The following is a 50203-nucleotide window of genomic DNA, read 5'->3' on the forward strand; positions in this document are numbered from 1 at the left end:
CCAAAATCAATTAAGCACAAGATGCACTATGCAAAGCAATTAATCAAGACGTGATGGTACTTCAGATAATTTAATCTAGGACTAGAAACATTAGTTTAGGTGATAGAAATGGACTGCCAGTAGAGCCTTAACCAAAATCCGAAATACTTAAACCAAACTCGTTTAAAGACTCTTGATCCAGCTTCAGTCCAGTCAAAGGCGGAATCACTAAAGTTGAAATGGACGTTAAATCCATAGCGGGTAAATCTTTAAGCTTAAACTTATCGATGCGCGGATTGTGGATAGGAATAAATGGAGCTTCATATAAGATCATTTCATGCTCCAATGGGTACCATTTATTCAAAACCCGAACTGTTGCACCAAGGTTTTTCTGAGTGGTCTTGAAGGTCTTAAGAGTATGCTCCCCAGCTAAACCGATCTGCCATAAAATGGTATAGGCCGAAGTATTAAGCGGTACACCGCTTAATAGAAATTGAGTCGCTTCATAAGCTTGGCAGCCTGTAGTACCAGGATCTATGCCAAGATCGGCAAATAAACAAGCATCGGCAGAGACGCCTGGGAGCATCTGGGCTTGATATCCCTCATTCCTGAGGGTTTCGATAGCAAAGTGACCAACACAAGCAAAGATCCCGGGATGGCCATAGAGCGCCAACACCACTTTCTTACCGTCACGCACCGCCTGACAAACCACATTCTTCATTTCTTGGTAGGTTTGTCGTCGAGACTTCCCTTCTTCATAGAGGTACTGCAAACTCGTATAAGAAGGGTTTAATGATTTAACCCAGTCTTCCGATAGTTTATCTGGCAAAATACCAAAAACAGTTTCCGCCTGCACTAGGTAGTCTTTCGACAAGGTTGTGATTTGTCCAGCTAAAGTGATGCCTGTACCTATACAGGTTAAAGAGCCGCTAGAGGGTGTTGTTTTCATAAGGGTGCTAACTTAATAGATTTGGATTTGGTTTCTGCCGTTTCTTTTAGCTTTATACATCGCATTATCAGCTTCTATTATCAGTTCTTCTAAGGACTCGCCATTAGTTTTGGCCGCCACCCCGAAGCTAGCAGTTATTTCGAAATCACTGGGTAATTTTGCATGTTCAATGTCTTTAAAGCCTTCAACGCAGCGCTCAATAAACTTCTTCGCATCAGCGCTGTTACATTGAGGCAGGATAACGATAAACTCCTCGCCACCAAGACGCCCAAACACATCGACTGCCCGGGTCCTCTCTTTCACGCACTGGCTTACTTTAGTTAGGACCCAATCGCCCATTGCATGGCCATACTTATCATTAACGGTTTTAAAATAATCTAAATCAAAAATAATGACACAATAATGACTATTTTTTATCAGGCTTTCATGGTGGACTTCATGGGCTAGTTTTAGCGCATAGCGACGGTTTAAAGTATTAGTCAGAGCATCTATTTGAGACAACTTTTGGTATCGTTCTTTTTGCTTCTTGACGCGCCACAACCACAAACTAATACCAGAAAGTATGATTAATACTATGACTGAAAGTAATTGGAAGTTTCTCTTCGATTGTTCCTCAACTTGACGAGTTAGCTCTAGCAGTCTGTTTTTTTGATCGAGTATTTGTATTTGAGCATTTTGATCTAAATGTGCGTACTTAACTTTTTGATAGGCTAGGTTTTTACTGGCCTGTAAAGCCAGCATTTTATCTTGAATTTGTGCAAGTTTCGATAAAGCATCATAAGCAGCAATATGGTTTTCATTCAGCTTATGATATTTAGCCAACAATGCGGTGGCTTCCTTTCTATTCATGCCAGACTCTTGTAAAGACGGTTCTTGTAACACCTCATCAATATTGGCTTTGGCTTTTCCAAGCTCCCCTGTCTGCAAATAAATTTTTGCCAAACCAAGCTTCATTTGAAGTATTTCAGGTAAGTAGCCACTTCGAGCAGATATTTTCAATGCGGTATTGTAGGCCAACTCAGACTGTTCTAGCTGTCCCTGATTGAAGTAATTTAAGCCCAGGTTTTTGTAAAGGTATGCATCCACCACCGAAAGGTTTAATCCTTTGCAAAAGTCTATGGCATCTTTCAGTCGGTCTTCATGGTTATGCTGGCTATTTTGAAACAAGAAAATATTTGCAATTAATGCTTTCGCGTAACACTGATCAGGGTTGTCATTAATTGCTACTGCAATATCCCTTGCTTTTAATACATACTCTAATGCCTCGTCATAGGCTTCGAGTTCTACAAAAATATTTGCCGCGGCGTAGTAAGAGTTGAACTGCAACGCTTCATCACTAATTTGGGGCACTATTGATAAAGCTTCGAACAAATTATTAAAGGCTTCATGATATTTATTCAAGCTCATAAAAACCTGGGACAATAGGGAGTACGCAGCTAACCTTGAATCCTCGGATACATCAGGTAACTGTAGTAATAATTCTAGTGGCCTTTTTGCTTTCTGGTTCTCTGATTTCAGTATGTAGAAATATGATTCTTGAATATAGAATTGAGCTCTCTGCTCATTACTTACAAACTCATCCATTCGTTCATGTAAGTCCTGAATCAACTGAAATGCTTTATTAGAATCGTAAGTGTTGCTTTCCCTAAGCTGAGCTAAGTCCTCTTCTACATCTGCTTTTGCTGTACCAAAGGCAGTGCATAGAACCAAAAAGAATACTAAGACTTTCACTAAGACTTACAGGTTGTGCTCTTTTACATTATGAACTACCACAGCGTACTCTCCTCCACCAGTTAGCTCCTTTACTTTTGCCGTATCATTATTTTGTACAGCGCTGATCTCCTCATCATTCAAACCAGCTGCTTTCATAGTTGCAACAGGCTCAGCTTTGTAGTCTTCCATTAACTTTGCGTTCGTGCCTAACTCAGTTAAAAACTTGTTTAAAGTTGACATTTTAGTCCCCAATTTGGTTATTTATTATTTCCACAAAGACAAATAGTACAGAATTTAGGCAATTATACCACTGTTTTTTATATCAAAAGGATATGAAAACGGTATAAAAATAGGGGGGGATTCGAGTTTAGAAGTAAATAAAGGAAAAACTCTCTGTATTCTTTTCTTGCAGTCCATTGCTTTTACCGGATAAATAGTAAATAAAACCTAGCTAAGTTGCTCAATCCTTTTCTGAGTTATTAGTCACGCCACTAGGCACATGACCACTAGCGACATGCCCCTTTGCACGGTCAATATGGCCTTCTTGATCGTCGAAGAAGACGTCAGCTCCGAATGCTTTGAGAAATTTAGTTTTGTCCATACCACCAAGGAATAAGGCTTCGTCAATACGGATGTCCCAGTAGCGGAGCGTTCGAATAACGCGCTCGTGGGCTGGCGCTGAACGGGCAGTAACTAATGCAGTACGGATTGGGCAGTTATCTTGGGTATATTCTTTTTGGAGTTTATGGAGCGCTTGTAAGAAGTTTTTAAAAGGCCCGCCTTCTAATGGTGTTTGTGCCGATTGTTTTTCGGAACGAGTAAACTCTTCAAGGCCATCTTGTTGGAATATCCGCTCTGCCTCATCTGAAAATAAAACAGCGTCACCATCAAAAGCAAATTTGATAATCTCACTATCGTTACTCGCCTGTGTCGGTGAAACAATCGTTGCAGCGGCAATGCCTGCATTGATGGCTTGCAAGACATCTTTAGGATTAGTCGATAAAAACAGGTGTGCACCAAACGCTTCGGCATATAAATAGGGGCTGTTTCCTGAGGTAAAAGCGGCTCGGGTTATTTGAAGTTGGTGATTTTCTATTGAGTTAAAGACACGCAATCCTGTGTCGGCGCTATTACGCGATAAAAGAATGACCTCAACTCTTGGTGTGTCTTTTTTGCTTTCGTTCAACGATAAGAGCTTTTTAACGAGACCAAAAGCTGCGCCTGGCTTCAGTAACTCATCTTCATGATCAATTTGATATTGCGCATAACTAGCCACCCCACTTTCCATATATATGCGGTGGCTTTCAGCTAAATCAAACAGTGCAGTGGATGAGATCGCTATAACTAGCGTGTCGTTGAATTCTATTGGCATAGGTTATATTTTTACCACTCTTCGCAATCTTCCTCAAACTCACAGTCATCCTCAATTGGAGGACGGCCATCATAAATCAAGAATTCACGGCGTTGTAAATAGGCGTCACGAACTAGTAAGTATTCGTCTAAAGCTTCTTCAAGCTGGGCTTCTAAGGGTAGAAGTTCCGCCCGGGTATCAATCAACCATAAGGCACGCAACGCCCATTCGGTTTGACTATCGTTAAGTGAGTCGTATGGACTATAAATACCGAAAGAATCTACCGCAAAGCCGATACCATCGCGTGGATTAGATGGGCCTATAAAAGGTAACATTAAGTATGGGCCAGATTCGAAGCCCCAAACAGCCAGTGTTTGACCAAAATCCTCTTCTTGTTGTTTGATGCCCATTTCGGTTGCAGGATCTAATAAACCCGCTAAACCAATGGTGCTATTGATCAAAAAGCGACCTGAGCTTTTACCCGCGTCACCGAACTTACCTTGAAACAGTGAGTTAACAATGTTTGAAATTTCACCTAAATTTGAAAAGAAGTTAGAAACCCCCTTCTCTACAGGGTCGGGTGTTACATATTGATACCCTTCTGCCACTGGTTTTAATAAAATTTTGTCCATCGCACGGTTAAACTCCCAAACGGCCCTATTATGCTCTTCATAAGGATCTTTAGGGTTGTCACCTGTTGTGGCACAAGCTGAGAGTAAAAATGTGAATAATATTGCAAAGGTAAGGTTATTTTTCATCCCGTATCAACCTAATGTACTTTCTAAGCGCTAATGATAAAGCACAGGCCCTGATATGACCAGTGTTAAACGATTGCTATGTGGGGTTTAATTATGCAGTTCCTAGGATTATGTCACGCTCTAACAAACTGGTAAGAATTTGTTGCCCACCATTCAGTATTTGTTCAGGCTGTGGGAACTGAGTTTCTTCTATTAACTGCTCTAAGGCTACTCTACCAGCGATTTGTCGGCCCTCTTGCAAATGCTCGATAAAAATATCGAGCAAGCGATAGGTCATGGAGTTAGCCTCCATAAAGTCGAGCTCATGCTTACGGTTACGGCTTATAAGCAAAAATGTCGGTGTCGCTGGTGGTTCCTGTGGGTTATAGCTTTGGCCAATTCGGTGTACCGGATATTCATAGACCAAACTGTGTGCTAACGGCGACACCACTACCGGTTCGTTCATCAGATCACCGTTTCTATCGTGGGGAATGCCTAAAATATCCACTTTGGCAGAAACCGTTTCAACCTCCATCCACTCCCAGTGAGCAAGCTCTAACATAAAGGGTAAATCATCAGCCTCAGGAGCTCGGTGCTCGGAAAGATAGCTCAAAAACTCTTTAGCAATCTCCACAAAGTATGGGGACTCAGCACGATAATCTGTAAAGAAACCACGCACCATACGATGCCACTTCTCGTCAGAAGTCAAAGAATGGAGTATTGGAAAGCCGTTGCTACAAAAGCCCTCAATATTGTTATAGAAAAGGTCTTGATAGACTTTCATACGTCTCGCTTCGATGCCTTCAGGAGACTTGAATTTCGCTGGATTACGCAAGCTCTTAGAGAACTCAAATTGAACTTGTTGGAATTTTGGTAATTCTTTATTCATAGCTTTGCCTAATCAAGCTATAGCCGGCTGAGCGGCAGAATTATCGCTGTATTTCTCTTGTAATGCTTTAATTTTATCCACTTCAGATAATAACTGTGGCATTGCTGGAATATTGAAATCTCGCTCTAATAGCGTAGGAAAAACTCCAAAATGTTGATAGGCGACCTCTAAAAGCGACCAAACATCATCTTTAACGTCCGCTCCATGCGTATCCACTTTAAGATCATCAGCTTCATCATAATGCCCAGCAATATGCGAATAGGCCACGCGTTCTTTGGGTAGCTCTAGTAAGAATTCTTTCGGATCGTAGCGATGATTGATGCTATTGACGTAGATGTTATTGATATCGAGCAAAATGTCGCAGTCAGCTTCGGCGACTACCGCTTTAAAAAATTCGATTTCAGACATTTCTTGGCCTGGCGCCGCATAATAAGAAACGTTTTCCATCGCCAAGCGTTGCCCTATGATGTCTTGTACTTGTTTTATCCGATCGGAAACATAATGCACAGCTTCCTCCGTGAACGGAATAGGCATTAAGTCGTACATTTGACCATCATCGCTACAGTAGCTTAGATGCTCGCTGTAACAGCGGATATTGTATTTCTTAATAAAAGCCGCTACGTCTTTAATAAACGATAGATCTAAGGGGCTGGGACTGCCTATTGATAAAGATAAACCATGAATGACAAAAGGAAACCGCTCAGCATATTGTTCAAACACTTGCTCTAAGTGACCACCGAAAGGAAGCCAATTTTCTGGAGCTACTTCCATAAAGTCGACATTAGAATTATCGAGGGCTTCAAACTCACGCATGAAGTCTCTTCTCAAACCTAGTCCGGCACCGGTTACTGGATACAAATGATCACCTTTATAACGTTTATGGGTGAGACGTATGTAGCATGGGGCTACTCTACAGTAAAAAGCTTAGCTTATAAGGGCTCTAATTAACCCACTTATAAACCAAGCTCTTTATGCTAAGACCATAGCAATGACTGCTATGGATTAGGTTACAAAGTCTGCTTGAAGGTGTTACTTCAGCAAATGGAGCATAGCAATTAAGCTACGCCACACTTACCTTCGCCACATTTACCTTCTTTGGCTTTGTCGGCTTTATCTTCGCCACACTTGCCTTCGCCACATTTACCTTCTTTAGCTTTTTTAGCGTGATCTTCACCACACTTGCCTTCACCACATTTACCTTCTTTGGCTTTTTTAGCGTGATCTTCACCACACTTGCCTTCGCCACATTTACCTTCTTTGGCTTTTTTAGCGTGATCTTCACCGCACTTGCCTTCGCCACACTTACCTTCTTTGGCTTTGTCGGCTTTATCTTCACCACACTTACCTTCACCGCATTTGCCTTCACCGGCTTCGAATTTGGCAAGATCATAACCAGCTTGAAGGTCATTCAGTGCAAATGGGTTATCGCTAGCAGTAGCTGTACCCATAGCCGCAGATGCTGCGATTGATGCGCCTACGATTACCGCTAACTTTTTCTTGTCTTTACTTAACATAGATCTTACTCCTAAGTTGATAGTGATTATTTATGTTCTTCAAAATTTAGATTCAACATATCTGATTTTGTTACAGATTTTCGGTATTTCGTCTGTATTTTGTTATTTTTGCAGTATCAATGTGCAAAAATCAACATCTACATCACTATTCCACGCGCTCCGTGATTTCTATGTGAAAGGTTTCGCTAGGTGTTAAAGAAGACAGTAGTTCAGTTTTTCCGAACTTATCACCAGTTTCTGGTTGCGCTAAACCACTTTGCGAAAGACGTACTTCAACATACACATTTTCACTGGCCCAGAGGTCAACACCAGGTAACATGACATTGTCAGGGGAAAGTTTTAACGGTTCATCAAGCTTTGCGATGTCTATAGACTTAACAGCTACAGGTGGGCCACCCTCTGCACGGCGGACTAATACAAAGGCCTTTTTATAGCGCGTCAATAACAGCTGATCGATGTTATCGACCACCACTTTAATGTGATTTAAAGATTCCATTTTAAGCTTGCGCTCGGCCAGCTCAATCTGCTCTTTGATGACTTTATAAGACTCACTGCCCGGTTCCCTCTGCTTCAGTAAATTACTCCAGTAATAAACCGCCGACTGGTAGTCCCTTTGCTTAAAGTTGTTGATACCTTGAAGTAGTAACGCACCTTCGTGTTTAGGGTTATTAATGAGCACCAGTTTGATGTGCTTTTCTGCATACTCAAGCGCTTCTTCGGTACCCAATTCCATAAAGGTTTGTGCAAATTCAAGGCGACTTTCAGCGCCGGGTTTAGCTGAAACAGCGCGTGTAAAGGCTTGATCAGCGCGCGCAATCTCACCGAAGCGTAAGAAAATAGTTCCTAACTCACGCCATTTCTCGAAATTATTAGGCTCAAGCTCGTTACGCAGGCGCAATTCTGAAAGTAACTGCTCCATCGTAATCTCTCTTTGATCTGCTTTATCCGCTAACTGACGTAAAGTTAAGTCTTTTAATTGTTGATGCATGCTAGCAGTTTGTTGTAATTCCTTATGCGCCCCCTCGAAGAAATAAATACCAAGGGTGCCTAGTGATGAAACTAATAGCATTGCGATAAAAACAAAAACTTTTCGCTTTCCAGTAAATACCTGACCAAAAAGCCAAGATGCCCACACTAAAACCAATAATAAAAGCGCCAACCAAACTAGCATTGTTAGAGTTCCTCTGTGTCGTCACTACTGTCAGGCGCCACTTTTCGACGACCGACACGGGCTAACACAGCTATTAAAATGATAATGAATACAAAGATAGGAGCAAACCAAAGAAAGTAATTCGATGGTTTTACTGGTGGATCGTAAAGTACGAAATCGCCATATCGTTGTTGCATATAAGCTAAAATATCTCGCTTTTCTTCCCCTGCGCTGACCTTTTGGTAAACAATATAGCGTAAATCTTCAGACAAACCCGCATTCGACTCTGCAATAGTTTGGTTTTGACATTTAGGACATCGCAACTCATGGATAATCTCGGTATAGAGCTGCTCTTGAGCCACCGTTTCAAACTCATAGGTTTCTATCACTGCCATGACTTGAAACGAAATAGCTAACATTAGAGCTGCAAAGAAATGTTTCATAACTGATTCCTACTCTGTACTCTCAATGGGTTTAAGCGTCTTGCCAAGAACATGTTCAATCACTGGCAAGATCTTTTTGTGCCATGAACGGTCATCAATCACACCCACATAACGGAATCGAACGGTGCCGTTCTCATCGATAATATATGTCTCAGGCGCACCATATACACCTAAATCGATAGCAAACTGGCCGTCACTGTCAGAAATGACCATAGTGTATGGGTTACCCTTTTCTTCAATGAACTTTAAGCCATCAATGACTTTCTCTTTATAGTTGACACCAACAATGGGTACTGAATATTGCTTAGAGTATTTCATTAAATAGGGGTGTTCGATATGGCACGGCCCACACCAAGATCCCCAAACATTTAGCAAGAATAGCTCTTTAGGTAAGTCCTTTTCGGTATAGACCACTTCTGGATTTTGTAGCGAAGGTAACCTAAACTCAGGAACAGGCTTATCAATTAAGTTTGAATTGAGCTTTTGTGGATCGTTGTCTAATGCAAACCAGAAAAAGACTACTAGGCCAATAAAGGTAATAATCGGCGCAACTGCCAACACTATCTTCTTATTCACTATCCGCTCCTGATAAGTAACTATTCGCAGTATTTTTGTCTGCGCCATTTTTCTTGGCGTTTTTACGCTCTCGCCTGCGCTGACGATAGCGTTTATCCGATACAGCCAATAAGCCGCCAAGCGCCATCACAAGTGCACCAAGCCAAATCCAGCGTACGAACGCCTTATAATGAACACTGACTGCCCACGCCCCGTCATCCAGAGGTTCACCCATCACAACATAGATATCACGGAATAAACCTGCGTTGATGTCAGCTTCGGTCATAACCATGCTAGATGCGTGATATTTGCGCTTTTCTGGGTGTAAGTCAGCTACTAACTTCCCATCCATATAAATTCGGAAACTTCCAGCAGAAGATATATAATTTGGGCCTTCGAGATTATTAAAGTCATAAAACTCAACATTTAAATCTTCAACCTGAACCGTTTCGCCTTGATGGATTTTGATATTCTTCTCAACGCTATAGTATGACGTCAAGACCACCCCTAACACCGTAATCGCTACACCAAGATGCGCTACTATCATGCCCCAATAACTCAGGCTTATTTTCTTTAAGCCACTGGAGAAGGAGTCGCTTTTCGAGGTTTGTCCAAGAATATATTTAGCGCTGCCAGCAGCAACCCAAAGGCCTAAAGTGGTTCCAACAAAAGCCATGGGGTCTACTTCACCCATCAGCAAGACAATTGCAAAACCAAGCAAGATACTGCCTAGCGCCCAAATCCAATATTTCGTCAATAACGGCTTGATCGGCTCCTGTTTCCAGTTAATTTGTTGCCCTATTGGCATCAAAATTAAAATTGGAATCATGAAGATCGCAAACATTAAATTAAAGTACGGAGGGCCCACCGAAGATTTGCCACCGGTAAAGGCTTCTTGAATTAGCGGGTGCAAAGTTCCTAGTAACACCATAAAGGTCACAACTGCTAATAACGCATTATTGAACAGCAAAGCCGCTTCTCGCGAAAAAATACCGAAGTTAGATTTGGAGCGAATCTTGCTTGATTGAATCGCGAAAATTAACAGAGAAGCCCCCACCACAATACCTAGGAACACTAAAATAAATTTGCCTCGAACAGGGTCGTTAGCAAACGAGTGAACCGAGGTTAGAACACCTGAGCGCACTAAGAAAGTACCTAATAAGCTTAAGGAGAAGGTTAAAATTGCTAATAACACGGTCCATGATTTGAATACACCACGCTTTTCTGTAGCCGCTAACGAGTGGATCAATGCCGTACCTGCTAACCACGGCATGAAAGAAGCGTTTTCTACTGGGTCCCAGAACCACCAGCCGCCCCAGCCGAGTTCGTAGTATGCCCACCAGCTACCTAACGCAATACCCAACGACAAGAATATCCACGCCACCGTCGTCCATGGGCGACTCCAGCGAGCCCATTTATTGTCTAACTCACCTTCTAACAAACCCGCAATGGCGAATGCAAAAACAACGGCAAAACCCACATAGCCCATATACAGCATTGGCGGATGTACAATTAATCCAAAGTCTTGTAACAGTGGGTTCAGATCTGCGCCATCAATCGGAATAAAGGGTAATACACGCTCAAATGGATTTGAAGTGAACAATGTAAAGGCGATAAAGCCAACGGCAATAAAGCCCATTACACCTAAAACCCTTGAAACTAAAGGCTTAGGTAATGCTTTACTGAATACAGCAACAGCTGCCATCCAACCGGCTAAAATCAATACCCACAGTAGTAGCGAGCCTTCGTGAGCGCCCCACACTGCTGAAATACGATAGTAAATCGGAAGCTGGGAGTTTGAGTGGTTAGCGACATAAGCTACCGAGAAATCATTGTTGATAAAAGAAACGGTCAGGCAAATGAAACTGGCTAATATCAATAAGAAGATACTAATTGCGGAACGCTTCGTAAAACGCATAAGCCCTTGATGCTCATAGTGCGCACCAACAAAGGACAAAACACCTAAAAATATGGCGTTAATAAACGCCATGATTAATAAAAAATTTCCAAGCTCAGGAATCAAGAGACTCACCTAATATTCAGTGGATTTAGACTGGACTGGATGACCATATTTTTCCAAAGACTGTTCGACTTCGGGTGGCATATATTTTTCATCATGTTTAGCCAATACTTTGGTCGCTTTAAACTCGGTTTTACTCACCAGTTTTCCTTCCGCGATAACGCCCTGACCTTCTTTAAACAAATCTGGCAAGATACCTTCGTAGCGGATATCAAGCGTGTTTTGATTGTCGGTCACGGTAAAAACAACCTCAAGCCCATCGTCGGCTCTTTTAACCGAGTTATAAGCTACAAGCCCACCCACTCGAATGGTTCTATCCATCGGAGCTTTGCCTTGGCTAACTTCTGTTGGTGGATAGAAGTGGTTAATGTTTGAACTCAGCGCATATAAAATCAATGCGACCGCGCCCGAGATCAACACCAAGCCACCAATAATGGCGATTAACTTATTACGACGATGTGTTTTCATGGTCTTATCATATACTCAATATTATCAAGGGTTTATGTAGCCTCTAATCGGGCTGTGATACTTTTAACTTTCTAGCTTTTTGTCTTTTTTCGCTAGGCGCCATGGCTTCAGTTTGAACTTGCTTTTTTAACGATTTCAGCATTTTTCTAAAGCCAATTAACAAACCTAACAAAACGACAAAGGTCATCAGGTAGCTCGACCAAACATATGCGCCATGCTTACCCATAAAAATAAATTCGTGCCAACTAGTCATGCGTCACCTTCTTAGTGTCAGCAGTTGCCCACTCCATCACCCAGCGCGACTTTTGATTGCGTAAAATAATTTCAGCGCGCAGGCGCATAATCACCAATGCGGCAAACAATAAATACATACCCGCCAGCATAGTAAATAGAGGCACTTGGAATTCTGGAGCTAACGCGCCCTTTTGTGTCACCGAGTAGCCTTGATGCAGTGTATTCCACCACTTCACTGAAAAATAAATAATTGGAATATTGATGACACCAACAATCGCCAAAATTGCACTCGCCTTATCTGCTTTGGAGCGTTCGGAAAATGACGAATGAAGCGCAATATAACCAAGATATAAAAACAATAGAAGCAACTCAGAGGTCATCCGCGCGTCCCATTCCCACCAGGTACCCCATGTCGGCTTACCCCAAACGGAGCCTGTAAACAAAGCCAGAAACGTCATGGCAGCACCGGCTGGCGCTATCGAGCGCACCACGGCAAAAGCCATTTTCATCTTCCACACTAGCCCCACAATAGCGGCGATTGCCATAGCTATGTAACCCACCATCGACAAAGCGGCGGCTGGAACGTGGACATACATAATTCGAACAGTGTGACCTTGGCCTTGCCTGGCTTCAAGTGGTGAAGCCCACAAAGAGTAGTAAAGACCCACAGCTAACAAAATCAGTGTCACGCCCCATATCCATGGAAGCCACTGACCCGTTTTTTGGAATAAGTATTTCGGAGAACCTAACTGGTGGAACCAACGCCAAGCTTTTGCCATTAAACCTTAACCTACTGAAATTTTAAGTGCGCGACCCGATGCGAAAGGCGCAAAAACAATCGCTATCATTAAAAATGCGCCTAATATGGCGAGTTCGCCATTATAACGCAAACTCTCTAGGGATGCTGTAACAGTCGATGCGCCAAAAATCAGAACTGGCACATACAATGGAATAATCAATATTGAGACCAACAAGCCATTTCGATTAGCTGCCAGAGTCAAGCTCATACCAACAGCTCCGAGCAAGCACAAGGTTGGCGTTCCCAACATTAAACTCAACATCAGAACCCAAGTATGATTGATGTGCTCAAAGCCATAGTTGATCTGCATCAAGAGACCAAGTAATGGCGATAAAATTACTAACGGTAAGCCTGTTAATAGCCAGTGCGCAAAGATTTTGCTAATCGCCACGGATGTCGGCGAACTCATTAATAATAGCTGCTCTAGAGAACCGTCTTGGTAATCACTACGATAAAATTGCTCTAATGAAAGCAACATCGATAATAAAGCCGCGACCCAAATGACGCCAGGCGCTAGCTTTTGCAGCATCAGCGCTTCCGGGCTTACGGCGAAGGGAAACAAGCTAACTACGATAATAAAAAACAATAGTGGAATGGCTAAACCAATCCAATTGCGGCGGGCGACTTTAAGCTCACGCTTCAGTAGAGTACTAATCATTCGTGCTCCACCCCAACCTTTTGGTCAACCGGCAACTCATCAATATGATGGTGTGAGGTAAAAAGCACGACACCACCTTGTGCCTTAAACTCCAAAGTTTTAGCCGCTAACCAGCGACGTGTTTTTTGATCTAGATTGACGAAAGGCTCGTCTAATAACCAGATTTTGGCCGGCTCAAGCATTAATCGGGCTAAGGCCACTTTGTGTTGCTGACCTGCCGATAGCTCAGCGAACATACGCCCTTCTAACCCATCTATGCCTAAATCAGTTAATACTTGGCTAATATCTGCCTGAAGTTCTTTATTATTGTAACTTCCACCGCAACGTAACTGTGCGTAAAAAGTTAAATTTTCAGCAATCGTCAGCTCATTTTTCATGGATAGGCTGTGCGCTAGGAATATAAGATCCTGAAAATAACCCGATTCAGGGTGGTTAATAGGCTTTTCGTTCCAATAGACTGTGCCATGATCAGGTTGCAACAAGCCGGTTAAACAGCGCATAAGGCTTGTTTTACCAGTACCGTTATCACCATAGAGATAAGTAATGGTCGCTGGAGCAAGATGCAGCTCGGCATCTTCGAGAAGAACATGTTCGGAACGGGAAACCGTTAGCTCATGGGCATAAAGTCCATCGAAATGTATGTCTTGAGATTGAGACATTGAGCTAAGGCTTGGCATAAGTTACTTTGCCCTGAATTATAGAGGGCTAAGTAACTTATGCCAATGATTTTACATATATTTACCCAAATACGTCTTGGGTATGGTGTTGCCTTAAGCCAGAGCTGCTAAAACCGCATCGCCCATTTCGGTGGTCGAAACCAGTTTATCACCATCAGTATGGATATCCGCAGTGCGTAAACCTTGATCCAACACGGTAGAAACCGCTTGGTCAATTTTGTCAGCTAACTCTGCTTCACCGAAGCTGTGACGAAGCAACATTGAGACTGACAAGATTGTCGCCAATGGGTTTGCTTTGTTTTGACCAGCGATATCAGGCGCCGAACCGTGAATCGGCTCATACATGCCTTTGCCGTTAGCGTCTAAGCTAGCAGACGGCAACATACCAATCGATCCTGTTAGCATAGCCGCACAATCCGACAAGATATCACCGAACATATTACCCGTAACCATCACGTCAAACTGCTTTGGTGCACGCACTAACTGCATCGCTGCGTTATCAACGTACATGTGCGTTAATTCAACTTCTGGGTACTCTTTGCTTACACGATCCATCACTTCACGCCATAGTTCAGTCGCTTCAAGAACGTTAGCCTTATCCACTGAACATACACGCTTATCGCGTAACATCGCAGCTTTAAAAGCTACGTGAGCAATACGTTCAACTTCACTTTCCGAGTAAACGTAAGTGTTGTAGCCCTGACGCTCGCCGTTCTCAAGCGTGCGAATACCTCGTGGCTGGCCGAAATAAATACCGCCGGTTAACTCACGGACGATCAAAACGTCTAGGTCAGACACTAACTCAGGCTTTAAGCTCGAAGCATCAGCTAGTTGCTTATAAAGAATCGCCGGACGCAAGTTACCGAAAAGCTCAAGCTCAGAGCGTAATTTCAACAACGCCTTCTCAGGACGCACTGAAATATCGTACTGTTCCCACTTAGGGCCGCCTACAGCGCCCAGAAGAATAGCGTCAGCGTCTTTTGCTTGAGCTAATACTTCATCAGTCAACGGCGTTTCATGCGCATCATACGAAGAACCACCCACCAACGCCGACTCATACGTCACGTCTAAGCCATGGTTTTCAATTAACGCGTCCAATACACGCGTCGCCTGCCCTACAATCTCAGGGCCAATACCGTCACCCGGTAATACCAATACTTTTTTAGTCATGTTAAATCCTATTATTAAACTTTTACTGTCATTGCGAGGCAGTTTCTACTACGAAACAACGAAGCAGTCTCCTACAGATTGCCGCGGGTTCTTTGAACCCTCGCAATGACAATAGAACGGTGCGTCGTGACGCACCCTACACAAAACCTGTCATCCTGACGAAAGTCAGGATCTTACTGAGTTTTTTGCACTTATCACTAGATCTTGAATTCCCGCAAGGGGATCTAATTCAAGTTGACATTCCACTTCTAAACCTAATACGCGAAAAATTGTTTCCTGACGCGGCTTTTTGCCTAATTTGATGCGGAGTTTACTAACAGTTAATACCCAAGGGGCAGACCCTGAGCACGCAAATTAGGCAAAGTAACAAAATCAGGGAATAATTTAGCCGTATTAATTAGAGCTAAAAAGCCAAGGGGCTCGCTTAGCGCGTTCCTTCTCATACGCCGTTATCGCATCTTCTTGCTGCAACGTAATACCGATATCATCCAAGCCGTTATACAAGCTATGCTTACGGTCTGGCTCGACATCAAAGCTGATCACATCACCGTTTGGCATAGTAATCGTTTGTTTATCGAGGTCGATATCAAGCTTAAATCCTTCGTTTGCTTCAGTCTGCTCGAATAAAGTATCCATCGTTGCGTGATCTAAAACGATCGGCAAAATACCGTTTTTAAAGCAGTTGTTGAAGAAAATATCGGCAAAGCTTGGGGCGATTACTGCTTTAATACCATAATCTTCAAGCGCCCATGGTGCGTGCTCACGGCTTGAGCCACAACCAAAGTTTTCGCGTGCCAAAAGGATCGAAGCACCTTGATAACGCTCTTGGTTCATCACGAAATCTGGATTCAATGGACGATTTGAGTTGTCCATACCAGGCTCGCCATGGTCTAAATAACGCCATTCGTCAAACAAGTTAGGACCAAAGCCTGTACGTTTAATCGATTTCAAAAACTGCTTAGGGATGATCGCGTCAGTATCAACGTTAGAACGATCTAATGGCACGACTAACCCTGTGTGTTGCGTAAAGGCTTCCATTAGTTTACCTCCGAAGCTTTTGCTAATTCAGAATCCAACTCTAATTCACGTACGTCAACGAAGTGACCGTGAACGGCTGCCGCAGCGGCCATCGCTGGGCTAACTAGGTGAGTACGTCCACCTTGGCCTTGGCGACCTTCAAAGTTACGGTTAGAAGTCGAGGCACAGTGCTCGCCTGGCTCTAAGCGATCAGCGTTCATCGCCAAACACATTGAACAGCCTGGCTCACGCCATTCGAAACCGGCTTCGGTGAAGATTGTATGTAGGCCTTCAGCTTCCGCTTGTTGTTTTACCAAACCAGAACCAGGAACAACCATCGCCTGCTTAATGCTTGGCGAGACTTTACGCCCTTTCGCTACGGCCGCCGCCTCGCGTAAATCTTCGATACGGGCGTTTGTGCAAGAACCGATAAACACTTTGTCTAAAGGAATCGAAGTAATCGGCATATCCGCTTTTAAATCCATGTATTGAAGAGCTCGCTCGATCCCCTCTTTTTTCACAGGGTTCGACTCTTTCTCTGGGTTAGGAATGTTACCACTAACTGGCTTAACCATTTCTGGCGAGGTACCCCAAGTTACTTGAGGGATAATATCTTCGGCTTTAAGCTCAACCACGCGATCAAATTGGGCATCAGCATCACTGTGTAAATCTTTCCACGCTTCAACCGCCATGTCCCACTGTTCGCCTTTTGGCGCGAAAGGACGGCCTTTGACGTATTCAATGGTTTTATCGTCGACGGCCACCAAGCCAACGCGTGCGCCCGCTTCAATCGCCATGTTACAAACCGTCATACGGCCTTCCATTGATAGGCTTTCAATAGCGCTACCAGCAAACTCGATAGCATGGCCATTACCGCCAGCTGTACCGATTTCACCAATTACCGCCAAGACTACATCTTTAGCCGTCACGCCCGTACCAAGCTTACCTTCAACACGCACCAGCATGTTCTTCATTTTCTTTTGGCGTAAGCATTGAGTGGCTAATACGTGCTCTACTTCAGAAGTACCCACACCAAACGCCATAGCACCGAAAGCACCGTGCGTTGCGGTGTGCGAATCACCACAAACCATAGTTAAACCTGGTAATGTGTAACCCTGCTCTGGGCCAACGATGTGTACGATACCTTGACGAATATCGTCCATCTTAAATTCAGTAACACCAAAGCTATCGCAGTTATCGCCTAAGGTTTGCACCTGAATACGAGAAACTGGATCTGCAATACCGTTACTACGATCAGTCGTCGGAACGTTGTGATCCGGAGTAGCCAAATTAGCTTCAAGACGACGTGGTTTACGGCCCGCGATCCTCAAGCCTTCGAAAGCCTGTGGTGATGTAACTTCGTGTAATAATTGACGATCGATATAGATCAGTGCCGATCCATCATCATTTTCTGCGACAAGATGGTCTTCCCAAAGCTTGTCGTAAAGAGTTTTTCCAGCCATTAACTGTGCCTCATTTGGTCTTTTCACGTAATAAAATATAAGCCGATACACGGCAAAGTGGAACTAGTGTAGAGCTTATTATAGAATAACTCCAATTCATTATTTTTATAAAACGCATAACCAATAGGAATCACCTTGAATTCCTAAGACTAAAACTTATGGATATAGATCTTCTTAGAACCTTTTTGACCGTAGCACGACTTAAATCCTTCACCCTAGCGGCGAAAGAGCTACAGATGACACAACCTGCGCTTAGCAAAAGAATCAAGCGCTTAGAGGCAATAGTCGATCGTCAGTTGTTTGATCGTGTGGGTAACCATGTCGCAGTGACCGAAGCTGGGCAGTTGCTACAGCAGCAAGCACCCCAAATCATCAGCGATATCGAAGATACGGTACAGAATATTCGTGACTTGAGTGGCAAAGTCAGTGGCGAGCTCCATATCGGCACCAGTCATTATATTGGCCTGCACCTGCTACCTGAATATCTAGAGCAATATGCAGACACTTTTGCCGATGTAGACGTTAATATTGAGTTTATTGACTCTGAGCTGGCTTATGAGCGCGTTTTAAGTGGTGAATTAGAACTAGCGCTATTGACCTTTCCACAGCAGAAAGACCCGCGACTAGAACATGAATTGGTTTGGAAAGACGAGTTAGCGATTGTGTGTCACAAAGATTATGACTTGGCCACAGAAAACAATCCTCTCGCAAAACTCGAAAACTACCCTTGTATTTTACCGCCCGCTCACACTTTCCCCCGCGAACTGTTTGAGGTTCAGCTTGCGAACGCTGGCGTAACCCTAGGGAAAGTCAAAACCGCAAACTACTTGGAAGTTATCGCTAAGCTCGTTGCCTGTAAAATGGGCTGGACTCTGCTACCTACGAGGTTACTACAAAGCCCATTGGTTAGTTTATCCTCAGAGCAGTTTTTATCAGATCGCGATATGGGTATTATTTATCGCACCAACAAAACATTATCCAATGCCTCGCAAGAGCTCGTAAAACTTTTGCAAACGGCGAATAATAATCGGTAATATCAACCAAAATAACTAAGAACACTGCGGAGATACTATGAAACTTTTAACTGCACTGCTTAGCCTAGTATTAGCAACATTTGCAACGTCCAGCGCCAAAGCCCTTGTCAGCACACAAAGCAAGCAGCATTTTTCAATAAACATAGAAACCACCATCAAGGCACCGGCTGAAGAAGTCTATCAGCAGTTCTTAAGCGTAGGTGATTGGTGGGAGTCGAGCCACACCTGGTTTGGCGATGCCACTAAAATGTACATTGAGCCCAAAGCCAACGGCTGCTTCTGTGAAGTAAATGGTGATAAAGAAGCGATGCACATGACTGTAAGCATGGTCATGCCCAATAAAAATGTGCAGATGCTCGGTGGTTTAGGCCCTCTACAAAGCATGGGTGTTTATGGTCACATGTCTTGGAGCTTTGAAGAAAAAACTAAAGGCCTGACAACTTTAACCATGACCTATTTAGTAAAAGGGTTTGTAGGCGAAGAGTCTGAAATGATGGCCAAAGCAGTAGATAGCGTACTGAATACACAAATTAAGAATTTAGAGTCAACGTTTTAGTAACAGGCAGAAGGTAAAAAGCCCGCTACAGCGCGGGCTTCATGGATCTAAGCATAGAGCGACTATTTTTTACCGATAACTAACTGTAGTAAGCCAATTAAACCAACGGCTCCACCGCCAATCATCAACCAAGTAGCTTTATCTGAGAAAGAGCCGGTAAAGGCTTCCTTCATCTCTTCGCCTACTGACTGAGTCATGTTATACCCCCAGAAGAATACAGCGATACCAACTACTAGCAATACAATCCCAATGATCTTTTTATTCATAGTTTCCTCTCTTCTTTGTTAGTAAATCGTCTTTCGTAAACTATAGCTTATGCTTACCCTATTACTTTTTTGCGCGTTGCTCAACTTCATTCCACACGCGCATCAAGTTTCCAGACAGCATTTTAGCAATATCTTGCTCAGAATAGCCTCGCTCTAACAAGCCCTTAATCAGGTTTGGATAAGTAGACACATCTTTCAGGCCCGTCGGTAAGCTATCGCCAACACCATCATAGTCTGAGCCTAGGCCCACATAATCCACACCAACCAACTCAACCACATGATCAATATGATCTAAAACGTCATTTAAATCAGCAAACTCAAAGGGCGTTTTTTGGCGGTAGCTTTTACTAAAGCTACGGATTTTCTCTGCATCTTTCTCAGGGTCTAAGTTGTTTGACTCGGTATAAGTCTTAACCGCTTCTTTGTAAGCGTCATAATTATCGATTGAATCTTGTGAGATAAAGGTCGAGCCGAAGTTGATAAAAATGACACCACCTTTTTCCGCCATTTCCTCAATCATGTCGTCGTCCATATTACGCTCAAAACCTGGCGTAAAATCACGAACTGAAGAGTGGCTTGCAATAACTGGAGCGGTAGACACTTCCATCACATCATAAAACGCATCGTCCGAAAGGTGCGAAACATCAACCATAATGCCTAAGCGGTTCATCTCACGAACCACATCTTTACCAAACTCGCTCAACCCCTCGTTAGGACGGGCGTCATCATAAGACGAATCTGATAAATGATTACTGCGAGAGTGCGCTAAAGTGATGTAGCGAATACCGCGGTCGTAGAAATACTGAACATTTTCCAACTTGCCTTCAATTGGCGAACCATTTTCCATCCCCATAGGCAAGGAAATTAAGCCTTTCTCAAAGTTTGATTGAACTTCCGCCGGGCTGGTCGCTAGCGCAAACTTATCAGGGTTTGCAGCAACAATAGCTTCAACATTATCAATCAGCTCATTCGCAAGCTCAAAACTCTTACCCTCACCTTCGAACTCAAGGTTTGCAGGGATATAAATCGACATGAATGGCGCATCTAAACCACCTTTAATCGCACGCGGATAATCAAAATCACCGCCTTCGGTTGCAACACTAATGTCTTCATTTGAGTCATGCAGTCTGTGAGGCACATCAATATGCAAATCCGCGATAACGTATTTTTTACTAATTTCTTGAGCTTGCTTGGCGTAATCAGGCGCCACTTCTTCAACCACGGGTGCAGAGCCACAAGCGACTAAGCCTAAAGCCGCCGAAGCAACCAGCGACGCAATCATTGTTTTTCTCATCATAATTGCCTTTTTAATAATAATTTGAGGTAATAGCATCATAAAGCGATCACAAAGAAATGCAAAGACCAGTAAGTCTCAACTTTATGAATCAAGAACTTCTACTACAAAGCATCAACCAAACCATGCCTTTTGGTAAATATAAAGGCCGCAAGCTACTCGAACTTCCCGAACCCTACCTCGTCTGGTTCCATAAGAACGGCTACCCCGAAGGTAAGCTCGGTCAACAACTCGCGCTCATGTATGAAGTCAAACTCAATGGACTCGAAGGCATGCTAAGACCTTTGCTTGGAAAACGTTAAAGGAACTTAGTTGGGGAAACAGTAACAGTCAATTAGAGATAGTGGTAGAATTAGCTCCAGAATTTAAGGACACCATTAATAGAGAACCCCTAAACCGTATGAGCATATTCCAAGAACTCAATCCAAAACTGACTAAAGCCCTTGATAAACTTAACTTCACGGAGCCTACAGATATTCAACAGGAAGCGATTCCTGTGGTGTTGGATGGTTTAGATTTAATGGCGAGCGCGGAAACGGGCTCGGGTAAAACGGCAGCCTTTGTGCTTCCTATTCTGGATCGTTTATTAAACAAGAAAGCGCCAAACTCAGGTACTCGCGCATTAATTCTAGCGCCAACTCGTGAGCTAGCCCGTCAAATTCATAAACAAACCATGGATTTAGCTAAGTTCACAGGCATTCAAGCAGGCTTAATCACTGGTGGCGAAGAATTCAAGGTACAGCGCGCTGCCATGCGTAAAAACCCAGAAATCATTATCGCAACGCCTGGCCGAATCTTAGATCACAGCCAACAAGGTGAGACTGACTTTTCAGATTTAGAGTTTTTAGTGCTGGATGAAGCCGACAAGATGCTGGACATGGGTTTCAGCGATGATGTTATCGCTATTTCCAACTACTGCTCTAGCGAACGTCAAAGCCTTCTTTTCTCTGCGACTTTAGAAGGCTCAGGAATTCGCCATATCACGAATACCCTGCTTAAAGATCCTGAAACAATTACGCTCAACACTTACGAAGATGCGCAGTCAAATATCCACCAGTCGATTATTACCGCTGACAGCTTAGAGCATAAAGAAAAGCTTACAGGTCAATTATTACAGAATGAAAAATATCGCAAAGCGGTCGTATTTTGTAATACCAAAACTCAGGTCGAGCGTCTTAGCGGTTTACTTCGCTACCACAAACTTCGCGTCGGCCATATACATGGCGATATCAAGCAAGACACTCGAAACCACATTATGGTGCAGTTCCGCGATGGCAAGTTCGACGTTCTTATTGCCTCAGATGTTGCAGCACGTGGTTTAGACGTTAAAGATGTCGACTTGGTGATTAATTTCGACATGGCACAAAGCCTCGAAGATTATATTCACCGCATCGGCCGTACCGGTCGAGCTGGCGCAGAAGGCGCAGCCATCTCCCTCATTACGCATAAAGACTGGAACCTCATGGTCACAGTTCAACGCAAACTCGGTGCTAAATTTGAAGTCAAAACCGTTAAAAACCTTGTCGCCAAATACCAAGGGCCACAAAAGCTCAAGAAAAGTGGCAAAGCCGCCGGCACCAAAAAGCGAAAGCCAACTGGTAAAAAAGGCCTCAGCGCACGCGATAAAAAGCGCCTAGCGAAGAAACACGACAAAAAGACTGAAAAGAAATTCTCAGGCGAAAGCCCAAAGCCTAAGAAAAAGTTTGGCGGTATGAAACGATCTGATGGTTGATTTGATGGTTTACAGTTACGCTTAACCCATCCTATGTTCTGTTTGTGGGTTTTATTACGACACTTTTCTTGCATGCCCAAGAAAAGTGTCCAAAAGAAAGGCACCCGTAAATAGAGGTCATAAATGACTCCCTTCAAAAGCTAAACTCATTTACGCACCATAAAATACAGCCCTTCCATGGGCTGGATTTTATTATTTGAATCATCTCCCTAAAGGGATTCCTATTAGTCACAAATTCAAATTGCTATTCGCTTTAGCTTTTTCAGCTCTATTTAAAGGGAAATACCCGAGGCTAGCCTCACTGTCCAACGAAACAGCGCCCCATAAAGGTTAGCCGAATGAGTCATTATTACAGAGCAAATTGGACAGGACAGTCCAATTTAGTCAAATCGAAACAGGGAGGTTTCGTTTGGCGGCTCGTCAGTAATAATGTTGAGAGAGGGTAGTTCGAAGAACCTAACTTTTGGGGTGAGCTTCTCTTTGGATACTTTCTCTTGCTCATCAAGAGAAAGTATCTCGCCGAGTGGCGAAATCACAGTTAACTCTTATACAAATCAAACAAAACAATAAAAAACCCACCAATCATACTCACCATCCCTGCAACTACAATAAAAATCGAGATTAGCCCCAATATTGTCTGAATCGCTCCAGCGCCAATAAAGGATGCGAGGAACATTAGAGGCAAACCAATAAAAGCAGTGAGGATGAAGCTGATTATGACAATTTTCCAACCGCGTTGAATTTTTGCTTTAAGAATATAGTTTAGTGGTTTCATAGGTTATAGCGTATCAAGAAATTCTAGTCTTTGCGGGTAGGTTTTACGCAAAAGATCAAACTTTTGTTCAACGTTAGCACCAACTTGGCGCATTCGGTGATCATCGGCTTCGATGTCGTAATAAGGCTTGATGCTTTGGTATAAGCCCTTTAAGTTGCCGTCCCAGTGCCACTTTGGAGCCTGTGGTAACAACTCATCGAGACTGATGGCGTTTTCAAGCCCATGCCATTGATTTAAAGCTTGATAGAGCTGATAAGTCCCACGAGTCTTACCTTCTTGTGAGTAACCTGCAATATGCGGTGTGGCTATCAAACTTTGCTCCATCAGTTTAAGGTTTACCTTCGGCTCGCCCTCCCAAACATCCAGTGTATAGTCGATTTTTTTACCTGCATGCTTAATTTCATAAGCAGCAACATTATCCAAAACCGCACCACGAGAACTGTTTATGATTAGAGCATACTCAGGCATGTCTTCAAGGAAAGCATCGTCAATTAGGTGATACGTTGAATACTGACCCGACGCTAAAAACGGTACATGGCAGGTAATAACGTCACACTGATTTATTTCTTTGAGCGAGACAAACGAACGAGAGTCACCGGCGGCCTCCAGAGGCGGATCGTTAAGTAAATAATCAATACCAAGGCTTTCCAAAACCTTCGCCACACGACTTCCGACATTACCGGCACCAATAATCCCGACTTTAATCTCACTTAAGTCAATATTTCGCTTCTCAGCCCAGTAAGCGATGCTAGTTAATACATATTCGGCAACTCCCTGTGCATTGGAGCCTGGCGCGCTTGAAAACTCGATACCTTGCTGCGAAAGATAGTCCAGATCAATGTGGTCAGTGCCAATTGTTGCAGTACCGACAAAGCGAACTGGAGAGCCTTTGAGAAGAGCCTGATTCACTTGAGTTATTGAGCGCACTAACAAGATATCCGTGTTATAAAGGTTTTTTGGCGTGATACAGCGCCCGGACAACCTTTTAATTCGGGTAGGTTCACCCCCAAACTCGGCAAAAAGCTCTTTAACCAGAGGCATATTTTCGTCAGCAACGATATTCCACATAAGTAACGACATATTTGGCATATTTATTTGGGTATTGTAGCGATATCCATTAGAATTACGACTGAAATTGAAACTGGAAATGGCAAGATGTCCGATAAATTAGAAAGTTTATACAAAGATGTGTTGGTTGAGCTTGGTGAAGACGTTACACGTAACGGAATCCTCGACACGCCAAAGCGAGCGGCTAAAGCGATGAAGTTCTTGACTCAAGGCTATGAGCAAGACCTCAACACTGTAGTCAACAACGCTATATTTGACTCTGACAATGACTCGATGGTGATCGTAAAAGATATCGAGCTTTATTCTATGTGTGAACATCACATGTTGCCATTTATCGGTAAAGCTCATGTTGGCTATTTACCAACAGGGAAAGTTATCGGTTTATCGAAGATTGCTCGAATTGTAGATATGTTTGCGCGTCGCTTGCAGATCCAAGAGAACCTAACCAAGCAAATCGCAGAAGCGATTCAGGACGTTACAGGTGCTTCTGGTGTCGGCGTAATTATCGAAGCGAAACATATGTGTATGATGATGCGCGGCGTTGAAAAGCAAAACTCAGTCATGACTAGCTCAACTATGCTCGGCCAGTTCCGCTCTTCGCAAAACACGCGTAACGAATTCCTGACGCTGATCGAAAAGAAATAATCCCCTATGCATAATGCTTTTCTGGGCGTAAAACCCGCCGTTATCGAATGGCGTCAATTCGACTCAGAAAAGCATCAGTGGCTCAGTGCTGATGAAAATCAGCTTACGCCAAACGCCCAGCTAGCTCCTTACTCTCCAGCTTTTGATGATATTTACTTTAACCCTCAGGATGGTATCGCAGAAAGCACTCATGTATTTCTGGAAGGAAACGACCTAGAGCAACGCTTTCAAGCTTTAGCCGCTCAAGGCTCACCAAAAAGCTTCAATATTTTTGAAACTGGCTTCGGTACAGGCTTGAACTTTTTATTAACGGCAGACTTGTGGCGAAAAACAGTAGCTTCTCGCGGTAACGCTGAGCAAGAGCCCGGGTTACATTACTGGTCAGTTGAACAGTTCCCAATCAACCAAAAAAATTTACGCCAAATCTACCAAGTTCTAGATATTGAATCTGATTACTCGGCGACCTTAATCGATAACTATCCAGAGGCTTTGCCGGGTGTGCATCAAGTGAAAATCGCACACAACATAACCTTGCACCTAGTGTTTTATCCGCTCGATAAAGCACTAAAGGAGCTGGCACTGCCTGAAAACTTTACTTTTGATGCTTGGTATCTCGACGGTTTTGCGCCAAGCAAGAACCCTGATATGTGGGTTAAAGGCTTGCTACATTTTATGGCGCTACATAGCAACAGCAGCACCACGCTCTCAACCTTTACGGTAGCAGCAGCTCTACGCAAACCACTGCCACACTACGGTTTTGAAATTGAAAAGCGACCCGGTTTCGGCCGTAAACGTGAAATGCTAACGGCACGATTTACTGATAAAGAGCTCTCTTCGCCGAAACCCACACTGGCAACGCCTTATATCAAAACGAGAGCTCAACCTAAAAAGGTCGCGGTTATAGGTGCAGGGCTTGCTGGGTGCGCGCTAGCACACAAGCTGCACCAGCTTGGAGTTGAAGTCCATTTATACGACAAGTCAGGGCTCTGTGCAGGTGCTTCTAACATGCCTTCATTAATGGCAATGCCCGTTATGTCGGTCGATCACAATGCTTACAGCCAACTAACCTTTCATGGCTTTCAGCACTTAAGAAACTACATTAATCGATATCCAGAGCTCGCTTATAGCCATTTAGTTCATCAATTACCTAATCGAAAATACTCACAGTTTCACATCGATCAATATCAACAAATTTACTCAGCCCAAACGTGGGATAAGCACAAAGAGTGGTTCCAGTTTGAAACTCTAAAGCTTGGGGAAAGCTCGGTTAAGTCCTTGAAAATACCAGCCATTCAGGTCAATGGACAAGAGTTTTGTCATCACCTTATTAAGGATTTACCAGCTGTTCAATTACACCTGAATACTGAAGTAACTCATTTAAGCCAGCTCAGCGACTATGATCAGATTATTGTCGCCAACGGTTATCTAGCCGCCAATTTATTTAAGGATGCTGAGTTACCAAAGGTTACCCCCATGTGTGGCCAGCTGACGACACTCAAAGCACAGTTAGAGCATCGTACCCCGGTCAATCATGACGGCCATATTGCGCATTACCAGAATCAGCTAGTGATTGGTGCCACCTTTGAAAATAGCAGCAATGAGTCAATTCAAAGGAAAAATTCGATTAAAAATATCGAACAGGTTAACCAGCGTTTTGGTTTTAGCTTTTCAGAAAAAGACATTGCCGATGAGCATCCAGGCGTGCGTGCGACAAGCTACGATCGCTTTCCGTTTTGTGGTTACTTTGGTGAGATTACAAACGAAGGAGCCAATCAGTCCATTTGGCTCAATTACGGTTTTGGCGCGCGTGGGCTTTGTTATTCGATGTTGTGCGCAGAGGTGATTAGTTACGCAATGCTTGGCCAACCATCACCGCTGTCTAAGACATTACTCAGTCGCATCTCGCCACTAAGAACATCAACGCTTGGAACAAATTCTACGGCTTTATAGCAACGTTCAGAAGTTTTGTCCTACGACTTAAATACCAAGCGGTTGAAAACACTGATGAGCATAAAATCGCAACCATGATAACGATTTGATATCGCACCGCAACCAAAGGACTAACACCTGATAGAATTTGCCCCGTCATCATCCCAGGCAATGCCACTAACCCTACCGCCAGCAAACTATTAATTTGGGGAATCATAGCCGCATAAAAAGCTTTATTGCGCGCATAATCAAGCACAGCCCCAGCTTTAATTTCGGTCTGCAATCGCTCACCAGACAAACTTAAACTGTTCATAGTATTGGCGAGCAACATACCTGCCAAAGGAATAACAAAACGTGGTTGATACCAGGGCGATAAGTCCAAAACGTATACTACAATCAACACCAAAATAGAGCCGCAGCCAAGCAATAGGGATTGAGATAATAAAACAATATGCTTGAAGCTTTTATCGGCTAATGGTCTCATGGCAATCCAACCTGCGATTATTAACATCAGCAATATGACCAAGCTGCCTAGCAAACACGAGGTGCTTTTAAATAAGTAAACAAGCACAAAACCAACCGCTATCAACTGAGCAATCATTCTCAAGGTAGCGAAGATGAGCTCTTTACTATTCGCTTTCCAACGATAGAAAATTATTGCTGCCACAATCACCGGCAAACAACTTATGATTAATTCTAGGTAACTTATCTCGGGTAAAGTCAAACCTATAAACTCTCTTGTGAACCTTTGTTATCTATTTCTTTTTTTTCGACGCTGCTGTCTTCAGTTGTGGAGTCCTCGCTCTCTTCTTCCTCATAAGTAACAGGTGAGTTCCAAGCCTGGCGCATAGCTTTTGAGCCTCTCTGATCTGCTTTGAGAACTTCCTCTAACATCTCTGCTCTCTCAGCGGCTTTAAGCACGTACTGTTTGTCGCCCCACACTTCAGCTAAATCCTCTAGGTGCTGTGAATCATAGTGATAAAAGGCTGTTGCGGTACGGTGGGCTTGATATTTGCGATAACCTAAACCCATCAGCGCTTCTCTACCCAGAATCACCGCAGAACCAAGCGTTTCTCGCATCACAAAATCCGCCCCTGCTTTTTTTTGTTCAAAAGCTTCTCGGCGACCTTTTGCTCGCGAGTAAATTTTCAGGTGAGGAAAATGCTTTCGACAAAGCTCTATAACTTTTAAGCTTTTTTCTTGGTTTCCAACAGCTATAACAATCATTTTAGCGACATCAGCCCCTGCAACTCTTAGCACTTCTTCGTTCGTTACGTCGCCGTAATAAGCTTTCGTGCCAAACTTTTTAACCAAGTCAATTTGTACCGCATCATACTCCAGAAGCGTGGTATCGAAGCCTTGAGAGCGTAGTATCCGCGACACAATTTGTCCGAATCGACCGTAACCCGCAACAATCACAGGTGTATCACCATCATCAACATTATCAAATTCACGGCGCTCTTTGCCAAAGGATAGTTTAGGAACGATAATCTTCTGGCAAATAATTAATAATACCGGCGTTAAAGCCATCGACAGAGCAACCACGACTGTTAATAGTGAAACGATTTCATCGGTTAATACACCGTTTTGCACCGCGAAAATAAATAACACGAAGGCAAACTCACCTCCTTGTGCAAGGGCAAATGAAAACACAAAGTTTTCGATAAGGGACATTTTAAATTGCCTGGCAAGCAACATTAAAACGAGCAGCTTAATGACGATCAATGCAGTCATGAGAAGTAGAATAACCCACGGAGACTGCATTAGTATTTCGAAGTTAATACTGGCACCAACGGTAATAAAGAAAAGCCCCAATAAGAGACTTTTAAAGGTCACCAGGCCCACCTCTAACTCATGCCGGTATTCACTTTCCGCTAGCACCACCCCAGCCAAGAAAGCGCCAAGTGCGGGTGAAATCCCTATTTTCTCCATGGCGATAGTAATGCTCAATACAAGCAATAACGAAGTGGCAATAAAAATTTCGCGCAAGCCAGTGCGCGCAATCCAGTTAAACAGAGGGCGAATTAGATAGCGCCCCGTTAAGATGATACCGCTAATAACCGCGAACACTAACGTGGCTTGTTGCCATTCTTCTAACTCTGTATGCCCCACAGATACTGAAGTCTCCACAGGAAGTGTGGCCAATAGCGGCAACAGGGTTAACATCGGGATAACCGCCATATCTTGGAATAATAAAACGGCAAATGCAGACTTACCGGCATCAGTTCTTAGTAAGTCTTTTTCAGTTAAAGTCTGTAGCACAATTGCCGTTGAAGATAAGGCTAAAATCATGCCGATGGCGAGAGCCATTTTCCAATGCATCTCAAAAGCGAGCGACAAAAGCATCAGTAGCAAGGTTGTTACAAGGACCTGTAACCCGCCTAAGCCAAGAATAGGCATTCGCATATTCCACAACTTTTTGGGTTGTAACTCTAAACCAATCAAGAACAGCATCATGACCACGCCAAATTCAGCAAAGTGCATAATATCGTCAACATCGTGGCCAACCAGGCCAAGCGCGAAAGGCCCAATGATTATTCCAGCAATTAAGTAACCAAGCACCGAGCCTAAGCCCACATGCTTAGCTATAGAGACACCTATAACAGCGGCCGCTAAAAAAACAAATGCTTGATAGAGGAAACCTGCTTCTTCCACTTAACTGGCCTCCTCTTCATTAATATCACTAAACAAATCCAGTGAGTGTGCAAGCGACTCGACATAATCACGATAGCGTTGAGCCTCTTTCTCGACAGCCCTATGACTGATGGTTTCAGCCTCGTACATAACAAAAGGCTCGACAAACTTCATTCCACAAAAATCGGCTGTTTGTTCAAAAGGCCTGAGAAGTTCGGTTGTAGAGAAGTGATTAAAACCATGAGGTGTATAACTTTCTTTAGCCGCTCCAGCGGTTATAGCATTTAGCCAATAACGCCCTGCTAACTGGTATCCACCTTTGCCATAAGCAAACCCCTCTGCCAAAACTAAATCCTGCCACTCCTTCAAAAGAGATGGGGAGCTATACCAGTAAAAAGGGTGCTGAAATATAATCAGCGAATGATCAAGCAGAAGCTTTTGTTCTCGCTGTATGTCGACAAAAAAATCCGGGTATTCTTCGTAAAGATCATTAACGTGTACGTAACTTAAGTCTTGTATGGCTTCAAGCATCGCTTGGTTGGCCCACGATTTTTCGAATATTGGATGAACTAAGTTCAGTAAAACTCGTGTTGTCATTAACGTCCTAGACTTATATGTTGAGGGTTCTAGCAAACAGAATCTGATACTTTGCTAATAATTTTTAGTCTACACAAGTTTTTAAATAAAAAGAAATGAAGCTTTATTGAAATAATCGATTATCAAGAGATGGGGCTAGAACAAAGATAAAATAAACAGGCAAAATAAAAGCGACCTAAGTCGCTTTCAATCTAGGATAATTCCGTTCAACGGCTTCCCCTGCTCCAACCTTGGATTATAATTCCGTTTAATTTTGTCCTAACTTATTATTCCATTGTTCGATTTGTAGATAGTGTGTTCTCCCTGAACACGGAAGATACTTTAGCAAATTTTTAGAAGTGAACAATCGGTGGTTTGATGAAAGAAATTAGACGACTTTATTACAAAACAAATAACCTTATGTTTTTCAGCAGCTTACGAGACGAGAGGTTTTGGAAAGGCTTAAAACAACCTACTTTTTCAGCTTTGGCTTAGGCTTTTGTGCGAGATCTCGCACAAAAGCACGGGACAAATGCTCAATACTACCTAACTATTCAGGCCAACTGGGTACAAAACAAAGTCTTCATAGCCTGTAATAACTCGAATAACTCCAGCTAAACGCTGATTTAGCTCAGGATCATCGCTATCAACAATCAGCGGCTTGCCCTCTAACTCGTTGAGCTTAGTCTTACTTGCGATGATGTAGATATCATCTTTTTCCAATTGTGAAAGCACCTGAGCACTCAGTTGCTGGTTTCCGCGACCGATGATATGGCCTTGGCCGCCTATCACGGTTATCACTAATCGAACCTTCCCTTTATGCTTTGCAAGTAACTCAAGAATGTCTGACTCGGTCATATCGCTCGCAATAACTTCTCCTTGATGGACACAATCGATTCCCAATAACGTATTATCGAGCCCCATGCAGTCCATTAAAAAAGCACAGGTCGAGCCCGAACCAATGAGGTAATAATCCTCTTCATCCATGTTATCAATAATGAAATCGGCAATATCTTGCAGTACCAACTCCTCAACTTCGCGGCCTCCAGACTTTGTCGCCTGAACGTAACGATGCTCCGCAGGAACCTGCATTTCACCATACTGCTTTGCGCGAACGACGCCCTCTCTAAAAGCATCCTCATCAATATCCATGACCGACGTTTCGAGCAGACTCACCAACTCTTTTTTAATCATCTTCTCGATAACCAAACCTGCCGCATGAGGCGTCACCGCATAAACCCCAGAGTGAATCTTAACGCCTGCGGGAATACCTAATACTGGCACAGCTGCGTCCACCGCTTGGTAAATATTTCGCGCAGTACCATCACCACCAGCAAACAGTAAAACATCAACTTGATGTGGGCTGTCTTTAGTAAGCCCCGCCATGATCATAGCTGCATCAATGGTATCTTGATAAACTGATGGCTCATGGCTTTGATGAACCACGCTGTAATTAAAACCCATTTCCTCAAGCAAAGCCTCACCCATCTCACCGGATGCGGTTAGAAACTGGATTTCGTCTTTATAATCAACCAGTCCTTCAAGTGCAATTCGAGCACGTTTGACGGCTTGTGGCTTAGCGCCGCGGGCGAACGCCTCAGTTCGGATAGCCTCGCCATCACTACCTTTAAGGCCAACTTTACCGCCGATACCAGCGAATGGATTGATGATAAAACCTAAAGTAAACATAGCGTACCTAACTGTTACTCCAAAAGGGTTAAGAGGTGAGTTGAGAAATGCTTAGTGTTGGTAATTGAATCGGCTGGTGCGAGCGATAAAGCTTGCACAACAGTTGTATCATAGCAGTGGCTCTAGCTGGAAAGCCATCTTCAAAGTAACGCTTTAATTGGTTATAAACGTCACAACCAAAGGCGTTAGCATCGCCAAGAGCTTCCGCATCAGCATTTAAATTATCCAAGCTCAAGCGGAATGATACGCCTGCAGACAAACTAAAAGCCCACTCCAGCGCCTGGGGCTTGACCTCAACTTTATAAAATAAGGCCTGCTGCTCGGCTGTACGCCCGTCAGGTGCGTACCAATAGCCATAATCATCGAGCTTTCGTCTTTCCTCACCAGCAATGCACCAATGAGCAATTTCATGTAAAGCGCTGGAAAAGTAATCATGGGTAGAATGTATCGTTGCGAACCCATCGCCGGAATCAGCCGCTTGATAAAAGGGTTCTGTGGCACCTGGTTTTAGGATAACTTTATGCTCAGCAAAACACTCGTTGAAAGCTTGAGCGAGTTGCTGAACACAGAATTCAGAGGATAAATCTTTGGATTGCTTATGAGAGTTTTCGTATAACATGGATCAGCTAAAGTGTTCTAACAATTGTTTTTTGGTCAAAACAAAAACACCATCGCCTCCATTTTCAAACTCAATCCAATGGAAATCAATATCAGAGAACACCTCTTCAAGCGCTGGCCAACTATTGCCAACTTCCACAATCAACACACCTTGTTCAGTTAAGTAATGTGCCGCGTTCTCTAGAATCTGGCGAGTCAGATCGAGACCATCATCCCCCGAACCTAAGCCAATTTCAGGCTCATGGTGGAACTCTTGTGGCATATCTGCCAAATCTTCAGCGTCCACATAAGGAGGGTTAGATACGATAAGATCAAACTTCTCACCGGCTAAACCATCGAATAAATCAGACTGTACAGTACGTGCCTTATGGTACAGACCCAAACGCTCAGTATTAATTTCAGCAACGGTCAGTGCATCTTCTGAAATATCAGACATTACGACTTCAGCATCATCAATATAAGCAGCAATGGCTAAACCAATACATCCGCTACCACAACACAGATCCAGAATTTGCGGGTTATCAGCCTCTAACCAGGGATAAAAATCGTTATGGATAAGTTCTGCTATCGGTGAACGAGGAACTAAAACGCGTTCATCCACAAAGAATTCTAGGCCAGCGAAATAGGCTTTATTAGTAATAAATGCAAGAGGTTTACGCTCGGTTACACGTGTTTTAATAGCGTGGATTAGATGTTTTTTTTCTTCTGATAACACTTTAGCAGACAGCATGCTCTGAGGATAATCTGCTGGCAAATCAAGCATTTGAAGTACTACGGCTACCGCCTCATCCCACGGATTATCGGTGCCATGGCCAAAATACAAGTCGGCCTGATGGAACTGAGTCGCGGCAAATCGTATGAAATCAGAAATGGTGCTTAACTCAGTTTCTGCCTGCTGATAAATATCTTGTTCAATCATGGTGCTACCTCTTCCTGCTGATGGCGTAACATGCTGTATAGAGAATTATATACCAATTCCGTTAATTCGTTTCGATCGGCCACCTCAAACTCGCGGCAATCAATTGCTTTGCCAACTTTGACAGTCACTTTTTGATTAAGGCGCATTTTTAACCACTTCTTATTCGGTAGTACTTTATAAATATCTTCAATCGCCACTGGGATTATTAAAGCATTGGTGTCAATAGCCAATCGAATGGCTCCCTTTTTTAACGGAAATAGCTTTCCATTAGTGGAGCGTGTACCTTCTGGGAACATGCAGATTCTGATACCGCTTTCCATTTTGTCTTTAGCAATTGCCAAATCCTTAATTGCCTGCTGGCGGTTTTGGCGGTCTATAGACAAAATTTCAGCCGTTTTCATAGCGCGTGACAAAAGCGGAATTTTGAACAGCTCTTTTTTTGAAATCATGCGAATACTGCCCGGTAGTGCAGCAAATATCAGCGGTATATCGTAAGCGCTAGAATGATTGGCAACAATAATAACGCGCCTTCCAGGCTCAGCTTGTGCCTCTAAGTCACCTTCTACAGTCCAACGCAAGCGAGCGGCTTTGGTTAAACTGCTACCCCAGCGATAAATGATTCGATCAACTTTCGATCTAACCGTCTTTTTAGCAGTCTCACTGCGATTAACTAAAGCCGTGATCAAGGTAAGTAAACTGTATTTTCCAGTTGAAGCAATGGAAAATAGAATAACCCACGAGGCACGGAGTAGGCTTGCTTTTTGTGGTTTTAATTCTTTCAAGACGGATGTCACACCTATGTCATAAGAAACGCAATGCTAGCTATTTTTAGCCATCACTTCCAGTTTAATTTATAGCACTCGCCTTATTCTGGGCTTTGAAAGGCAACTTTTTTAGCTCCCTTAGTGTTAGGAGATACAGCAATTTCGAGTGTGCCAATTGCAGAGGTTGGGAAATATTGGGTTTCGCCAGGTAACCATCCAGCCCACAAGTGCGATACCAAAGGCATGTGGCTGATCAATAAAGTGGTACCTTGAGTTGCCTCTTCTACAAAAGGTATGGTCATGTTTGGATCAGACTCAGATTTGAGTAAGGGCTCTGTCTCCCGCCTCCAAGCATAGTCAACTAAAGTCTTAAAACTGGCCTCGAAGGTTTCCGCTGTTTGTTGTGCGCGCAAAATAGGACTAACCAATAGAGTCTCAAGGGTAAGTCCTAGATCTTTTAAATGCCCAGCATACCATTTGGCCATCTGCTTAATTTGCTGATGCCCAAGGTTCGAAATTTGACGCTCCCCATTAATATAAGGAGCATCACCATGTCTCATGATTGCAATATGTCGCATTAGTTTAGACTGAATTCCTTTTCAACATACTCTACAAGCTCCTTAACTGCGTCTGGTTTTAACCTAGGTCCAAACTGAGTGACCAGATATGCAGAGGCATAACTCGCCAACCTGCCAGCGTCCGCAGCGCTCAAACCGTTAGTCATGGCGAACATGAAAGCACCTGCGAACATATCGCCGGCACCGTTAGTATCTACCGCTTTAACGTTAAACGGCTCAATCGTATGTAAAGTTTCACCGTCAAAGACTAATGCACCCTTTTTGCCAAGGGTAATCACTACTTGTTTTGCTTGCTGTTTTAGAATTTTGAGAGCATCTTCAACTTGATCAACACTTGTATATTCAAGCGCTTCATCATCGTTACAGAACAACAAATCGACCCCGCCCTCTAAAATCTGCTCGATTTCAGGCTTAAAGAAGCGCACCATATTAGGATCAGACAAAGTGGTCGCGACTTTGACGCCGTTTTCTCGAGCAAAATTACGTGCTTTGATGGCTGCCAGGTGAGCTTCTGGCGAGCTGACTAAATAGCCTTCGATATACAAATACTCACTCTGTGCTAGCGCATCGTAATTGATGTCCTGCTCTTTCAACTCACTACTAATCCCTAGGAAAGTATTCATGGTTCGATCCGCATCAGGCGTAATCATAACCAAACATTTGCCCGTCGTGCCGTGATTATCTTCAAGCTGACCTAGAGTATTGGCGACCCCAGCACTGTCAAGATCATCAGAATAAAACACGCCAGCTTCGTCTTTCGCTACTTTACACGAATGAAAAGCTTTACCACCAAGTTGCGCCAAAGCGATAACGCTATTCGCTGCCGAACCGCCAGATGCACGTTGGTGAATACTACCTTTTAAATGGCTTAATAAGTAATCGTGACGCTCTTCGTCGACAAGCGTCATAACGCCTTTTTCAACCCCCAAACGCTCAAGCTCAGTCTCGTTGACCTCAATTTCAACGTCCACTAGTGCGTTTCCTAGGGCATATAAGTCATATTTCTTTGTCATCATTAAAATCTTAATTAGTGTTTGCAGTGATTATGCTATAATTCACAGCATTATTAAACGTTAACCACCGTTCGGTTTTGGCTATGCCTGCACTCTTTGTTGACCAACTTACTGTAATTGACTTCGCTTTATTCGATATTCATCGTGGAATTGTCGGTGAAAGCTGGATTGTAGACCTCGTTTTAGAAGGTGAGCTTGATGACCAAGGTATGGTATTCGACTTTGGTGATGTTAAAAAACGTATCAAGCAAGCGATTGACGCTACAGTAGACCATAAGCTTGTAGTACCAGCGAATAGTGACTACGTGACCGCTGAGACAAATTCACAAGGCCTCAAGCTGATTTTAAAAGATACTGCGGGACACCGCTATCACCACCAATCACCTGAGCAAGCAGTAGTTCTGCTTGACGCAGAAGAAGTGACTATGGACGCGGTAATAAAAGTTCTCAACAAAGCCTGTCTAGAAGTCGTGCCTAGCAACGTTGCCAAAGTTCACCTTAAGCTCAACACCGAAGCTATAGCTGGCCACTATTACCATTACGCCCACGGTTTAAAGAAACACCTTGGCGACTGCCAGCGAATTGCTCACGGTCACCGTTCGCAAATTCACATCTTTGAGAATGAAGAACGAAGCGAAGAACTCGAGGCTTTCTGGTGCCAGAAGTGGGAAGATATTTATATTGGTACTGAAGAAGATTTAGTAGAAACAGAGGTTGAGGACGCTACCGAATACTATCGTTTCGCCTATACCAGTGAGCAAGGTTATTTCTCGCTAGAGTTGCCTAAAGCGCGTTGTCATTTGATGAAAAGTGACTCCACGGTCGAGTTAATCGCTAGCCATATCGTAAAGCAGCTAAAAGCATTAAAACCAGACTCAGCCATCCGAGTGAAAGCATTTGAAGGCGTGAATAAAGGCGCTATAGCTTATAGCTAATTTGTCTTTTTGCCACCTTCTTTAGGTGGCTCATTCTTTTGGTGACGTATTACCATCACTAGATTCTCTATCACCTTCAGACTCCCCTTCTTTAGCATTGGGGTCAATAACACGACGTTTATCTTGGGGAATAATTTCCGCTCCTTTCTCAGGATGCGGCACAACGCCTTCATACACAGAGGAGCAAGCGCCCCCCGTTATTAACCCCACGCCTTGCTTAAAAAGCCCAACCACTGAGCCGGTCACCGCATCAAAAGCCGCGGTGAACGTTTCGATTTTTGGCGAGGTGATACTACCGTTAAGGGTTTGTCCATACTCGCGGCACCCTTTTTTGTTGATAATATCAAAGTCTAAATCTTTAAACTCCTGCTTATCCAAAATCACCTCACCATTAAAGGCAAAGCGATATTTATCAGTAGCGACTGCGACATCCTTCGTCATTAAAAGCCCATCTTTGATGTTCATATCAATATTCATATGGGGAATTTGAGTATCACCTTTGTCAGCGCCTAGTTGACCAATGGTGTCCTGTAAGCTAACGCCCTGCGATGCCAACAAACCCAACGGGCCAGCCAATAAAAAACCACCAATATCTAGCAGCCCAAATTCTTGACTATCTAGGAAGCTTTTAATGACTTTATTGATATTCAAGTGGCGAATCGTAACCAAGCTTTGATTTCGGATAAAAATATCGCCATTTAAACTGCTGAGAAATGTTTTGCTATCTAGTCCCTCAAACTTTACTGCAATCTCCCCTTGTAGCTCACCAGACATCCCAATACTGTCTTTATTAGCAGGCTCAATCAACTTACCCAAAGATAAATTACTAAACTCTGAAATATAAGTTGACTGGTACGGCTGCTTACTTAAATCAATCGTCCAGTTAGCGCTAAATGGCGCTTCGTTGACCGTCATTCGAAGGGGCTGGACATTAATAACTTGGTTGTTTTGGACAGCCGTTATTGTTAAATCGCTAATATCGTTGTGTTGCTGTGCAATATTCTCAACTCTTAACGCGATCAAAGTAAATGCATTCTCTAGCTGAGATCCATACCACTGGTCAATGGTTTGATGATTTTTAGCCAACATGATTTCAGTTGCGCCGAGGTAGAGATTTTTTACAGTGGTTGTATTCGACTCTTCACCATTCACTTGTATCAGCTCAGCATTAACTCTCTGAAATTTTATATCGCCAATTTTAATGGTTCTTAGTGCAAAATCATGCCCGCCTTCGGACTTCAGAGGCTTTTCAGCTTCACGACTCGTTTTATCAGCAGCCTCTTCGATAGCTTCGCTTTCAACAGCATTTTTAAAAGTTAGATTTGCAGATTGGTTTTTTAAATAATCTAACAACAAGTCTTTATCACGTAATACCCCTTTGAGTTCCAAGCCATCAATAGTGCCCTCGGGTATTTTTAGTCGCGAAATGTTGAGTGAAACCTGATTCGTGCCTTTAGACATGTAATCGAGGGGCTGACTCACCAAGGCAGAATCACGAATTAAAGGATATCTATCTAATGCTAGGTTGCCTTTATTAACCTGATACTCAATATCATCATTTTGATACTTCAAACTGATATTGTTTAAAGTGATAGCATTGAGCTGCACATATTCTAACGGCAATTGCTCGCTGGTATTCGATGACGCTTTTTGGCCTGTATCAGACACATCTATCGAAAGATCCGCACCACCTAATTTTAACTCGCTAATGTCAAGCTTGTTGTTATCAAAGTCCGCACTTGTGTTAACTGCGGTCAGACTACCCTGTGGAATATTGACGGTTTTTAGGCTGAGACGAGCGCTAGACTTAGTCTTCCAATTATTAGGTTGAGTAACGACCCAGTTGTTTTGGGCATAAAGCGGAATCTGAGTCAGTTCAAAATCAAGGCCAGATCCAGCATAAGATTTTCCATCGAATTTAACAGAAGCGTCGCCGTTTATAATTGCAAGTTTTTCAAGCGTGATTTCTGACATTGGCAAAACAGCTTGGCTGGTAGTGCTTTTAGAGCTTTCACCACGCGCAGACTCCCTGATATCATAAGCAATACTTGGCTGTTCAATGGTTAAGTCTTTGATTGCTAACTTAGAATCACTCAAGCTAAGCTGGGAGCTTATCTTTTTGATCTCTCCAAAAGCACCGGTATAAGCAGCGTCTTTTAAAGAAATCGTTGCGGCTTTAGTGTCACTACTGAGCTTATCGTTTATGAAGATTAACTGGTGCTCAACAACCAGTGGTATCTGACTTAGCTCAAGCCCAATGTCACTGACACTATGCTGCTCATTATTGGTGGTTACCTTTATTGCCCCCTGAGAAATTAGAGCTTTCTGTAAGGTGGCACTTTTGAACGGAAGGTACCAACTACTACTCTCAGCTGTTTTTTCTGGCGTGACTTCATCAGAGACCGTTTCAACATCATTCAGACTTAACTTTAGCGTTGGTTGTTTAAAGTTGAGTTCTGGAACTGTAAAGTTACCTTGTTTCAGCTCGCCTTCGAGGCTCAGCGTAGCGAAATCTAAAAAGTCAGACTTCATTGCCTCGGATTTTAATTTTATGCTGCTGTCTTGCGCTTTATAAAAGGCCGTCCAATCCAACCACAACGCTTTTTTGTCTTGAACGAGCAGTAATTCGGTAAACTCGGCTTCTATCCCCTTAATCGATATCTCTTCTTTGTCCTGAATGCTCAAATCAGTTTCACCGAGATCGACTCGGTTTATAACGACATCGTCGAAAGGAAACTCTAGAGTTTTTTCGGTATTACTGGCATGTGCAACTTTTTCTGCCGCCACAACAGTTGGCGATGCTTTAGCTGATGAGGTTGGTTGTTGCAACAAGTCGATGGTGATTGTTGATTTGCCTGAGGTAATATCGTCAATGATTAAACGTTGCTTTTCGATATGAGCATTGAGCGTAAGGTTATTCAGTTGGGATTTATTCGACTGAAGCGTATCAAGCTTTGCTTCAAGCGTCGTTTGGCTGGCTTTGACTAAACGGTCTAAGTCGCCAAACAACAAAAAACCATCTTCTGCTACAGGAATATTCCTAACTTTGACGCTAGCACCCTTAGCCAATAAAGATACTTCACCGCGGTATTCAAAGCTTAAATTATTGACATCAATTGCAGCGACATCGATAAAATCAAAAGGTAATGAAGCCTCTTCGCTTTCTTGGGTAGTTTGCTTAAGGTTCAACTCAAAAGGATATCGAACCTTAGCATTATCGAGCTGCAATAACTCCACAGTCAATTTACTCGACCATAACCGACTATAATCTAACTCGCCCTTAAGGCTATCAAACTGGATAAAGGGATCATCTTTAGGGCCAATAATGCTTGAGCTAATGTTAACAGTACCGCTCAGCAACGAAACATCTAACTCACCAATAACCGCCTCAACCCCAAGGTTTTCTTTGAGGTAATCTTCAAGATATGATTCAGAGTTTAGAAAATAGACAAGTGTGGAAACAGCTAAAAACAATAAGACCAAAAGTCCAAGTAAGACCCACAATATTCTTTTTAACCACTTCCAACTTCTTGTCATAAACTCAATCCTATTTGCTTAGGTCGAACTCTGTCCACACTGGCGCATGATCCGAAGGACGCTCCATACCACGAATGTCATAATCAATATCCGATGCTATCGCACGTTGATTTAACCAGTCGCAGGCAAGCACAGAGTCAATGCGCAGCCCACGCTTAGGGTCTCGCTCGAAACCGCGGCTGCGATAATCAAACCAGCTAAATTTATCATCCGTATCAGGGTTAATCGTACGATAAGTATCATAAAGCCCCACGCTCAACATACGTTGAACCCATTCACGCTCTTCCGGTAAAAAGCTACATTTACCCTCTCTCAGCCAGCGCTTACGGTTTGGCTCGCCAATACCAATGTCAATGTCCAATTGAGATACGTTAATATCACCCAAGACAATTGTACGGGTAGTCGTAAGATCAATGTTTTCTATGTAGTCCTGCAAGTCCTGGTAAAACTTTTCTTTGTAAGGAAACTTAGTTGGGTGCTCGCGATTTTCACCCTGTGGGAAGTAACCATTTAAAACCTTAATAGTTTCATCGCCATACTTAAAAGTAGTGATAATCATGCGGCGCTGGGCATCTTCTGGATCGTTTGGAAAACCCTTCTCTACTTCAATCGGCTTTTGCTTACTAAATGTCGCGACACCGTAGTGAGCTTTACCGCCATGAATTTCAATGTGGTAGCCCAAGTGCTCATAAAGATCGAACGGAAACATATCATCATGAACTTTGGTTTCCTGAATACAAATAATGTCAGGGTCATGTTTCTCTACCAAAGCTTCAATCTGATGAGCTCGTGTACGAATACTGTTAATGTTAAATGTCACTATCTTCATGGTTTAATTTATCCGAATTATTGTAAGTTTAACCAGCGTTCAAATTTATCCTGGTATTGGTCAAAGTTTTTACTGTAACTGATGTAAGCGGTATCGCTTTCGGCTTCCTCTAACACTACCTCAAACGTCATCAGCTCATCGCGACGAAATCCAACCAGCTTTACCGTATCGCCTATAGAACACTGCTGAATCTGGCGGTCAAAGTTAGAAGCGTTAATCTTCAGGCCATTCAGCGCTATCAGGTGATCATCTGCGGAAACACCCGCTTTTGCAGCAGCGGAATCAGCATAAACGTTTTTCACAAATACGCCTGTAGCCTTCGATTTAAATTCAATCCCGAGATCGGCTAGTTGCTTATCTGTAGGTAGTTTCTCCTTAAATCCCCCACGGTCATTGCGATCGTTTCTTGGCAAGCACTTCAAATCAAGCCCCAGTTCAGCCAGCAACTGCTCAGACGGTAATTCTTGCGTCGTGTAGAGTGCTTTCTCAAAGAACTGTATCAACTCATCGTGGGCATCCTCTGGCGTTTCTTCTAGAACCAGCTTTTGGATGGTGTCGTTTTCCACACCTTTCTCAACCCTACCGAACTCTAACCATAAGCGCTTCAAAATATCTTTAAGCGACTTATTCCAGTCTGTTACTTGTCGTATCAACAAGTCCAAACAAAGGGCAACCTCGGCTCCTTTAGTGTAATAACTCACCACCGCATTAGGCGCGTTTTCGTCTTGTTTATAAAACTTAGTCCAAGCATCAAAACTGGAATCGGTTACCGTCTGAATAAAGCGTCCTTTGGAACGTCGTACTGCGGTTAAGGTTTTAGACAATCGCGTAAGATACTCTTCTTTACTGATACACCCCGTCTGCGCTAACGCTAAGTTGTCGTAATAAGACGTAATACCTTCAAATGCCCACAGCAATTCAGTATGGCTTTCTTTCTGCGTGTCATAAGGCAAAAATTCAGTCGGCTTTATGCGCTTGACGTTCCACGTATGGAAATACTCGTGGGAGCACAAATCTAAGAAAGTTTGATAATTGTCTTTAACCTTACCCTCGCCTTCCAACAAGCTATCGCTTTCTATAGGCAGATCTTCACGGCTACAATGAAGCGCCGTTGAGTTTCGATGCTCTAGCCCACCAAAACCGTTTCCTAAGACATAAGTCATGAAGAGATAACGGTCCATTGGCGCTGGTTCACCGAAAAACTGAATATGGTGCTCACAGATTTTTTTAAGATCGCTCGCCAATCGTTGCTCATCAACCTTATGCCGACCGGTTAATGTCATATGATGTGGCACACCGCAAGCTTCGAAGCTGATTAACCTAAAGTCCGACATTTCAACAGGGCAATCGATTAGCTCATCATAATTGAGCGCCTGATAGCGCCCAAAGGTAAATTCAGCCGTGCCTTCAATCGGCTTAAGGCCTGTCGCCACACGCCACTGCAGATAATCCTCACCATCAGGACGGCTGATATCGACGGTACAGGTTTCATCCTCACGCCCAGCCACTGCTAGGAAAACACAGGTACCGTTAAAGAAGCCATGAGTTTGATCTAAGTGGGCGCCGCGCACTGATAAATCCCAAGCATAAACCTGATAAGTCACGACGATCGCTGAATTTGACTGCGGTAATTTCCAGCGCGACTTGTCAATTCGTTGAACGTCTAGCTCACCAGAATTGTTCTCGGCGCGAAGCCATTGGATATGCTTGGAGAAGTCACGAATCATGTAACTGCCGGGAATCCAATTCGGCATATACAGCTCTTGCCCCGCTGACGCCACCACACCTAAGTGCAGTTTCACTTCAAAAAGATGAGCTTGGGGGTTTACTGGATGGATCTCATAATGAATCATAAACTAGACTTTTGCCTGATCACGTTGTAGATTTCGTTCCATCAATTATAGAGGTTTAAAACCTTAATTACAGGGCATTCTGCAAAAGACTGTTAAGCTATGGACAAATTTGAACTGACAGATATGAATCTGCAACAATTGACCGCCGAACAGCGGTTAAAAATCACACAAGGCATAGTACAAGAGATAGTGCTTGCTCTAAATCTTGGCAACTATTCGCTCATTTGGCGCTATTTCAGCAAAAACTTCAGCGAGCGCTTTACTCAAGAGACTTTTCAACGCCTCCACCAAGAACTGACTTCAAAATATACCAAGCTGACCACCTTCGAGCTTCTTAACTCGATTCTAATCAATGACGAACCTAATAACCCTCAGCTTGTGGAAACTTGGAGGCTATCAACACAAGCAGCTCACGCGCTAACCCTTACACTGACGTTAGTCCCAGTTAAAGAGTTTTTAGCCATTGAAGAGCTGTCTATAACGGCCTGATTGATTATTTTTCGAGCGAGGACTATGCTAAGGAATAAGTAAGCCAGTCTTTCTTACCTATCTTTAGCCATAACTAGCAAAGAAACCTGCCAGTGACGCAGTTTGGCGTTGAAGAATACGATGATGAGAGTCACTGAAAAGAGTCGAATATGTATAGTAGCATTAATAGAAGCCTTTTTTGGTTCGTAACAATCACTGTCCTTTTAGCGATCCCTCTCGTCGCAATGCAGTTTACACAAGAAGTGAACTGGGGAGTTGCTGACTTTATTGTCGCAGCAGTGCTTTTAATAAGTGGTGCCTTGATTTATGAGGCTTTCATCAGACGTTATTCCCGATCATCAACCAGCAAGCTTAAACCTCTATTATTCAGTATTGGGTTAATCGCGCTGATACTGATGATTTGGGCAGAACTAGCGGTTGGCGTTTTTGGCACACCATTTGCGGGCACTTAAGGTCATTGAGTAAACCGTTTTCCCCATAGTCCTCTCTGCACACTTCTACTCGACTTCCCACTCTACGCTTTACACAAAAAAATAGTTGTCACCTTTCGTCGCTAGCCTTGGTCTAATTCAGTACATAAGCAAATCATGAGCAAAGTACATTAGAAACAGGTGAACGAAATGCCACAATTACACCAAGAGTCCGATTTATTAGCCGAGCATATTTCTGATCATGTGTTAGTAGCGCGGGCAAGTTCCGGCGATGCCATCGCTTTCGAGACAATCGTGAGGCGTCATAACCAAGCACTTTTTCGTGCTGCCCACAGTATTGTTGCTGACTTCGCTATCGCACAGGACATTCTCCAAGAAGCCTATATCAAAGCTTTCACTCACCTTGATTCGTTCCAACAGAAATCGACTTTGAAAACATGGCTTACACGGATTGTGATTAATACCGCGCTGAATGTTAAGAAATCGCGTGAACGCATGAAAACAACCAGTCACGACACAGTGGTCGATTTAAACCTATATAGCGAGGTGAACATGTCATTGAAAAATGATAACGGCGTGCAACAAAAACCCGATCAACTCGCTGAGCAAGAGCAAATAAAACAGCTACTTCAAGATGAAATTTACCAACTCTCCGATAAATACCGAACCGTTTTTATCCTACGAGAAGTCGAGCAATATTCTGTGGCTGAAACCGCCGAAAGCTTAAATATTAGCCAAGACAGCGTCAAGACACGTACCCTTCGCGCTAAATCGATGCTAAGAGACAAGCTCTCGCGAAAGCTCGAACCTTTCATGCAAGAGCTGTTCCAGTTTGCGGGAAAAAATTGCGATCTTATTACACAAAAAGTTTTAACAGAACTGCACCAAAGCGGCTACTTAAACTCACCGAAATAACACTAACTTGCTCCATTTTGTGATACTAGAGAGGAAAAATCATGAAATCACTTAAATTATTGGTAACCCTAAGCTTGGCTTCGCTTGCTGCATACCCTGCGATGGCGCATGAGGCTAAAAGCGACGGCACCAAGTCCACTGCACCGCATCAGCACCAACAACCGATGAATATGTTTGGTGGGCCAACTTATCATGGCGAGCCTGCGCTTGCCGTGACGGTAGCTTTAATTGAAGCAGGCGGTGGCGCTGAGAACTTTAGTTTTGCCAAGGCGTTGGTTCACATGCTTGGAGAAGAAACTGTTAACCAAGAAGTGGCCAAGCTGACTAAGCAGTACAGCAAAGAAGAAGTGAATACTTTCTTAGTCGGAATGGATGCAGCGGTAAATTACGCCATAAAACATGTCACCAAGATGGGCATTGAGCTTCCTGAAGCGGCTGATTTAAATGGTCAGGAACTAGCAGCAACCTTAGTCAAAGCCGGCACTACCCCTGACGGTACATTTTGGAGCGGGTATCTATTCGACAAGGCGCTGTCTAATAAAATTCATAACCTCGTGATGATCGACATTAACGCAAACGAAGGTTATCAAGCCGATAAAATCTCACACAAAATACTCAACCAAGCCATGTACGATGTTGCCCAAGCGCTAGGGATGAAGGAAGTGAAGCTAGCCGATCTTCACTAAAACTCATAAAGCTAACTAAACTAAAAAGCGAGTCTACCCAGGTCGAACTCCCCTACGATGTTACTCCTAAGTGACCTGACCTGGGGTTATGACTCTACCTAGCGCTGGCTTTAATGCCACAAGAACGCGAAGGCTACTCGACTGATGATGATTTTTCTTACTTCTTCTAATGAATCATCACTGGGTAGCCCTTTGCGACCTTACCCTGCAAATATAAAGCATGGTTTAAGAGTATCTTCGAATCCCCTATACTAGCTACAACCACATTTTTTGCGAACACGGCAAGCCTGTTTATTAAAGACTAAATGATTGAAGACTGAGTTATTGAAAACTGAGTCATTGAAAACTTAGTTAAAGGCCTAACTTTCGTGTCCGCTTTGTAGCGCGTGAATTCATGACAACAAGACTCAAACCCCAGCATAGCGCTGTACCTTCTGGAAGAATCTTTTTATTCGTTTGCATCATGCTGATCGCAATGAACTTGCGAGCACCCTTCACGGCGATGGCACCATTGCTGGAAATGATTGAAAAGAACTTGGGGCTTGATACTGCTGCCGCCGGCATAATTATGGCAATTCCCTTGTTTGCCTTTATGATTTTTTCGCCCTTTGTGCCACAGCTTGCGCGACGCTTTGGCCTAGAGCTTAGCTTACTCTATACCATTATACTGATAGCGCTCGGCATTATTATTCGCTCTTATGGCAACGTCACATTGTTGTATGTTGGCACTGCCATTGTCGGGATAGGCATCGCTGCCGGAAACGTCATACTACCGAGTTTAATTAAGCTAAAATTCCCCAGTAAAATTCCATTAATCACTTCAAGCTACGTCCTCATGATGGGCGTAACAGCCGCTATATACTCGCCACTAGTCATCCCCTTAGCGCAGTTCGATAACTTAGGATGGCGCTTTGCTTCCGGCGTATTCATTATAATACCTATCATTGCTATATTGTTGTGGGCACCGCAGGTTCGGCATCGCTCCCGAGAAAAGGTACAAAAACCTATTCAGCATGGCCTTTCTCCAATATGGCGTTTTAGACTCGCATGGCAGGTGACTCTATTCTTTGGCTGCAATTCGTTACTGTTTTACGCCATGATCAGCTGGCTGCCCGCCATCTTCAACCAAGTTGGCCTGAGCCCTGAAAAAAGCGCAACGCTTCACGGCCTTTTACAGCTCGCCTCCGCCATACCCGGTTTAATTCTTGTGCCAATTATTAACCGCACTAAAGACCAACGTGGTATAGCTATCCTAGTCACGTCCCTAAACTTTATAGGGTTATTAGGATTGATATTACTGCCTGCTGGCGCTACCTTCTGGACAATCATTATCGGCTTTGGCTCTGGCGGCGGCTTTATACTCGCGCTGTCTTTTATCGGCCTCAGAACTCAAAGTAGCGACAAAGCCACCTCACTCTCAAGCATGTCGCAAACCCTAGGCTACCTAACCGCAGGCATAGGAACACTAGCTTTAGGCGCGCTAGCAGACTTTTACGACAACTGGCAACCAGTGTTAATCGTTTGCATGGTTTTATGCGTTACTCAAGGAACCTTAGGGCTTTTTGCTGGCAGAGCTGTACAAATTAAAGAGTAAACTGGGTAGGACTGGAGGAAAGAAGCCAGAGAAGCGACTTTTTAGTTGCTCCTCTGACTAATGATGACTGAGCGAACTTAACACTCGGCGATATTCACCGCGATGGCCAAGCCACCCTCTGACGTTTCTTTGAATCGGTTATTCATATTCTGTGCGGTTTCCCACATGGTTTGAATCACTTCATCAAGCGTCACTCTTGCGTTGGCAGGATCGCTTTCGATAGCAATGTTCGCAGCTGTAATCGCTTTAATCGCACCCATCGAGTTACGCTCGATACAAGGGATTTGCACTAAGCCCGCCACAGGATCACACGTTAGCCCTAGGTGATGCTCCATAGCAATTTCAGCAGCCATTAGCACCTGACCTGGTGAACCGCCCATTATTTCCGTTAAGCCAGCAGCAGCCATCGCTGAAGACACGCCTGTTTCCGCCTGGCAACCGCCCATAGCAGCGGAAATGGTCGCGTTCTTTTTAAATAGCGTGCCAATCTCGCCTGCTACCAATAAGAAGCGAATAACGTTTTCATCACCCGTAAACTCTGAGAATGTTTGTGAATACATCAGCACCGAAGGAATGATGCCACTAGCACCATTGGTTGGCGCCGTAATAATACGTCCGAAGCTAGCGTTTTCTTCATTCACGGCTAGTGCAAAACATGAGATCCACTTGTTAATATTGACAAAGTTTTCTTCGCACTCGTAAACCGCTTTGTACCAATCTTCTTGACTTGCAAAGGTTTGGTCGCCTAACAGCTTCTTGCTCAAACCAGCGGCGCGTCGTTCGACTCGTAATCCGCCAGGCAAAGTACCCTCTTGGCTGACGCCTTTATAGATACATTCTTTAATGTTTTCCCAAATCATTAAAGCGTGTGCCCTCGTTTCTTCCCTAGTGCGCCAGGCTTCTTCATTGATATAAATTAGGTCAGAAAAAGAAACGTCCAACTCTTTGCAATATCGCAGTACGTCTTCCCCTTTATGGCAAGGATACTTCGTATGGGTCGATACTTCATCTACTGAAGTCTTTTCCTGTGTGGTAACGAAACCGCCACCGATCGAATAGTAATCCTGCTCCAGCTCGGAGCCATCCTTAAAAACTGCCTTGAAAATCATGCCATTGGGGTGAAAATCGAGGCTTTTATCCATGTTTAACACTAAGTGATGACCATAAACAAAAGGTACATCAACCTCACCGCCTAGCTTTAACGTTTCTGAGGACTTTATCGCCTCAATTTTAGATGTGATCTGAGTCGTATCAATCGTTTCAAAGTCTTCGCCCGAAAGGCCTAACATGCCTGCGATATCAGTACCGTGACCAATCCCCGTTTTCGATAGCGAACCGAAAAATTCAACAAAAACCTCGCTGACATCCGCCAAGTTACGCTCTTTACGAATAAGGTCGAGAAACATTTCACCAGCTTTCCAAGGACCCATGGTATGTGAGCTCGATGGCCCAATACCCACTTTTATGATTTCAAAAACACTGATCGATTCCATTACCAACTCTTAACAATAATTATTAAATGTGCGTCAATATCCGCACCAAAAATAAACCACCCTTTTTATACTTGTACAAGGCTGGACTTTAGGCACATATTCTCGGGGATATTAAGTTATTTGTCTAACCTATCTAGCCACCATCCCGGCTCAACGGGCATACTTTTGGGGCAAATAGGATGTATAGAAACTGTAACCCTGATCTTACGGGTTACACAGGTAATAGTGAACCTATCTAACAAAGGTCTGACCAGGAGGCATTACCTAGATAAATATTGCCAAGCTGAATATTGCGTCACTGAAAAAGTGTTGAGTATATCCTGATAAATCTAATCGTGGCTTCCTTGCCATAAGAATAATCTTGGTAATGGATTTAACTGTATTATATAGCCCGAGTTTTTAATGAGTATCAGAACTTAACCATCATTGTTGTACGTTATGGATTAAGGTTAAAAAAATGTACTCTGACCCCATTAATTACCGACCGCTGCTGCCGACACTTCCGAACCCAAACCTGACAGCCCTCCGAGGGCTGCTGCTAAATATCCGAGTTACAATTATAACAAAATACGTTATTAACTCGGATATTCTTATTTTCTTTTTAGCCAGAACGAGCCCAGAACCTGTCTATACATTGCATTTAATGATTCATACTCTTTATCATCTTCCCCAAAATACTCGAAAGTAAAGCTTAAGTAGCTGCGACCACTTAGTGGCGTATAAGCAGTTATTGTTTTTTGTTTTCCATGTGCATGGCGCTTTATCAACCACTCCCTTACTGTATGGCTTTTGACCAAATATCTTTCCATTTGTAAATCCAAACCAAACTGCTTTTCATAATGTTTTATTTTAAACTGCTCTAATTGCTCAAGACTTAAATTGAGTCCAGCAATATCTGCAATTGATGCTCCAACTCTAACTGAGTATTTCCCACTGAAAGTTAAATGAGGTAACTTTTGATAAGTACGATTTAATACCCAAAAGAGGTTTTGCTTTGTACTTTTAATATCTTGAACCGAAAACTCACTGATGTGTTCACCTTTAGGAAGAACATCAATGCTATCACTTGGTATCTTAAAGCCAAATGATACCTCATCATTAAAAATATACTTAACTGCTTCATGTTCTTTAGCCATATTTAAGTCTCTTGAGTGCGAACAAGATGTTAGTCCTAATACTATCAAACATAATAATAATTTCATAAATCCTCTCATTAATCACAAGTAGCGGTTCTGCTTTTTTTACACGGTAGTGTATGCGGACTCACTGTTGCATCACCAAATAGCGCGAACGTATTTCTTAATGACTTAACTCTTTGCCAGAAAGTACCGTTACCTCCACCAATATAGTGTACAGGGTCACCAGCTTGCGCTCTAAACATATGTGAGCCAACTCCTGCTCTGCTAAAAATTAATGGGGTCAGAGTACATTTTTAACCTTCCGAGGTCTACCTGCATCACGTGCGGCTAATTTTCTTGCCGTCAAGCCCTCAACTTGTTTTATAAAATCATCACGACCTAACACAAGTCCCTTTTGAGTGATTTTACGAATATCATCTACAATCT

51 protein-coding genes are annotated in these 50203 nt (G+C 43.3%); 12 read left to right on the plus strand and 39 right to left on the minus strand.

All coding sequences use genetic code 11. From position 1 onward, the window contains the following. Positions 1 to 127: 127 nt before the first annotated feature. The 20 genes from ABD128_RS11140 to leuC form a co-directional block, all read right to left on the minus strand. A complete protein-coding gene (locus ABD128_RS11140; RefSeq protein WP_343990330.1) occupies positions 128 to 928 on the minus strand; it encodes an SAM-dependent methyltransferase in 801 nt (266 codons plus the stop codon). 12 nt (positions 929 to 940) lie between these two features. Further along, entirely contained in the window at positions 941 to 2659 is a 1719-nt protein-coding gene (locus ABD128_RS11145; protein ID WP_343990333.1) for a tetratricopeptide repeat-containing diguanylate cyclase, read from the minus strand. Positions 2660 to 2665: 6 nt separating this feature from the next. Then, positions 2666 to 2881 carry a hypothetical protein gene (locus tag ABD128_RS11150; protein ID WP_343990336.1) on the minus strand — a complete coding sequence of 72 codons (216 nt, stop codon included), beginning with the start codon at positions 2879 to 2881 and terminating at the stop codon, positions 2666 to 2668. A gap of 220 nt (positions 2882 to 3101) precedes the next feature. Beyond that, the gene (locus ABD128_RS11155) at positions 3102 to 4013 is read right to left on the minus strand and encodes a 5'-nucleotidase (RefSeq protein WP_343990339.1); all 912 of its coding nucleotides are present in this window, start codon (positions 4011 to 4013) and stop codon (positions 3102 to 3104) included. Positions 4014 to 4024: 11 nt separating this feature from the next. Further along, positions 4025 to 4750 carry an MlaA family lipoprotein gene (locus tag ABD128_RS11160; RefSeq protein ID WP_343990342.1) on the minus strand — a complete coding sequence of 242 codons (726 nt, stop codon included), beginning with the start codon at positions 4748 to 4750 and terminating at the stop codon, positions 4025 to 4027. Positions 4751 to 4841: 91 nt separating this feature from the next. Then, a complete protein-coding gene (locus ABD128_RS11165) occupies positions 4842 to 5618 on the minus strand; it encodes an HvfC family RiPP maturation protein (RefSeq protein ID WP_343990345.1) in 777 nt (258 codons plus the stop codon). A 12-nt stretch (positions 5619 to 5630) separates the two neighbouring features. Then, positions 5631 to 6476 (minus strand): HvfB family MNIO-type RiPP peptide maturase, encoded by an 846-nt coding sequence (locus ABD128_RS11170; protein WP_343990348.1) that lies wholly within the window; start codon positions 6474 to 6476, stop codon positions 5631 to 5633. Between the two features lie 197 nt (positions 6477 to 6673). Continuing rightward, a complete protein-coding gene (locus ABD128_RS11175) occupies positions 6674 to 7132 on the minus strand; it encodes an HvfA family oxazolone/thioamide-modified RiPP metallophore (RefSeq protein WP_343990351.1) in 459 nt (152 codons plus the stop codon). Positions 7133 to 7277: 145 nt separating this feature from the next. Next, on the minus strand, positions 7278 to 8303 hold the full coding sequence (locus ABD128_RS11180) for a tetratricopeptide repeat protein (protein ID WP_343990354.1): 1026 nt from the start codon (positions 8301 to 8303) through the stop codon (positions 7278 to 7280). Positions 8304 to 8305: 2 nt separating this feature from the next. Next, positions 8306 to 8725: a cytochrome c-type biogenesis protein gene (locus tag ABD128_RS11185; protein WP_343990357.1), complete on the minus strand. Its 420-nt coding sequence runs from the start codon at positions 8723 to 8725 to the stop codon at positions 8306 to 8308. A 9-nt stretch (positions 8726 to 8734) separates the two neighbouring features. Further along, a complete protein-coding gene (locus tag ABD128_RS11190) occupies positions 8735 to 9301 on the minus strand; it encodes a DsbE family thiol:disulfide interchange protein (protein WP_343990361.1) in 567 nt (188 codons plus the stop codon). Next, positions 9294 to 11303 carry a heme lyase CcmF/NrfE family subunit gene (locus ABD128_RS11195; protein WP_343990364.1) on the minus strand — a complete coding sequence of 670 codons (2010 nt, stop codon included), beginning with the start codon at positions 11301 to 11303 and terminating at the stop codon, positions 9294 to 9296. Before ABD128_RS11195 ends, ABD128_RS11190 begins: the two co-directional genes overlap by 8 nt. A gap of 9 nt (positions 11304 to 11312) precedes the next feature. After that, positions 11313 to 11768, minus strand: coding sequence for a cytochrome c maturation protein CcmE (ccmE, locus tag ABD128_RS11200; protein WP_343990367.1), 456 nt, complete (start codon positions 11766 to 11768; stop codon positions 11313 to 11315). A gap of 43 nt (positions 11769 to 11811) precedes the next feature. Further along, positions 11812 to 12021 (minus strand): heme exporter protein CcmD, encoded by a 210-nt coding sequence (ccmD, locus tag ABD128_RS11205; RefSeq protein ID WP_343990370.1) that lies wholly within the window; start codon positions 12019 to 12021, stop codon positions 11812 to 11814. Continuing rightward, entirely contained in the window at positions 12014 to 12781 is a 768-nt protein-coding gene (ccmC, locus tag ABD128_RS11210; protein ID WP_343990372.1) for a heme ABC transporter permease CcmC, read from the minus strand. Before ccmC ends, ccmD begins: the two co-directional genes overlap by 8 nt. 6 nt (positions 12782 to 12787) lie before the next feature. Continuing rightward, on the minus strand, positions 12788 to 13459 hold the full coding sequence (gene ccmB, locus ABD128_RS11215) for a heme exporter protein CcmB (RefSeq protein ID WP_343990374.1): 672 nt from the start codon (positions 13457 to 13459) through the stop codon (positions 12788 to 12790). Further along, a complete protein-coding gene (ccmA, locus tag ABD128_RS11220; protein WP_343990377.1) occupies positions 13456 to 14118 on the minus strand; it encodes a heme ABC exporter ATP-binding protein CcmA in 663 nt (220 codons plus the stop codon). Before ccmA ends, ccmB begins: the two co-directional genes overlap by 4 nt. A gap of 111 nt (positions 14119 to 14229) precedes the next feature. Further along, positions 14230 to 15306: a 3-isopropylmalate dehydrogenase gene (gene leuB / locus ABD128_RS11225; protein WP_343990380.1), complete on the minus strand. Its 1077-nt coding sequence runs from the start codon at positions 15304 to 15306 to the stop codon at positions 14230 to 14232. A 393-nt stretch (positions 15307 to 15699) separates the two neighbouring features. Then, positions 15700 to 16344 (minus strand): 3-isopropylmalate dehydratase small subunit, encoded by a 645-nt coding sequence (gene leuD, locus ABD128_RS11230; RefSeq protein ID WP_343990383.1) that lies wholly within the window; start codon positions 16342 to 16344, stop codon positions 15700 to 15702. After that, positions 16344 to 17786 carry a 3-isopropylmalate dehydratase large subunit gene (leuC, locus tag ABD128_RS11235; protein ID WP_343990386.1) on the minus strand — a complete coding sequence of 481 codons (1443 nt, stop codon included), beginning with the start codon at positions 17784 to 17786 and terminating at the stop codon, positions 16344 to 16346. The genes leuD and leuC overlap by 1 nt, the downstream gene beginning before the upstream one ends. 158 nt (positions 17787 to 17944) lie before the next feature. On the opposite strand from leuC, the gene ABD128_RS11240 reads away from it, so the two are divergent. Both ABD128_RS11240 and ABD128_RS11245 read left to right on the plus strand, forming a co-directional pair. Next, positions 17945 to 18820 (plus strand): LysR family transcriptional regulator, encoded by an 876-nt coding sequence (locus ABD128_RS11240; protein WP_343990388.1) that lies wholly within the window; start codon positions 17945 to 17947, stop codon positions 18818 to 18820. Positions 18821 to 18857: 37 nt separating this feature from the next. Next, the gene (locus ABD128_RS11245; RefSeq protein ID WP_343990391.1) at positions 18858 to 19376 is read left to right on the plus strand and encodes an SRPBCC family protein; all 519 of its coding nucleotides are present in this window, start codon (positions 18858 to 18860) and stop codon (positions 19374 to 19376) included. Between the two features lie 62 nt (positions 19377 to 19438). Here ABD128_RS11245 and ABD128_RS11250 read toward each other — a convergent pair whose 3' ends face one another. Both ABD128_RS11250 and ABD128_RS11255 read right to left on the minus strand, forming a co-directional pair. After that, entirely contained in the window at positions 19439 to 19642 is a 204-nt protein-coding gene (locus tag ABD128_RS11250) for a DUF3185 family protein (protein WP_110201403.1), read from the minus strand. Positions 19643 to 19703: 61 nt separating this feature from the next. Next, positions 19704 to 20939, minus strand: coding sequence for a dipeptidase (locus ABD128_RS11255; protein WP_425545690.1), 1236 nt, complete (start codon positions 20937 to 20939; stop codon positions 19704 to 19706). Between the two features lie 83 nt (positions 20940 to 21022). Here ABD128_RS11255 and ABD128_RS11260 point away from each other — a divergent pair, with 83 nt between their 5' ends. Together ABD128_RS11260 and ABD128_RS11265 are read left to right on the plus strand one after the other, a co-directional pair. Then, the gene (locus ABD128_RS11260; protein ID WP_110201803.1) at positions 21023 to 21238 is read left to right on the plus strand and encodes a DUF3820 family protein; all 216 of its coding nucleotides are present in this window, start codon (positions 21023 to 21025) and stop codon (positions 21236 to 21238) included. A 98-nt stretch (positions 21239 to 21336) separates the two neighbouring features. Continuing rightward, positions 21337 to 22668 (plus strand): DEAD/DEAH box helicase, encoded by a 1332-nt coding sequence (locus tag ABD128_RS11265; protein ID WP_343990397.1) that lies wholly within the window; start codon positions 21337 to 21339, stop codon positions 22666 to 22668. Positions 22669 to 23206: 538 nt separating this feature from the next. Here ABD128_RS11265 and ABD128_RS11270 read toward each other — a convergent pair. Then, on the minus strand, positions 23207 to 23443 hold the full coding sequence (locus ABD128_RS11270; RefSeq protein ID WP_343990400.1) for a hypothetical protein: 237 nt from the start codon (positions 23441 to 23443) through the stop codon (positions 23207 to 23209). A 3-nt stretch (positions 23444 to 23446) separates the two neighbouring features. Then, the gene (locus tag ABD128_RS11275; protein WP_343990403.1) at positions 23447 to 24523 is read right to left on the minus strand and encodes a 4-phosphoerythronate dehydrogenase; all 1077 of its coding nucleotides are present in this window, start codon (positions 24521 to 24523) and stop codon (positions 23447 to 23449) included. Positions 24524 to 24598: 75 nt separating this feature from the next. On the opposite strand from ABD128_RS11275, the gene folE reads away from it, so the two are divergent. Both folE and mnmC2 read left to right on the plus strand, forming a co-directional pair. Beyond that, entirely contained in the window at positions 24599 to 25156 is a 558-nt protein-coding gene (gene folE, locus ABD128_RS11280) for a GTP cyclohydrolase I FolE (RefSeq protein WP_343990406.1), read from the plus strand. Positions 25157 to 25162: 6 nt separating this feature from the next. Then, the gene (gene mnmC2 / locus ABD128_RS11285) at positions 25163 to 27106 is read left to right on the plus strand and encodes a tRNA (5-methylaminomethyl-2-thiouridine)(34)-methyltransferase MnmC2 (RefSeq protein ID WP_343990408.1); all 1944 of its coding nucleotides are present in this window, start codon (positions 25163 to 25165) and stop codon (positions 27104 to 27106) included. Here mnmC2 and ABD128_RS11290 read toward each other — a convergent pair. The 9 genes from ABD128_RS11290 to ABD128_RS11330 all read right to left on the minus strand — a co-directional run bounded on the left by ABD128_RS11290 (position 27093) and on the right by ABD128_RS11330 (position 35879). Beyond that, complete coding sequence (locus tag ABD128_RS11290; RefSeq protein WP_343990410.1) at positions 27093 to 27809, minus strand: ABC transporter permease; 717 nt, start codon at positions 27807 to 27809, stop codon at positions 27093 to 27095. The two genes, mnmC2 and ABD128_RS11290, sit on opposite strands and share 14 nt — an antisense overlap. 2 nt (positions 27810 to 27811) lie before the next feature. After that, complete coding sequence (locus tag ABD128_RS11295) at positions 27812 to 29740, minus strand: monovalent cation:proton antiporter-2 (CPA2) family protein (protein ID WP_343990412.1); 1929 nt, start codon at positions 29738 to 29740, stop codon at positions 27812 to 27814. After that, positions 29741 to 30316 (minus strand): NAD(P)H-dependent oxidoreductase, encoded by a 576-nt coding sequence (locus tag ABD128_RS11300; protein WP_343990414.1) that lies wholly within the window; start codon positions 30314 to 30316, stop codon positions 29741 to 29743. Between the two features lie 525 nt (positions 30317 to 30841). Further along, positions 30842 to 31984 (minus strand): ATP-NAD kinase family protein, encoded by a 1143-nt coding sequence (locus tag ABD128_RS11305; protein WP_343990416.1) that lies wholly within the window; start codon positions 31982 to 31984, stop codon positions 30842 to 30844. A gap of 28 nt (positions 31985 to 32012) precedes the next feature. Further along, positions 32013 to 32603, minus strand: coding sequence for an elongation factor P hydroxylase (locus ABD128_RS11310; RefSeq protein ID WP_343990418.1), 591 nt, complete (start codon positions 32601 to 32603; stop codon positions 32013 to 32015). A 3-nt stretch (positions 32604 to 32606) separates the two neighbouring features. Then, positions 32607 to 33518, minus strand: a complete 912-nt coding sequence (gene prmB / locus ABD128_RS11315; RefSeq protein ID WP_425545691.1) for a 50S ribosomal protein L3 N(5)-glutamine methyltransferase — start codon at positions 33516 to 33518, stop codon at positions 32607 to 32609. Further along, positions 33518 to 34303: a lysophospholipid acyltransferase family protein gene (locus ABD128_RS11320; RefSeq protein ID WP_343990422.1), complete on the minus strand. Its 786-nt coding sequence runs from the start codon at positions 34301 to 34303 to the stop codon at positions 33518 to 33520. The genes prmB and ABD128_RS11320 overlap by 1 nt, the downstream gene beginning before the upstream one ends. An 83-nt stretch (positions 34304 to 34386) precedes the next feature. Continuing rightward, entirely contained in the window at positions 34387 to 34863 is a 477-nt protein-coding gene (locus tag ABD128_RS11325) for a SixA phosphatase family protein (RefSeq protein WP_343990426.1), read from the minus strand. Further along, positions 34863 to 35879: an adenosine kinase gene (locus tag ABD128_RS11330; RefSeq protein WP_343990429.1), complete on the minus strand. Its 1017-nt coding sequence runs from the start codon at positions 35877 to 35879 to the stop codon at positions 34863 to 34865. Before ABD128_RS11330 ends, ABD128_RS11325 begins: the two co-directional genes overlap by 1 nt. An 80-nt stretch (positions 35880 to 35959) precedes the next feature. Here ABD128_RS11330 and ABD128_RS11335 point away from each other — a divergent pair, with 80 nt between their 5' ends. Beyond that, entirely contained in the window at positions 35960 to 36811 is an 852-nt protein-coding gene (locus ABD128_RS11335) for a 6-pyruvoyl trahydropterin synthase family protein (protein ID WP_343990432.1), read from the plus strand. Positions 36812 to 36841: 30 nt separating this feature from the next. Here the strand turns inward: ABD128_RS11335 and ABD128_RS11340 are convergent, their stop codons facing one another. Genes ABD128_RS11340 through ABD128_RS11350 form a run of 3 tightly spaced genes read right to left on the minus strand, consistent with a single transcriptional unit; the run spans position 36842 to position 43030 of the window. After that, positions 36842 to 40348, minus strand: coding sequence for an AsmA family protein (locus ABD128_RS11340; protein WP_343990435.1), 3507 nt, complete (start codon positions 40346 to 40348; stop codon positions 36842 to 36844). A gap of 10 nt (positions 40349 to 40358) precedes the next feature. Beyond that, positions 40359 to 41177, minus strand: coding sequence for an exodeoxyribonuclease III (gene xthA, locus ABD128_RS11345; protein ID WP_343990438.1), 819 nt, complete (start codon positions 41175 to 41177; stop codon positions 40359 to 40361). A gap of 17 nt (positions 41178 to 41194) precedes the next feature. After that, complete coding sequence (locus tag ABD128_RS11350; RefSeq protein ID WP_343990441.1) at positions 41195 to 43030, minus strand: M61 family metallopeptidase; 1836 nt, start codon at positions 43028 to 43030, stop codon at positions 41195 to 41197. 99 nt (positions 43031 to 43129) lie between these two features. On the opposite strand from ABD128_RS11350, the gene ABD128_RS11355 reads away from it, so the two are divergent. The 5 genes from ABD128_RS11355 to ABD128_RS11375 all read left to right on the plus strand — a co-directional run bounded on the left by ABD128_RS11355 (position 43130) and on the right by ABD128_RS11375 (position 47145). After that, positions 43130 to 43519 (plus strand): hypothetical protein, encoded by a 390-nt coding sequence (locus ABD128_RS11355; protein WP_343990445.1) that lies wholly within the window; start codon positions 43130 to 43132, stop codon positions 43517 to 43519. A 149-nt stretch (positions 43520 to 43668) separates the two neighbouring features. Beyond that, a complete protein-coding gene (locus tag ABD128_RS11360; RefSeq protein ID WP_343990448.1) occupies positions 43669 to 43971 on the plus strand; it encodes a hypothetical protein in 303 nt (100 codons plus the stop codon). A 168-nt stretch (positions 43972 to 44139) separates the two neighbouring features. Further along, positions 44140 to 44865 carry an RNA polymerase sigma factor gene (locus ABD128_RS11365; RefSeq protein WP_343990451.1) on the plus strand — a complete coding sequence of 242 codons (726 nt, stop codon included), beginning with the start codon at positions 44140 to 44142 and terminating at the stop codon, positions 44863 to 44865. Between the two features lie 41 nt (positions 44866 to 44906). After that, positions 44907 to 45551, plus strand: coding sequence for a hypothetical protein (locus ABD128_RS11370; protein WP_343990454.1), 645 nt, complete (start codon positions 44907 to 44909; stop codon positions 45549 to 45551). Positions 45552 to 45945: 394 nt separating this feature from the next. Further along, positions 45946 to 47145 (plus strand): MFS transporter, encoded by a 1200-nt coding sequence (locus ABD128_RS11375; protein WP_343990457.1) that lies wholly within the window; start codon positions 45946 to 45948, stop codon positions 47143 to 47145. A 77-nt stretch (positions 47146 to 47222) separates the two neighbouring features. Here the strand turns inward: ABD128_RS11375 and ABD128_RS11380 are convergent, their stop codons facing one another. The 3 genes from ABD128_RS11380 to ABD128_RS11390 all read right to left on the minus strand — a co-directional run bounded on the left by ABD128_RS11380 (position 47223) and on the right by ABD128_RS11390 (position 50019). Continuing rightward, positions 47223 to 48638, minus strand: a complete 1416-nt coding sequence (locus tag ABD128_RS11380; RefSeq protein ID WP_343990460.1) for an L-serine ammonia-lyase — start codon at positions 48636 to 48638, stop codon at positions 47223 to 47225. 590 nt (positions 48639 to 49228) lie between these two features. Continuing rightward, positions 49229 to 49774, minus strand: coding sequence for a hypothetical protein (locus ABD128_RS11385; RefSeq protein ID WP_343990463.1), 546 nt, complete (start codon positions 49772 to 49774; stop codon positions 49229 to 49231). A gap of 77 nt (positions 49775 to 49851) precedes the next feature. Continuing rightward, entirely contained in the window at positions 49852 to 50019 is a 168-nt protein-coding gene (locus tag ABD128_RS11390) for a hypothetical protein (RefSeq protein WP_343990466.1), read from the minus strand. Positions 50020 to 50203: the final 184 nt, after the last annotated feature.

It is taken from the genome of Kangiella japonica, from assembly GCF_039523535.1.
GTDB lineage: Bacteria > Pseudomonadota > Gammaproteobacteria > Enterobacterales > Kangiellaceae > Kangiella > Kangiella japonica.

What these genes read in the sequence shown, in the direction of transcription:
- ABD128_RS11140 (WP_343990330.1), bottom strand. Translation starts at nt 928, where the DNA reads ATGAAAACAACACCCTCTAGCGGCTCTTTAACCTGTATAGGTACAGGC.
- ABD128_RS11150 (WP_343990336.1), bottom strand. Translation starts at nt 2,881, where the DNA reads ATGTCAACTTTAAACAAGTTTTTAACTGAGTTAGGCACGAACGCAAAG.
- ABD128_RS11155 (WP_343990339.1), bottom strand. Translation starts at nt 4,013, where the DNA reads ATGCCAATAGAATTCAACGACACGCTAGTTATAGCGATCTCATCCACT.
- ABD128_RS11160 (WP_343990342.1), bottom strand. Translation starts at nt 4,750, where the DNA reads ATGAAAAATAACCTTACCTTTGCAATATTATTCACATTTTTACTCTCA.
- ABD128_RS11165 (WP_343990345.1), bottom strand. Translation starts at nt 5,618, where the DNA reads ATGAATAAAGAATTACCAAAATTCCAACAAGTTCAATTTGAGTTCTCT.
- ABD128_RS11175 (WP_343990351.1), bottom strand. Translation starts at nt 7,132, where the DNA reads ATGTTAAGTAAAGACAAGAAAAAGTTAGCGGTAATCGTAGGCGCATCA.
- ABD128_RS11180 (WP_343990354.1), bottom strand. Translation starts at nt 8,303, where the DNA reads ATGCTAGTTTGGTTGGCGCTTTTATTATTGGTTTTAGTGTGGGCATCT.
- ABD128_RS11185 (WP_343990357.1), bottom strand. Translation starts at nt 8,725, where the DNA reads ATGAAACATTTCTTTGCAGCTCTAATGTTAGCTATTTCGTTTCAAGTC.
- ccmE (WP_343990367.1), bottom strand. Translation starts at nt 11,768, where the DNA reads ATGAAAACACATCGTCGTAATAAGTTAATCGCCATTATTGGTGGCTTG.
- ccmD (WP_343990370.1), bottom strand. Translation starts at nt 12,021, where the DNA reads ATGACTAGTTGGCACGAATTTATTTTTATGGGTAAGCATGGCGCATAT.
- ccmC (WP_343990372.1), bottom strand. Translation starts at nt 12,781, where the DNA reads ATGGCAAAAGCTTGGCGTTGGTTCCACCAGTTAGGTTCTCCGAAATAC.
- ccmB (WP_343990374.1), bottom strand. Translation starts at nt 13,459, where the DNA reads ATGATTAGTACTCTACTGAAGCGTGAGCTTAAAGTCGCCCGCCGCAAT.
- ccmA (WP_343990377.1), bottom strand. Translation starts at nt 14,118, where the DNA reads ATGTCTCAATCTCAAGACATACATTTCGATGGACTTTATGCCCATGAG.
- leuB (WP_343990380.1), bottom strand. Translation starts at nt 15,306, where the DNA reads ATGACTAAAAAAGTATTGGTATTACCGGGTGACGGTATTGGCCCTGAG.
- leuD (WP_343990383.1), bottom strand. Translation starts at nt 16,344, where the DNA reads ATGGAAGCCTTTACGCAACACACAGGGTTAGTCGTGCCATTAGATCGT.
- leuC (WP_343990386.1), bottom strand. Translation starts at nt 17,786, where the DNA reads ATGGCTGGAAAAACTCTTTACGACAAGCTTTGGGAAGACCATCTTGTC.
- ABD128_RS11240 (WP_343990388.1), top strand. Translation starts at nt 17,945, where the DNA reads ATGGATATAGATCTTCTTAGAACCTTTTTGACCGTAGCACGACTTAAA.
- ABD128_RS11245 (WP_343990391.1), top strand. Translation starts at nt 18,858, where the DNA reads ATGAAACTTTTAACTGCACTGCTTAGCCTAGTATTAGCAACATTTGCA.
- ABD128_RS11250 (WP_110201403.1), bottom strand. Translation starts at nt 19,642, where the DNA reads ATGAATAAAAAGATCATTGGGATTGTATTGCTAGTAGTTGGTATCGCT.
- ABD128_RS11255 (WP_425545690.1), bottom strand. Translation starts at nt 20,939, where the DNA reads ATGATGAGAAAAACAATGATTGCGTCGCTGGTTGCTTCGGCGGCTTTA.
- ABD128_RS11260 (WP_110201803.1), top strand. Translation starts at nt 21,023, where the DNA reads ATGAATCAAGAACTTCTACTACAAAGCATCAACCAAACCATGCCTTTT.
- ABD128_RS11265 (WP_343990397.1), top strand. Translation starts at nt 21,337, where the DNA reads ATGAGCATATTCCAAGAACTCAATCCAAAACTGACTAAAGCCCTTGAT.
- ABD128_RS11270 (WP_343990400.1), bottom strand. Translation starts at nt 23,443, where the DNA reads ATGAAACCACTAAACTATATTCTTAAAGCAAAAATTCAACGCGGTTGG.
- ABD128_RS11275 (WP_343990403.1), bottom strand. Translation starts at nt 24,523, where the DNA reads ATGTCGTTACTTATGTGGAATATCGTTGCTGACGAAAATATGCCTCTG.
- folE (WP_343990406.1), top strand. Translation starts at nt 24,599, where the DNA reads ATGTCCGATAAATTAGAAAGTTTATACAAAGATGTGTTGGTTGAGCTT.
- mnmC2 (WP_343990408.1), top strand. Translation starts at nt 25,163, where the DNA reads ATGCATAATGCTTTTCTGGGCGTAAAACCCGCCGTTATCGAATGGCGT.
- ABD128_RS11300 (WP_343990414.1), bottom strand. Translation starts at nt 30,316, where the DNA reads ATGACAACACGAGTTTTACTGAACTTAGTTCATCCAATATTCGAAAAA.
- ABD128_RS11305 (WP_343990416.1), bottom strand. Translation starts at nt 31,984, where the DNA reads ATGTTTACTTTAGGTTTTATCATCAATCCATTCGCTGGTATCGGCGGT.
- ABD128_RS11310 (WP_343990418.1), bottom strand. Translation starts at nt 32,603, where the DNA reads ATGTTATACGAAAACTCTCATAAGCAATCCAAAGATTTATCCTCTGAA.
- ABD128_RS11325 (WP_343990426.1), bottom strand. Translation starts at nt 34,863, where the DNA reads ATGCGACATATTGCAATCATGAGACATGGTGATGCTCCTTATATTAAT.
- ABD128_RS11330 (WP_343990429.1), bottom strand. Translation starts at nt 35,879, where the DNA reads ATGATGACAAAGAAATATGACTTATATGCCCTAGGAAACGCACTAGTG.
- ABD128_RS11335 (WP_343990432.1), top strand. Translation starts at nt 35,960, where the DNA reads ATGCCTGCACTCTTTGTTGACCAACTTACTGTAATTGACTTCGCTTTA.
- ABD128_RS11340 (WP_343990435.1), bottom strand. Translation starts at nt 40,348, where the DNA reads ATGACAAGAAGTTGGAAGTGGTTAAAAAGAATATTGTGGGTCTTACTT.
- xthA (WP_343990438.1), bottom strand. Translation starts at nt 41,177, where the DNA reads ATGAAGATAGTGACATTTAACATTAACAGTATTCGTACACGAGCTCAT.
- ABD128_RS11350 (WP_343990441.1), bottom strand. Translation starts at nt 43,030, where the DNA reads ATGATTCATTATGAGATCCATCCAGTAAACCCCCAAGCTCATCTTTTT.
- ABD128_RS11355 (WP_343990445.1), top strand. Translation starts at nt 43,130, where the DNA reads ATGGACAAATTTGAACTGACAGATATGAATCTGCAACAATTGACCGCC.
- ABD128_RS11360 (WP_343990448.1), top strand. Translation starts at nt 43,669, where the DNA reads ATGTATAGTAGCATTAATAGAAGCCTTTTTTGGTTCGTAACAATCACT.
- ABD128_RS11365 (WP_343990451.1), top strand. Translation starts at nt 44,140, where the DNA reads ATGCCACAATTACACCAAGAGTCCGATTTATTAGCCGAGCATATTTCT.
- ABD128_RS11370 (WP_343990454.1), top strand. Translation starts at nt 44,907, where the DNA reads ATGAAATCACTTAAATTATTGGTAACCCTAAGCTTGGCTTCGCTTGCT.
- ABD128_RS11375 (WP_343990457.1), top strand. Translation starts at nt 45,946, where the DNA reads ATGACAACAAGACTCAAACCCCAGCATAGCGCTGTACCTTCTGGAAGA.
- ABD128_RS11380 (WP_343990460.1), bottom strand. Translation starts at nt 48,638, where the DNA reads ATGGAATCGATCAGTGTTTTTGAAATCATAAAAGTGGGTATTGGGCCA.
- ABD128_RS11385 (WP_343990463.1), bottom strand. Translation starts at nt 49,774, where the DNA reads ATGGCTAAAGAACATGAAGCAGTTAAGTATATTTTTAATGATGAGGTA.
- ABD128_RS11390 (WP_343990466.1), bottom strand. Translation starts at nt 50,019, where the DNA reads ATGTTTAGAGCGCAAGCTGGTGACCCTGTACACTATATTGGTGGAGGT.